We start from the raw sequence: 57,671 nt of genomic DNA on the forward strand, positions 1-57,671 counted from the left end.
TCTCGGAAGCCTTCCGCTCTGCTTTTCCCGGACCGAAATTCGGTATCAGCGGCTTGCGCGAGCAGCTCGGCGTGCATGATCGCCCTCTGCTCATGAGCATTTTCAAATCTGTGATTGGCCTCAATTTGGACGAACTTCGTGAACAGTTTACCCGGCAGGCTCTCGGCGGTGTCGATCTGATCAAGGATGACGAGATCTTGTTTGAAAATGCGCTGACACCAATTGAGAAACGAGTCGAAGCCTGCATCAAAGCTGCCGAAGCGGCTGAGCGCGAAACCGGTAAAAAGCTGCTGTATGCGGCTAATTTAACGGGGCCGACCTCGCAGCTTAAGACGCAAGCTCTCAAGGCCATCGACGCGGGTGCCAACGCGTTACTGTTTAACGTGTTGGCCTACGGTTACGATGTGCTGCATGAACTTAGCAGCGATCCCGCCGTCTCGGTGCCAATTGCTGCTCATCCTTCGTTGGCGGGAGCTGCTTATCCGTCGCCACATTATGGTATATCGGCGTCCGTTCTACTTGGTCAGCTTATGCGGCTGGCTGGCGCTGACCTCGTCCTCTTCCCTTCTCCCTACGGCTCAGTGACGATGCCGCGTGAGGAAAACATGGCGATCCGCGATGAACTGATCACCCCTGATCTACCGCTGAAGGCCAGCATGCCTGTCCCTTCCGCAGGGATTCACCCGGGCCTCGTGCCGTTAATTGTACGTGACTTTGGTACTGACGTTGTTGTCAACGCCGGGGGTGGGATTCACGGCCATCCGCTAGGTACAGAAGCCGGTGGGCGCGCCTTTGTGCAGGCGATTGAAGCCGTACAGCAGAATGTCCCGCTGGCAGAATACGCCCGTACTCACCCCGAGCTGCAATCTGCGCTTGACATATGGGGAGGTGAACGATGAGCACAGCAAAGAAGCCCGTCATTTTTTGCGATTTTGACGGGACAATTACGAACAGCGATAATATTGTCGCCATTATGAAGCATTTTCAGCCTGCAGGCTGTGAGCCCATCATGCATCAGATCGTAAATGGGCATACATCCATTCGTGAAGGCGTAGGTGCGATGTTCGCCTTGATGCCTTCGGAGCAAAAGGGCGAAATTATCTCATATGTACTTGGACAAGCTGGTATACGCGAGGGCTTTGCACGCTTTTTGGACTATGTACGGGAGCAGCAGATTGAATTTTTCGTTACCAGCGGCGGCATTGATTTTTTTATTGATCCATTGCTAAAACCATTCGATATTCCACACGACCACGTCTATTGCAACAAAGCAGATTTTTCCGAGGAGCGCATCCAGATTACGTGGCCGCATCCATGTGAGGAGCCGTGTACAAATGACTGCGGCATGTGTAAAACGACTGTGATTCGTCAATACTCTTCCGAACAATATGAACGGATTTTGATCGGCGACAGTCTGACCGATTTTGAAGGAGCTAAAATTGCCGATCTTGTGTACTCCCGTTCGCATCTGACTTTAAAGTGTCAAGAACTTGGCGTACCACATGTACCCTTTGAAACATTTGATGACATTATCGAGGATTTAAAGCAAAAACAGGAGCAAGGGGTGCTGTAAATGAGTTTTAACTTGGCAGACATTTCATTGGAAGAAAAACGCCGCGCACTGGAAGAGCTCGCTGATGTCAAAGAACTATTCGCATCTCGCAACTGGTTCCCAGGCACAAGCGGTAATCTGTCGATCCGAATCGGTGACTTTCACCCCGAACAATTTTATTTTGCAGTTACCGCCAGCGGCAAGGATAAGACCAAACGCACTCCTGAGGATTTTCTGTTCGTAGACCAATACGGAAAAGCAGCAGAAGCCACAAACCTCAAGCCAAGTGCAGAGACGCTCATCCATTGCGAAATTTACCGCCTGACAGGCTGTGGAGCAGTTTTTCATGTGCATACCGTGTTTAACAATCTGATTTCCGAATATTATGGTGAGCAAAGCGCTGTACCTATCCAAGGTATTGAGCTGATCAAGGCTTTTAACATTTGGGAAGAAAATGCTGCGATTGATATTCCTGTGCTGCCTAATTACGCGGATATTGCCTCGATTGCCAGGCTGGTGTCTGGTGTACTGAATGATCAGGTGCCTGGAATTTTATTGCGTAACCACGGCATTTATGCGTGGGGCCGCGATGTATTTGAGGCTAAAAAGCATTTGGAGGCGTTTGAATTTTTGTTTGAAACGACGTATCGCTCCCTGCTGCTGAAAACTTTGAAGTAAATAAACTCATAAGTCTCAAAGATGTGTATCATTATTAGTAAAAGCGGTTATTGAATATCGAGAACGGGGCCTGAGCGAAAAGCACGGTACGTTCTCTTTTTTATTAAAAAAGTTTCCTATCCTAGTGGTGACATAAAATCTTAGTTGAGGTGATAAGGTGAGTAAAGAATTACATGAGATTATATTGAATTTAGAAAAGCAGTTAATGCATTATCGAAAAGAAGATTTTGAAAAGCTATTAGCTAATGATTATATTGAATATGGTTCTTCGGGTAAAAAATACGACAAATCATTGCAATTAATTTTTTTAAATGATAGAGCTCCTTTGAACTACATACCATTTATAATTACCAACTTTAAAATAAAGTTGTTGTCGTCAGATTTTGTACATTCAACATACTGTACTAAATCGATTGACGATGGAAATAGGTCATTAAGAAGTTCCATTTGGAAACTAAACGATGGTCAATGGCAAATGTTTTTTCATCAGGGAACTCCAACAAAATAGGGACTCATTTTAAACAGTTGGCTCTCGAAACACCACAATAATATCAACATTCAGATTAAACATAGCCTTCATAAAGGAAATGTGATGAATAAGAATCCTTCCAATGTAATTTTAGGCATGCTGTAAAAAAAGCGCCCCCTATTGGGGACGCTCCAGCGTGAATTGCTCTCCTAGCTTCGCATAATTATTCCCAGCCAACCGACTTACTGGACGCAACTCCTTAGCAATCACATACGTATTTTGGTACGCTTCCTCGGATAAATGATACTGCACTACGCGTCCGATTAGTAGATCACAAGCAGGTGTGTCCTCTTTGCCTCCTAGCGGTATCACCTGTTCCAGAATACATTCCATGCGTATTTTCGCTTCTGTCACACCGGGAACTGCGATTTTTGTACTTTTTATCGGGGTAAGGCCTGCCAGTGTAACCTCACTCTCCTGCGGCGACAAACGGGAAGCCGTCACATTCACCGCTCCCACATTGTCCTCGTCTGTGATATGTACGACAAAAGCTTTATGCTCCATCGCATTACGTGCTGTATCTTTGGATACTCCATCGACACGTTGTACGGATACAGACAGCAGTGGCGGCTCGGAGGCAACGATGGAAAAATAACTGAACGGCGCACCATTCAGCACCCCTTCGCTGCTCAAAGTCGTTACAAAGGCTACCGGCCTTGGGATAATACTTCCGGTCAACAGCTTATAATTTTCACGCCCTGTAAGCGTATCAGGATTCAACGAAATCATTTTGCTTCCTCATTTCCGATCACAATCGCTATTCGACTGCACACCATCAAGTTTCGCCTGATAAGCAAATGCACCATTAGTTAGCGACATGGATGACATCTCAGGCTTCCTTTTCAAGTATCGCGTGAATGATACAAAATGTAAAGTTGGAGCCGGAAAATCTCCCTATTTTTCAATTATATTTCCTCGGCTATCGCGCACAGTAACCGTAATTCCCTCAGGTACAGCAATCGTAACATCAAGCTGCTGTTGAGTCTGCATAAACCGTGTCGGAATTTGACCCAGTAATACATACAAGGTATCGCCGATTTGCTTGGTCTGATATAAATCTTGACCCTTTATTTCGTCCTCTTTGCCTGTGTATACATAACTTCCGAACACATGCACTTCCGGTGAGCTGGTTGCGTCAATTTTGACCGCATAAGGATCTTCTCCCTGTACAATCACTTTGTTCACTTCGGCAGGCAGTTTTTCATGCCAGTCTGGGAGAACCCTTGTTTCCTGAACCGAACTCATTATTTCTCTGACTTGCGGAGTGATCCCCAATGAACTGACCAAGGCAAATCCGATACAGCAAAAAACCAATACCGCCGTAATAAACATACTGAATACATCATAACGAATACGCTCACGCGTCCCCTTCCAAGCAGTATACATTAAAATTTCCAAACCTAGCAAAACAAAAACGACAGGCCACCAGGTCAAAGCCTGGTCCAGTATGCCCGCTCCCCAAAACTTGGAGGCAAACGTTATGCTCCCCAGCAGGACGAGGAAAAGTCCCATGGACAGCCTTCCGACTTTCCACACCCCTGCCGGAGCGTTTGACGCTTTAGAGGAATTATTTTTGTTAGATGATGTACCCAATATACCTGTGGAGCCTCCTCCATCGCTCTGAGGATGATGGGCTCCCTTAAAGGGAGCCTCACTCTTTGAAAATTCAGTATCCATTCTATTGCTTCTCCTTTACTCGTTTAGATTTGGAATTCCCGATCATCATCCAAATACCACCGCCGATCAACAATAAGGATACGATAATCGTTCGTAGATACATGTCAACCAAATTATAAATCTCTCCATTCGGAAACAGACGTTCCAAAGTAGGAACTAATACGTTGATTAAGATGTAATAGGCTCCTAGCAATAGTAACCCCAAGCCTACCCAGCGGTGATATTGTGCAAACATACCGATCACAGGCTTGTCGATCAGCGGCTCCCGTCCATAACGGCTTACTTGCTGCAACGCATCAAAAAAGCTATAAAACCAGACCACCGGAATCAGGAACAAAAAAAGTGAAAGATGCAGCACGTCCAGTACATAGATGCCTCCTAAAAACAGAAGCATGAGCTGGAGTCCACGCTTTTGCATACCGATATACATATGTCCAGCACCGGGAAATACCGATAAAATGGTAGCCAGCATTTTACTCCGCCGTCCCTCGACTCTTCCATATTCCAGTTCCTCAAACAAAGTACGGTCCTGAAGCATTTCTCCCGCTTGTTTGCGATGTACATGCTGCACCGCATCAAACATGCAATACAGCCAAATGATCGGTAACACGCCCGCAAACGCCAAAAATCCGGATTCGTTTGTAATGCTGGTAATAAAAACGAGGATCGCTCCAAAGCCAAAGAAAGATAGCAGAAAAGACAAACCACGCTGCATCAGCCCCAAATGAAGGTGTCCCAATCCAGGAATGAACGACAGCAAAATCGTAAAAAAGCGTTCATTGTCCGATCCCTTTTGAAAAGCTGGTGATCCTGCCATACCATGGTGTCCTTGTTGATAATAGTTATAGCCCGGACCATATCCCATTCCTGCTCCCGGCGCATCCGTATCTGAGTGTGTTGCCTCCTCCGGTACCTCTCCTGTTAAACCAGCCTGTCCATAACGTCCGCTTTGCGAGTAAAAACCATATGGGTTGGGTCCTGCATGAGGAGGATATGGAACAGCAACTGCACGAGGATCATAACGCAACAAGCTAATGATGATATGCAGCATACTCAGCCCCCATAAAAAGGCAGCAATAAACAAACTCACCACAAAAGGCGCTCCGTCACTTGCTATCACTGAAAAAAATATTCCTCCTGCCAGACATCCGAAAAACAAAATGGTGTATACAAACGCGTTGGCTTTTCTGGTCCAGTAATAGTGTCCCACACCGGGAATGATGTTCAATAGAAATGCCAAGAGCTTGCTTCGTTCCGTATAAGGCATCGCTACACTTCCTTTCTATTTGTGGAATTTTAATGAAGTCCCCATCTGAAGGTTGTTGTTTTTGAGTTTTTCGTCTCACCCTTTATCCGAAGATTTAGGGCTTTAATTTATCGAGCCAGGTCGTGGTAGCTCGCATGACCTCTTCACTGTAAGAGACGCGCTCTTTTGGAGGAATCGGCTTTCCGTCTGTTTGCGGCATCATTTTGTCAAAGGCTCCACTGGACAACAAGATCAACGTTAGGCTTGCGGCGACAACATAGTGAAACACAGGTTTTTCAAACCAGCGGCGTTTTTTAAACATAACTTGACTCGGTTCAGCTTCTAGCTCGGGAAGAACGGCCATTACCTGATCTGTGAAGCGCTCCGTATCCATCCAGGCAGAATAATCTTTCATAGTTGACTCCAGTTGCTCCAGTGCAACAAGATATAACATCAGCGCCTGTTCGTCTTCCAACAGGAGCCTTTCCAGCCGGGCAGATTCCTCTATCGTGCAAGTTCCTGCAATGTAAGCATGCCAGTCATTCGATTTCCCTTCAATCCACGGTTTATCCTGTTGGTCAGTCATTGCCATTCCTCCTCCTTCCAGTGGTTTCGAATCCATAGTCGCGCCCGGTAGAGTCTCGACTCTACCGTTTTTAAAGCTACCTGCGTCTCTTCTGCAATTTGGTCGTAGGTTTTGCCCTGCATATAGTAGGCTTGAATAATATCCCGATGTTGCTGGGGCAACTGAGCGATTTTTTGTGATAGTTCTTTAATTTGCTCCTCGCGGATGAGACGAGCCAGCACATCCTCATCCCGGGAAGGGAGCTGTACAAGGGATTGTGCGACGTCTATTAGCTCTGCGGGGCGTCTGTCCTGTTTGCGCTTAATATCCAGCGCTTTGTGGAGCGCAATTCGGCTCAGCCACGTTTTAAAACCTTCGTTCCGGTACTGGGGGAGAGACTTGTACACCTGAACGAATGCCTCCTGCGCGGCATCTTCTGCTTCCTTGCTGTCATGCAGCACCGAATAGGCGATATGAAATACATGCTTGCTGTACAGCTCTACGATCTCACGGAACGCCTGCCGGTCACCAGACCGTATTCGTTCAATGATTCTCTCTATATCAATGACGCTCTCCCCCTTCCCAATACTATAGACGCCAGGAAATTTCCTTCCCCTGCATATTTCGAAAAAATAATTTAAAAAGGACACACCCTCCTGACGGAATGGTGTGTCCTCTATCATTAAAGCCTATTTACTCGTCTTCATTTCGGCTTAGCTCACGCGCACAGGCGATATTCCATGTTGTCCTCATTGCACAATAGCCAATCTGCAGTAACAGCCTTCATATATAAGTCTACTACCTAAAAGACTTAGACCGATACATTAATTGCGTCCGCCACCACGGAATCGCTGGGCGTATTCTTTGGCATCCTGTGCATTACGGACACGGTTTCGGCTCCACTCCAGCAAAATACGGTCTATATACCGGAAATGTACTTTCCCTGCAAATACCGCTTCCTTCAAAGCCAGCAAAATCAGCTCCTCGGGATACCGATCCTGATCCACCCAGCTGGTGATCGTCTCGTATTCCATCGGTGACAATGGGCGCCCGAATTCTTTCTCAAAAATCGTGAACAAATTCCGTTCTTCTGTAAGCGAGGATTCTGATATTCCATTCAGTAAATCCGGCTTTCCGGCAAACAAAATGTCATCTTCATCATGCTGCTCATTACGCTCAGCGATCATACATTCTGCCAACTTACGGTACAGCCCCGTCAAATTGTAACGTTCGAATTGTACGGATGAGCTGCGGTCTTCTACGGAATCGATTCTCAAAAATCCTTCTTTCATGAGCTTACTGAAATAGAGTGCGATTTCGTTCGCAGTGCATCCGATACGTGACTGCAATTGTTCCCATGTTGGAAATTCATTACGTTCTGCTTGTTTAAAGGCAAGCAACTGCATCAGTAGCAGCATTTCACCATCCGTCAGCCGAAGTGTCCGATAATGCTTGAGCAGGGCGTAGGGAATCTGGACCATTCCGGCTTCCATAGCAAAGGCTACTCCCTCCGCCCATTCTGCCGCTGACGTCTTGTCGAATGATCCGGTCATCGGTTACGGATACAAACGATACAGCATACGTGGGAACGGAATCGTTTCACGTACATGATCGAGTCCACAAATCCATGCTACTGTACGCTCCAGGCCCAGTCCAAAGCCGGAATGCGGAACGGTACCATAGGTGCGTAAATCCATATACCATTGGTAGGCTTCACGAGCCAAGTTATGCTCGTTAAAACGTTCTTCCATCAATGCTGGATCATCAATCCGTTGGGAACCCCCGATAATTTCGCCGTAGCCTTCAGGAGCGATCATATCGGCACACAAAACAACCTCTGGACGGGTCGGGTCTGGTTTCATATAGAATGCCTTAATGTGAGTCGGCCAATGTGTAATGAACACAGGCTTGTTATATCTTTCAGCAATCGCCGTTTCATGAGGAGCACCAAAGTCTTCTCCCCATGGAATATCGAAACCTTCACCTTGAAGGAAGGCAATCGCCTCATCATACGTAATACGTGGGAATTCGCCTTGAATTTGCTCCAGCTTCGAAACATCGCGTCCGATTGTTTCAAGCTCCTTCGCACAGTTTTTGAGAACAGACTGCACGATATGACTTACAAACTGCTCCTGAACGCGCAAGGATTCTTCATGATCCACAAAAGCCATCTCAGGCTCGATCATCCAGAACTCAATCAGGTGACGACGTGTTTTAGACTTTTCCGCACGGAAAGTTGGACCAAAGGAATATACTTTGCCCAGCGCCATTGCCGCGGCTTCCATATACAACTGTCCGCTTTGTGTCAAATACGCATCTTCATCAAAATATTTAATGTGGAACAATTCTGTTGTGCCTTCTGCAGAGGAAGGAGTCAAAATGGGTGGGTCCACCTTCGTAAAGCCGTTGCCGTTAAAGAATTCCTGTACAGCACGGATAATTTCCGCCCGTACGATCAGAACAGCACGTTGCTTGGCGGAACGCAGCCATAAGTGACGATGATCCATCAGGAAATCTACACCATGCTCTTTGGGTGTAATCGGGTAGTTTTCGGTCAAATGAATTATTTCAATGCCTGTAACCGTTAATTCAAAGCCCGATTGGCTACGCGGTTCTTCACGCACCACTCCTGTAACGTAAAGGGAGCTCTCTTGAGTCAAGGATTTGGCGTCATTCCAAATATCCTCGGACACTTCGCTTTTCACGATAACCCCTTGAATATACCCGCTACCATCGCGCAGTTGCAGGAACTGAATTTTACCACTAGATCGTTTATTGTTTACCCAAGCACCGATTGTAACCGTTTCCCCTACATGGCGGCCCACTTGGGCAATCGTACTTTTATTCGTCATGACCGTCTCTCTCCTCTTAACCGAAAATCAAACAGCCCTTCCCCCTGGGTCAGGCTGTTTGCTCTCGCTGTTTGGTGCATGCGGAACTCAAACAATAGTCCACATGCATAAAGTTTACACTTTCGAACCGAACTACTGAACCAGACGGAACGTGTCGCGGGCAATAACCAGTTCTTCGTTCGTTGGAATGATCAGTACTTCTACCTTTGAATTTGCAGTTGTAATCCGGCGAGGCTCGCCAGAACGAATAGCATTCAACGATTCATCCAGCTCGACACCGAGGAATGTCAATTGCTCCAACACTCTCTTACGCAGAACGATGGAGTTCTCGCCTACACCTGCTGTAAATGCAATTACGTCTACCCCGTTCATTGCGGCAGCATACGATCCAATGTATTTGCGCAGACGGTATTCATACATTTCAAATGCCAATGTAGAATTAGCTTCGCCTTTTTCCATACCTTCTGTGATTTCACGCATGTCACTGCTGATACCGGAGATAGCTAAAAGTCCACTATGCTTGTTCAGCATGGAATTGACTTCATTGACAGTCAATTCTTCTTTGTTCATGACATAAGGTACGATTGCTGGGTCCAAATCACCACTACGAGTACCCATCATAAGGCCTTCCAGTGGAGTCATCCCCATGGAAGTATCAACAGACAAACCGCCTTGAACTGCTGTTATACTACCACCATTACCGATATGACAAGTGATAATCTTCAGGTCTTCCAAAGGACGACCAAGGAATTTGGCTGCTTCCTTACTCACAAAGTCATGGGAAGTACCGTGGGCACCGTAACGACGAACCTTGTACTTATTGTACAACACTCTTGGAATGGCGTACATATAAGCTTTTTCAGGCATGGTTTGATGGAACGAGGTATCGAATACTACAACCTGCGGTACATCTGGCATATTCAATTCAGCCGCTTTAATCCCCATCATGGAAGCAGGGTTATGCAGTGGCGCCAGGTCAAACAAGCGGCGGATTTCACTCTTCGCTTCAGGCGTTACAACTGCTGACTGTTTAAAGATTTCGCCTCCATGAACCACACGGTGGCCCACAGCCTGAATTTCGCTAGTACTGGAGATTACACCATGTTCAGCATCTGTGAGTGCGTTTAGCACTTTACGGATGGCTGTAGTATGTTCCAAAATTTCGCTAACTTCGGTGTATTCTTCTTTATTGGTTGGCTTATGCGTCAGAATGGAGGAATCCATACCGATACGCTCTACCAGTCCCTTTGCCAAAACGGACTCGTCCGTCATATCATACAATTGGTATTTCAGAGAAGAACTCCCTGCATTGATTACGAGAATTTTCATATCCGGTCACCATCCTTGTCGTACTTAAAGAAGCCTTCGCCCGATTTCACGCCCAGATTACCTGCACGCACCATTTTCTTCAGTACGATGGACGGACGATATTTCAATTCACCAAATTCACGGAACATACGCTCCAGAGCAGCCAAAACGGAATCCAGACCAAAGCGGTCAGCCATTTCCAAAGGGCCGTTTTGGAAGTTATAGCCGATTCGCATAGCGTCATCGATATCATCAGCGGAAGCCACGCCTTCTTGAAGTACATGGGCCGCTTCGTTAATCAGCAGACAGATAATCCGGCTTGTTACGAATCCAGGAGATTCATAAATCATGACTCCTTTTTTCTCCACTATTTCTTCCACGAACATCTTAGTGTTTTCAAAGGTATCATCCGAAGTTTTTAAACCACGAATAATTTCTACGAGATCAATACGGGATACTGGATAAATAAAGTGCATACCAATAACACGCTCTGGATACTTGGTCGAGCTGGCAAGCTCGGTCAGGCTCAGCGTGGATGTATTACTTGCAAGAATAATATTGTTTGGACACACATGGTCCAGCTCTTGGAACACTGCTTTCTTCTCGTCCAGATTCTCTGTAATAGTCTCAATGACCATATCACAGCTGCCGAGCTCCGCTAAATGGGATACTTTCTGAATGCGGGATAAGATCAATTTTTTCTCAGCTTGAGTAATTGCCCATTTTTCCAGTTGTTTGTCCAGACTCGTTTCAATCATATTGTAGGCGTAGTCTAGTTTCTCTGGTGTCTGCTCTACCAGCAGCACATCGATTCCTTTGGACGCGAGCATTTCAGAAATTCCCTGTCCCATGGTGCCGCCGCCGATGACGCCGATTTTTTTAAATTGCATGATTCTTAACTCCACCCTTTCCTGGTCACTCTCATATATTGTATCCTTCTTTGTCGAAAAATACATGTTTATGTCCCAATAGATAATAATATCTTAGCACGGACTAAAAGTAAAAAAAAATAACCAGCATAAAAAATTATGCTGGTAATAAAGCATTTTCACTAAATTGACATCTAAATTGGTCTCCAGACAAAGTTTCCTCCTTCATTAGGATGTCAAGTGAGTTGTCGAACACAGGACGATGCTTTTCCAGCAGTTCCAAAGTTCGGGTATGCAGGTCAGCCATAATCTCGCCATTTTCCCGCATGAGTTCTTCTTTCGTTACCATTTCCATGTTAATAATGCCAAGTGAAGTCAAACCGGAAGTCATCATCGTATGGACGATGTTCAGCGCCTGCTCAAAATCATTACTAGAGCCGGTACTTCGACCGCCATAGTACATTTCTTCTGCCGTAGCCCCTGCGAGCGAGATCATAATCTGCTCCTCCAGATACTGCTTGGTGTATAAATAATGCTCTTGCTGTGGATTGTGGCGCACATACCCAAGCGCTTTCCCACGTGGGCTAAGTGCAACCTGGCTTACGCTACCAGGACGAACAATTTCGGCCATAATAGCATGTCCCAGTTCATGGATCGCTACACGTTTTTTCTCTTCCAAGGTCGATTCTCGATCTGTCTTTTCACCCATCATCACTTTGTCAATTGCCATCGACAGATGTTTCTGTGCAATCATTTTCTGATCCTGTCTCATCGCATAGATTGCCGCTTCATTCATTACGCTCTCCAGCTGTGCGCCAGAAAACCCGTAAGATTCCTCAGCAATTTTATCCAGATTCGCATCTTCCTGAATCGGTTTGTTTTTGGCATGAATTTTAAGAATATGAAGACGGCCCTTCTTATCAGGCAAATCCACTTGAATATGACGGTCAAAACGCCCTGGGCGCGTTAAGGCGCTGTCCAGCATTTCTTTACGGTTTGTTGCCGCAATGATCAAAATCCGCGGTGTATCTACCGAGTAAATACCATCCATTTCTGTCAGCAACTGATTCAAAGTCTGATCATATTCTCGTTGCTGTCCACCCTCACGTTTACCACCAATTACGTCGATTTCGTCAATAAAAATAATTGCATTTTCCTTCTTTTCCTTGGCTGCACGAGTACGTGCCTCCCGGAACAACTCACGCACACGACCTGCTCCAACACCAACGTACATTTCAACAAATTCACTACCTGAGGCTGCAACAAAAACAGAATTAGTATAGTGTGCCGCTGCCTTAGCCATCAGTGTTTTTCCTGTTCCCGGAGGACCTGTGAGCAAAACGCCTTTTAATGGACGGATACCAAACTTGGAGATTTCATCATGTCGATTCAAAAAATCCAAGGCCTCACGCAGCTCCTGCTTAGCGCTTTCTTGCCCACCGATTTCCTCAAAAGTCAGCTTGTCCGGGCCATTTTTTTTACGTTTACGTTCTTGCCCAGCACCTACGGCCAAGCCTCCACGAGCATGCATGAGCATTAACAAGCCGCTGAACATCACACCAGCAACTAGAAGAGGGATAATATTTACCCCAATAAAAACGAGAAATATAATGGTTACCGGCACAATGCCGATTAATATTTCCTTGATCCATCTAGGCATTAGGCCATACCCCCATCTGCTGAGATTGACGTGGCAAAACGATAAACTTGGTCGCTTTCCCTTCGCTGAGTCGGATATAGACATTGTTCGAATCCATGTCGGTATCAGCTTTGATACCCGTCTTTTTCTTTTTCATATGCTCAACTGTAGATGAAATTTGAGTATACTTTCTATTTTCCATCGCTTCGGCTACAGGAAACATAGCCTCAGACCACCATTGATTCAGTGCTGAATTGGAACGGTCTGCAATATCGAGCTTAATGGTGCGGCTGCCAATGATGGATTGTCCTTTTTGCTTAACTACATCGACCAATCCGGCCACATCCGCCTGCGGTTTGAGATCTAGTTTCAATACAACCTGATCCTGTTTAATATCTATTTGAGCGCTTGTCACGCCTGGATATTGAGAAACCAGTTTTTCCAGAGGACTTTGCATTGTAACCTGACGGTAAATGAACCATCCCCCAAATAGCAGCAAAGCTGCCAAAACTGCCGCCACAACGATAGGAACTGCACGCAATTTCAAACAACATCCTCCTCTCAAAATGTAATACTCAGAAGAAACGGGACGAATGTCAACAAACAACCAAATTGCATGATCTTACAGTGATCAGCAATTCTTTTTTCTATCATTTTTGTCTATCACTTATAAAATATAGTATATCATAACGTATATCTAAAATCGAAGGCAATGTGTGGAGGAGTTGTGATGAGGCAAAATCTTTGGTTATGGTGGAGGTGGGACGCTGCGTGTAGGATTTGATCTTACGATCGCTGTTGCCCGCCATAAAGATGAATTTGCCTTAGGAGAGAAGTTGGGTAGGTAAAGATGCTTCGCTGGCATTCAGCTCATCTTTACGGCATAGCAAGACTAAAAGACGTAAACACGAATTTCATCGCATTTACGTCTTTTTCTTGAGCTTTTAATCATTTACTAGTCATTCATTCCACATCTGCTGATCCTCAACCAGCTCAGTTATTGGGCAAAGTATACTTTACCCCCGTCGCTCCCCCATCTGAAAAACGGTAAAAGGCATAGTAATGATGGCTTCCATCATCGTAAAACAGCTGCCACACATATTCGCCATTGAACACACTCGGCAGGAGGCTTACAATTTTCACACCTGGAAGCTGCTGCTGAATTAGCGCCGTCATTTTTTGCTCGTCGACTCCGTTCTTCAGCAGCTCGGTATGAACACCGCTATTATCTGCGGCAGGTACGTTAGGTTGTCCCTCCACTTTTTGAAAAGGAACCCATACCATTATATTTTCATTCTGTGCATTTTTCCCTTGAACCACCCAATAAACCTGATCCCATACAGACTTCCATGTTTGAGTCGTGCTAACCAGGCCACCTGATTGCTTGGCCTTAATGATAGCGGCATTTTTCTCAGCCACCTGGTCTTGAGTAACATAGGAATAATACCAGAAAATGCTGACCAGGATCAGTATCACGGCCAAAATGGCGACCGCTATCCATTTTTTCTTATTTTTCAAACCCGTGCTTCCTCTCTAAGGGGATGTGACACCTGAATTAGCGCGACAGCAGCCCTTCAAAGGCGGCTTGTGCCTCATGTTTGATACGTTCCTCGTCCATAGTCAGGCATTCGCCGTTTTTCACAACCTGACGACCGTCTACCCACACATGAGCCACGTCCTTGGCGCTTGCAGAGTATACCGCATGGGAAATAAGATCTGTACGCGGCAAGAAATGTGCCTGATTCAGATCCAACGCGATAAAGTCAGCCTTGTTGCCTGCTGCCAACGCTCCTACTTCTTTTAAACCAATCGACTTTGCACCGTATTCTGTTGCCAGACGCAGCGCTTCACTTGCAGGAACTGCCGTAGGGTCACCGGATACACCCTTGTGAATAAGTGCTGCCAGACGCATTTCCTCGAACATATCCAGGTTATTATTGCTGGCAGGACCATCCGTTCCGAGAGAAACCGTAACCCCTGCACGCAGCAATTCAGGCACTCTTGCCACACCACTTGCCAGCTTCAAGTTGCTGCCAGGATTGTGGGAAACCGCTACACCACGTTCTGCCAGTAAAGCTATTTCTTCGTCGTTCAAATGAACGCCATGGGCAACAAGCGAAGGACGGGAGAAAAAGCCAAGCTTATCCAAGTGTGCAACCGGACGCAAACCGTAGTCGCGTACGTTTTGCTCTACTTCGGCGATCGTCTCAGACATGTGCGTATGCAGTGGCAAGTCCAGATCATGCGCAGCTTGTACGAATTTTTCAATAAACGCAGGTGGACATGTATATGGCGCGTGCGGAGACATCATCGTAGTAATACGCCCGTCTGCTTTACCGTGCCAGTTACGTGCAAAAGTCACGGCCTCTGCCAGCTTGATTCGCTGTTCTTCCTCCGAACATAGTCCAATTGCTCCACGCATCAGACTTGCACGAATACCTGACTCTTCAGCCACACGAGCCACTTCATCCATATGATCGTACATATCGAGGAAGGTTGTTGTTCCACCTTTCAGCATTTCCAGCACAGACAAGGACGTACCCCAGTACACGTCTGTAGAAGTAAACTTGGCTTCCATAGGCCACATTTTTTCTTGAAGCCATACTTGAAGTGCCAAATCATCTCCATGCCCACGCAGTAGAGACATCGCCGCATGACCATGAGTATTGATCAGACCAGGTAAAAACAATAGCCCTTTACCATCGATCGCTTCCGTCTCTTCCTCACCCGCAGGCAAGGTTTCGCCAATATAAGTAATACGACTATCCTCCACAATCATAAAACCATGGACTACCCCTGCTTCTGGTCCATTTATGGCAAAAGATCCGTTTTTAATCATCCATTTATTCACTGTCATATTGGGTTTCTTCCTTTCCGTCCTCCAAATAATAAGCGAGGCTAAGCAAATCAGTTGTAAAGTCTGTGGCATGAATCCGAATGTTGGCTGGTGCCTTGAGAGTAGTCGGTGCAAAGTTCAGGATCGCTCCAATTCCGCTCTCAATAAGCCTGTCAGCCACGTGCTGTGCTTCAAAATCAGGTACGGTAATAATCCCGATTCGAATGTGTTTTTCTTTCACAGTCGCTTCCAGTTCATCCATCGGTTGCACGACCAATGTATTGATCTTGGTTCCTACCTTATCCGGAAACGCATCAAATACCGCTACAATCTTCATATTGTCTTTTAAATAAGCGTTATAATTCGAAAGGGCTTGCCCCAGATTACCCGCTCCGACCAATACTACATTAATTTGTTGGTCGATTTTCAGGATATGGCGTATTTTCTCAATGAGATAAGAAACATCATAACCAATACCCTTCCGACCAAAATCTCCAAAATAAGCAAGATCTTTACGGATTTGGGCCGGGTTCAAATCTAGCCTCTGTCCCAACTCTTGAGAAGAGACCGTAGCCACCTCCCGTTTGTGCAGTGCATTCAGATAACGTAAATATACGGGTAACCTCCGTACGACAGCCTCTGAAATTTTATCTGATTTCATACTTGCTCCCCCTAATTGTAACGAACATACTTATGTCCGTCCGTTATGCCTCTGTCTCCGGGGCGGATTGGAGCCATTCGGCGATGCGGGGCACCATTTGCTCCGATGGCATATGCTCCATTTTTGGTCCCGGTAACGAGTACAAAAAGTGCTTTCCGTAATAGGATTCAATCACACGCGTATCATAAACGATAACGACCCCGTGGTCGTTCGCTGTACGTACCAACCGACCAAATCCCTGTTTGAAGCGAATGACCGCTTGCGGTACAGACAGCTTCATAAATGGATTCTTCTTCTGCTGCTGGAGCAGTTCGCTTTTTGCCTCCAGCAGCGGGTGATTCGGCGGTTGAAACGGCAAGCGAACAATGGCTAGACAAGTCAGAGCCTTCCCCGGAATATCGACGCCTTCCCAGAAACTGCTGGTCCCCAGCAATACAGAAGCTTTCGCTTCCTGAAACCGGCGGGTTAGCTTGCTGCGACTTCCACTGTCCACACCTTGTCCCAGCACAGTAATTTCGCTGGATGCTAAGGCCTCTTTGAGCGGCTCATACACTTGCCGGAGCATCCGATAGGACGTAAACAGAACGAGCATTCTCCCACGTGTCGCCTGAGCAGTCGCTCCTAGAGAGCTAACGAGCATATCTACAAAATGCGCATCTCCTACACTGCCCTTCACACTTGGGAAATCCCGTGGAATAACCAGCAACACCTGATCCCTGTAATTAAAGGGTGACGGGAGCTGCGAAGTCATCAGCCGCTCTTGATCTGCGGCCTCCTGTAAGCCGAGCTGATCGATCATGTACTGAAACGACTTATCTACCGACAAGGTAGCAGAAGTCAGAATAATGCTTCTTTTTTTGTCAAAAAACATTTCTTTCAACTGGCGGCTCACATCGACGGGTACCGCATAAAATTGCAATGATTTACTACGGAATTGCCCGCTCGCCTCGAGCCAGTATACGGTTGTTTCATCATCGAGTCGGATAAAAAAGCGCAAATTTTCTCGAATCCCCGCCAAATCCTTGAGCAGACCCGTGATATCTGTAATAAGGCTATCCGCCGCATAATCGTCATGTTCTTCCTTGACGTCCAGCATCAGCTTGTCGCCCTTGCGCAAAATTTCGCTCATTGTTACATATAGCTGATTTTCCAAAGCTCCCGCCTGATCCCACTTTGCAGGCTTGGCCGAAGGTTTGAGACGGGAAGAAAACTGTCCTGTTTCACCCGGTGTCGCATCACTTCGCTCCGGCAACATGCCAAACAGTTTGTCGCTTAGCAGGTCCCAAGTTTCCTTCACCTCTAACACGAGCGGATACAGCTGATCAATGGTTGAGGCCCAATCTGCCGACTTCTCGTGTCCCGATTTCGCCAACTGTTGACGAAGTGAAGGCAGTTGTCCATTCTTGCTGTCTTTGAACAGTCGCGTCAGTGTATGCACGAGTGTGAAATATTTCATATGCATACCTAGGTGTTTACCAGCTACTTCCTCCAGGTGATGGGCTTCATCTATCACCAGATGTTCATAGCTCGGCAATAACTGATGACTGGCTTTGACGTCTGTGAACAACTTAGAATGATTCGTAATAACAACATCCGCTATTCCTGCTTCATGGCGTGCACGATGATAATAACATTTGCGGAACCATGGGCAAGAACGACCAAGACAGGACTCTGAATCACTCGCCACCGTTTCCCAGAAATCCCCTCCACGGTTGCTCAGATTCAGTTCTTCATCATCACCGGTTTCTGTTAGCGTCAACCAGACGATCATCTGAGCCGCTGTAATTAAATCTTCCTTCGGTGTCGCGAAGTCTCTTCTATTTATTTTATGTTCAAACTTACGCAGACACAAATAATGTCCCCGACCCTTGAAAATAGCAGCCCGGAACGGAAACGGAATCACCTTGGTCAGCATCGGAATGTCGCGCTCGCGTAATTGCTCCTGCAGGTTGATCGTATGTGTACTCACCATAACGCGCTGTCCCTTTTTCACACTGTGATACAGCGATGGGAGCAAATAACCCAGGGACTTCCCTGTTCCTGTACCTGCTTCAATCAGCAGATGCTTGTCTTCACTCAGTGCCTGATTCACACCCTCAATCATCTGTATCTGCGCCTCGCGCTCCTCATATTGGCTCAAGGATGAACGCAAATTGTCCCGCACATCATCCATGTACTCCTCAAAGGAAACACCTGACAGTGGATTCGGGTCATCTTCTCTACGCGGAGCAGCTAGCTCCGTCCAATCTTCCACTTTTAGCGCAAGCTGACGAAAAAACTGATATCCCTCCAAATCCTGAATAGGATCAAGCTCTTTCTCTTCACGCACCCCATCAAGAAACCATCCAAGGTCACTGTCTTCCTCTGCAAACAAATCACTAAGCCGCTGTATCGTTATCAGAGGTAATGCTTGAAGCTCACCCAGACACTTTAAAAACACCTCAGCCGTAGCCAATGCGTCGCTGTCTGCTTGGTGAGGGCGATCATGTGCCAGCCCGAACTCAGAAGACACAAAACCCAACTGATACGAAGATAGTGATGGAAACATAATTTTCAGAAAATCCATTGTATCCAAGATTCTTCCGCTAAATGGCAAGTATCCGCACCGATCCAGAGCGTTTTGCAAAAAATTAAAATCAAACGCCACATTATGACCGACCAGTACAACATCGTCCAGCATAGGCACAAGCTCCATCATCATTTCTTCAAGTGCAGGTGCATCCTTCACGTCATCGTCTGTAATTCCGGTCAATCCAGTGATAAAAGGTGGAATAGATCTGCCAGGGTTCACATAAGAGCCGTAAACACGGGAAATGCTGTTATCATGATCTATAATTGCAAGTCCGACTTGAATGATGTCATCCGCGGACTGGGTGCCTGTCGTTTCAAAATCCAATACCGCAAATTTCATTCGGGCTTAATCCTTTCTTATGACACTTACAAAAATAATAACTCCGTATATTAGCATAGCAGAAGATCGCGTGTTTGGAAATTAAGACAGCCAAAAAAGACGATGCATACGCCGCCTCAGGAGGTGGGCATGCATCGTCTTACTCGGTGTCTGACAACTACATCCAGGTCATTATGGAGCTGTCGTATCGAAGCTTTTCGGTACCGGACAAACAGGCTTCCATATTGTGCAGCGGCTCGGGTAACGCAGGATCGAACTGATGTGCGAGAGCAAAACATTTTTGCGCCTCCTCTACGTCAGCCTGCTTTGCCAACAGACAGCCTAGCGCATTATAGATGACCGCTTTTAGTCCTGCCTGCTCAGTCAGGTCCAGCACCTTCTGAAAATGGTATACAGCTTCTGCTGGATCATCTAGTTGAAAATAGGCCATTCCCATATACATGCGACTCTGCCAACTGTTCGGAAAATGCTGTAGTACCTGCTCAAATTGTTGGATCGCCTCAGGGTACATAAGTAATCGATAATACCCTTGCCCCCGACTAAAAGCCGGCAGCTCTTTTTCAGGCAGCTCCGTGTCAGACATATCGGTCTCCGCGGAAAAGCCGGCCGCACGCAGGCACACCATTTTTTCCTCAAAGGCCAGCCACTCATCCATAATTCCGTCACTCATTCTCCGCAGCAGACTCCAGTGCTGTAGCAGCTCCTGCCTGCGGGAGCCCTGGGCTGATGGGTAATGCTTCACGATATCATCTAACATGCTGTTCATTTCTGCGAATACATGCTGGAACATGTGCATCCCGCCCTTATGAAAGATGGATTAATACACTCACATTTTTCGCTTAAAAGACGGGTTTCATCCGCACTCCCATTCATTACATGATCGTCGCATGTACTTCTTTGTTCATCGTTTGGGCTGGTTTATTATGTTCATCAACAAATACCACTGTTGGTTTGTATGTTTTGGCCTCTTCATTTGACATGGAAGCATAGGAAATAATAATGACTGTATCACCAGGCTGCACCAAACGAGCTGCCGCACCGTTGAGACAGATCACACCGCTCCCACGCGGTCCGGGGATAACATAGGTTTCCAGTCGAGCTCCATTGTTATTGTTTACAATTTGAACCTTTTCATTCTCCAACAGATCCGATGTCTCCATGAGATCTTCATCTATAGTGATACTCCCCACATAGTTCAGGTTAGCTTCCGTAACCGTAGCGCGGTGAATTTTGGATTTCATCATAGTTCTAAACATGGGAAAGCACCTCCGCCTTCTGTATTCTTATATTGTCAATCAGTCGGGTACTGCCAAATTTTACAGCTAGCGCTACGATGATGTCTTCCTGAACATCACATAGCCGCTGCTCGGGAAGAAGGGGCTCCAGACCGGGAAAAGTTAAAATTTCAATGTAATCAATGTCTGCTAAAGGAGAGGAAGTAATGGTGGACTCCACCATTTGATGTAACTGACGAATCGTAATTGTGTTTGTTACAATATCTTCGCTCACTTCTTGCACCTTACGCAGTGACTGGGACAGCACCAATGCCTGCTCGCGCTGTTCTGCACTTAAATACACGTTACGGGAGCTGAGGGCCAAACCATCCGCCTCTCTGACGATGGGACAAGGTACGATAGTCACGTTCATATTGAGATCAGTCACCATCTGCTGGAGCACAGCAACCTGCTGTGCGTCCTTCATCCCAAAAAAGGCCAAATCAGGACCTATCATGTTAAAAAGCTTGGCTACCACCGTAGTCACACCATCAAAATGGCCGGGACGGGAAGCACCGCACAAGCGATCTGTCAAAGCGGATACACGAATTTTGGTTTGGGTTGGTTGTGGATACATTTCTGCTACAGTTGGCAAAAATACAATATCCACGCCCTCACGCCGTGCTACCTCCAAATCACGAGCTTCATCGCGGGGATAGCTTTCCAGATCTTCATTCGGTCCAAATTGGATCGGATTTACGAAAATGCTAAGCACCACCGTATCTGCCATTTCACGCGCCTTGTGCATCAAGCTCGCATGTCCTTCATGCAGGTATCCCATCGTTGGTACAAAGCCGACTTTATGTTGCAGTAAAGAGGCAGAATCGTGTACCGTTTTTGCTCCATTGGCTCCAAGTTGCCGACGTTCGGCAATAACCTTGCGTAGTTGAGCCACTTCTCTTACGATGATCATGACTGAGATTCCACCTTTTCCTTAGCTTGTTTCTGCGCTTGTCCTTTTGCCTGTCCGTACAAGGACTCCAGGGACTCCACAACACGGTCATCCGCGCTGAATACATGCTCTGCGGCCGGGAATGCCCGCCCTTTCACATCACTCACATACTGCTCAATGCTGCTACGGATCAAGCCGCCTACATCGGCATAGGTTTTAACAAAGCGTTTGCTGAAATAAGGAGATGCGTACTGAATCAGATCGTGATAAACAAGTACTTGACCGTCACATCCACGTCCTGCACCGATTCCAATGGTTGGAATGGAAAGTTCTTTAGAAATCGCCGTTGCCACTTCCTCAGTCACCAATTCCAAGACAATACCAAAGGCACCCGCCTGCTCTAATGCCTTGGCATCTGCCATCAACCGGCGTGCGTCTGCTTCGTCCTTACCTTGAATGCGATAGCCACCAATTTGATTAACTGATTGCGGAGTAAGCCCGATATGTCCCAGCACAGGTACACCTGCCTGAACAGTCGCTTTTACGACATCGGTAATTTCAGCTCCGCCCTCCAATTTAACAGCATGCGCATGTCCTTCTTGCATCAGACGGCGGATGCCTTGAAGACTTTCGGATATGCTGCCGTGATATGTCATAAAAGGCATGTCCGCTACGATAAATGTATTCTCAGCGCCTCTTGCAACTGTCCGGGAATGGTACACCATATCATCCAAGGTCACAGGGATGGTCGAATCGTAACCAAGAACTACGTTACCCAGCGAGTCCCCCACGAGAATGATGTCAATTCCCGCCTCCTCGGCTATCTTAGCCGATGGATAATCATAGGCGGTCAGCATACTGAGCGGAATGCCCTCCTGCTTCATTTTTTTCATTTTTACAATATTCAGCGCTTGTTTTCCTGCCATCGCGAATGGCTCCCTTCCATCTTTTTTTGGCACAAAAAATAACCTTTTATGAACGCCTGTACATCTGCGTCATCAAAAGGTCCGAACAGCCAAAAAAGACACTCATTTTGAGATCGTCCCTTCTGTCTCGGTCCTGTTCGGCTCAGAGCAGAATCCAACGTAACCTTCAAATGAAGTTATGATGGTCTTACAAACTTGCTAAAGTAGAGCAATGTGCCCTTGGAGTGCAGCTCGGACCGTCCGATGCCGCCTCCTGCACAGTATAACAAAAAACATCAGCTTTTTCACGTGAAGTTTCACACAGGAAACAGAAAGATTGTGGTCGTATACTCAGCTAGGGTCGCTTCTACAATTGTATATCCCCTGAAATAACCTGAATCCGCTCACCCTGGTTCGTTTCTATCACTAGTGCCCCTGAAGGGTCCAAGCCCACCGCTGTACCTTCTACCGCTATCCCTTGTCCCGTATGTGCCCGAACGCTGCGGTTCATCGTCACGGATAACGCCTCCCACAGCATGGCTATGGGCTGGAACCCCTGCTCGGCATACAACTTACTTAGCAGCTCCATTTCTTCCAGAACTGCAGCAATCAGTGCAGTACGGTCAATTTCAAGCCCTGCTTCTATTTTCAAGGATGTCCCTACATGGGATAGCTCTTCCGGGTAATCTTCTTTATTTAAATTTACGTCAATGCCGACCCCTGCAATACAGTAGCGGACCCGTTGATCCTCTGTTGCAGATTCCAACAGAATACCGGATACTTTGCGACCATGAATCAACAGATCGTTTGGCCATTTGATTCCTGCCTCCACACCCGTCAGCCGACGAATGGCTCTACACACTGCTACACCTGTAAGTAGCGTTAGCTGGGGGGTAAAAGCTAAGGGCTGGGTGGGGCGCAATACAATGCTCATCCATATCCCTTTGCCGCGAGGGGAATACCATTTACGTCCCTGACGTCCCCGACCCGCCGTCTGTTCTTCTGCCAGCACTACCGTTCCCTCCGGCGCATCCTCTTCTGCTAAACGCATAGCATCCTGCTGAGTGGATACCGTCGAATCCAGCACTATGATACGCTGGCCAAACGATTGTGTAGTTAATAGATCTGCCAATTTGGATACTTCCAATCGGTCAGGCCGAGATATCAACCGATAGCCCCGGCGCGAAGAGGCATCGATATTATAACCCAGCTCACGCAGTTTGTTGATTTGCTTCCATATTGCTGTGCGACTAACGGAGAGGCGTCGGCTAATCTCCTCACCAGATACGTAATCGGATGAACCTTCCTCCAGTATGCCTAACAGTCTATCATGATTATTCACTACTCATCACCCGTTTCACTTCCTGAAGCAATGTTTCTGTTTCATTCGGGATATCTCCGCAAGCGACCGCTTGTAAAAGCCTTTCCATCATCTGCCCCAGCCAAGGTCCACCTGGTCGATTCATTGCCTGAACCAGTTCATTTCCAGTAATATTTAAATCTTTGATACGAACGACGACAGCCTGCTGTGTCCACGAGTTTGCCAGTTCGGCAATCTTCTTCACATGCTTTTCTACCCACGGTGGTAATCCACGGAACGAAGAAGGCAGTGTCTTGTGAAGCTCCAGCCAGTCTGAAGCTGTATCCTTTCCCAGCTTAATTAACAATCGAATCCAGTTACGACGCAGTACCTCGTCGTTGATAGGGTCAGAATCTCTCGAAACAGAGTTGTCAGCTATGGCAACAGCATGGCTGATGAGCTCGGTCTCCCATTCCAATAAATGAACCAAACGCAAACGTACGGCGTTGGAAAAGGTCCAAGCTCTTAATAGCTCGTCCGCTGCCTCGGAGCTAAGTCTACAAGACATAAGGAGCAGACCCCACCGTAGCTCTGCTGGCAGCTGCACGATCTCCTTGAGCGCCTGTGCGTCACATTGTTCCCAGGGAACCGGAACCTTCGTACAGCCAAGCAATCCGCTACGTCCCAGCATCTCCAATCCACGTAATGGGTCAGGCCCCGCTAGCATCTTTTCTAACTCGACTCGTACCCGTTCCATGGCTATATATCGAAGTCCCTCTCTGCGACGGATCATACCTTTCCAGGTATTGTAGGCCACCCGGAACCGAAATACAGAGGCAAAACGGATGCAACGCAGCATTCGCAGCCCGTCCTCCTCAAAGCGTTCCTCAGCTCGTCCCACACAACGAACGAGAGCAGCTCGCAAATCGGCTCCTCCCCCAAACGGGTCCACCCGCTCTCCGTGTTCTGCCATCGCAATCGCATTCATAGTAAAATCCCGTCGCATCAGATCCTCACGGATATCCTTCACGAAGGCAACTTCCGTTGGACGGCGGTGATCGGCATAACCGCTTTCTGTACGAAAAGTGGTCACCTCGAACGCATGGCCACCCTGCATAACCGTTACCGTCCCATGCTGGATTCCTGTCGGAATAACATGAGGGAATAGCGCTAAGACCTGTTCAGGCTCAGCCGAAGTGGTCAGATCCATATCATGAATAGCTCGTCCTAATATCTCATCCCGCACACAGCCGCCAACCCAGTAAGCTTCGTGGCCTGCTGCTGTTAGTGTATGTATGACCTCTCTGCCATGAAGTGCCATCTCTTGGTCAGCGCATTGCCAAGTATTTGTATTCATAGGGTTTCCCCCTTTGCAAGTATTCAATATAAAAAACGGACGCGAGTCCGCCCCCTTAAACGCTGATCGGTTTAAGATCCGGCACCTCGCGTCCCAACACACGGTAATAGATTTCTTCATATTGACGGGTAATCAGCTCATCACAAAAAACGGTACGGGCGCGGGTCAGACACGCTTCACGGAAACGTTCCGCCATCGCTTCATCGGACAACAGCTCAACTGCATAATCAGCCATCGCCTCAGTATTACCAATTTCAGCAAGATACCCCGTACTTCCATGCACAACGAGTTCAGGAACTCCTCCGGCCTGAGAACCGATTGTCGGCACTCCACAGGCCATTGCTTCCAGCGCAACCAAACCAAAACTTTCTTTTTCCGAGGGAAGCAGCAGCACATCCGCCATAGAAATCACTTCTGCGATCTGATCCTGCTTACCTAAAAAGAAGACCTTGTCTTGAAGTCCTAAATCCTCAATTTTGCAACGGATTTTTGGTAGATCCGGTCCTTCCCCCACCAGCAGCAGCTTCGCAGGCACTTTTCGTTGCACTCTTTCAAATATATCCAACACATCGCCCACCCTTTTGACAGGACGGAAATTGGAAATATGCATCATTATTTTTTCATGCGGTTGGGCAAAGTCTCTTCTAAGCGCAGCGGCATCTCGTGGATAATACACCCGTTTATCTACAAAATTATAGGTTAAATCAATAGGCCGTGTAATTTCCAGCGCATCTATCGTCTCCCGAATCAAATCTTTGGAAACCGCCGTCACAGCGTCACTTTTGTTAATAGCCAGCCGAATCAGGTCCTTCAACGACTCATCCTGTGCCAAGACTGTAATGTCCGTACCGTGTAGGGTGGTTACCACCTTCAGATGATCACCCACCATTTCCTTCGCCAAGTAAGCGCATACTGCATGTGGTACCGCATAATGAACATGGAGTACATCCAAATTCTTCATTTGTGCGACTTGGGCCATTTTGGTCGCCAGTGACAAATCATAGGGCGGATATCTAAACACGTAATAATCGTTAATTTCAACCTCATGATAAAAAATATTTTTCTGAAACGTCCCGCCTAATCTGAACGGAATGCTATTGGCAATAAAATGAACCTCGTGCCCTTTTTCTGCCAGCAACTTGCCCAGCTCAGTAGCCACTACGCCGGAACCACCCAGCGACGGATAACAGGTAATCCCAATTTTCAGTTTGTCATTCAAGCTAGCTGCCTCCTTCCGCTCACCAGTGATAACTTTTCTGCCGATTTATTTTAACACTCTGCAAAATGCTCAAGTATAGAATTCTTATGTGAATAGCTTAACCAGATATGGCGTTTTGGACGCAAAGCCTTCCGCATACGAAATCAATTTGCGCTGACCCAACAACGAGTCGCGAGCTTTTACGCGTTCCACATATCCCTGATTTAATGGAGTGGATACTGTATCCTTTCCAGGCGCTGCCTGAAATTGCGAAGCATAACTCAATAATGACTGTTCCTTGACTTCATAATGCTCGGTGATATCCACAATCAAATCCGTTCTGCCAATATCATTGATAAAATAAAAATATAATTGCTCTACCTGTACCGCAGGATTTTCTGGCATAAAACGTCGCAACTTCGCGTTAAATACCGCTTCCTCCACCAACTTGCTACACATGACATGGTCTGGATGCCGATCCTCCCAATAAGGAGCGAATACGACTTTCGGTGCATGGCGCCTGATTTCTGCTGTAACTGCAGCTACATGTTCAGGAGTTACATATAATCCACGATCAGGCAGACCCAAATTCGTCCGCACAGCAAGCCCGAGCACTTTCGAAGCATGTTCAGCTTCTGACATACGAGTATCCACATCACCATTGGATGACATTTCAGCCCGCGTCAAATCGCACACGCCCACCTTTAAACCAGCGGCTGTATGCTTGGCAATCGTGCCTCCCATTCCTATTTCTGCATCGTCAGCATGAGCTCCGAAAATCAGGATGTCCAGCGTCATTATATATCACCCTGCTGGTCAATGCCCGGTTTATATTTATGTACCAGCTCACGCCAAGCAAAATCGCCTCGGTCCAGCGCTTTCACCAGTATTTCAGCAGTTGCAACGTTTGTTGCCAAAGGAATCCCCTGCACGTCACACAAACGTAACAAGGCACTAATGTCCGGCTCATGCGGTTGTGCCATGAGCGGATCACGCAAGAATATAATCAAGTCCATGTCATTTTGCGCAACCATAGCCCCGATTTGCTGATCTCCTCCAAGCGGCCCGGACATGAAACGGTGAATTTCAAGCTTGGTTTGCTCCATAATGCGCAGACCTGTTGTACCTGTTGAAAATAACTTGTGATCTGTAAAAACATGCTCATAGGCCGTTATGAAATTTACCATTTCATCCTTTTTTCGGTCATGCGCTATAAATGCAATCTTTAACATTCGAAGTTCCTCCTGCCTCATTCTATAATTTCATTCGTCCAATCATTCGCGTATTCTTAATCGATGTAATGCTCAAATCCATATACAAGCCCTGGCTGCTCCATGACCTTCTGAATACCGATTTTAACACCCGGCATATAGCCCGCCCGTTCATAAGAATCCTGACGAATCTTCAGAGATTGTCCAAACCCTCCGAATATCACTTCTTGCTGTGCGAACACACCGGGAAGACGGACACTGTGGACACGAAACCCTTGATAGTAACCTCCCCGTGATCCTTCTAACGTTTCTTCCTCTTCCGGGTTACCCTGTCGCAGCTCTTCACGCTGTTCGGCGATCAGCTCTGCGGTCTTAATGGCTGTGCCCGATGGCGCGTCCAATTTTTGGTCACCATGATATTCGATAATTTCCAGATGTGGGAAGTATTTCGCTGCCTGAGCCGCAAACCGCATCATCAAAATGACGCCAATTGAAAAGTTTGGCGCGATCAGACCACCAATTTGCTGCTCACGACACTGCTTGTCCAGTTCATCAATCTGTTCGGGAGTAAACCCTGTTGTTCCGATAACCGGACGAACTCCATGCTTGATAGCAAGCTCTGTATGTGCATATGCAAAACGCGGCCCCGTAAAATCGACCATGACATCCGCTCGGCTATCCAGTAATGCCTGCTCCACATCCTCCACAATAGCGATACCCGCTTCCGGTAGTCCGACGAGAAGGCCGGCATCACTGCCGGCATGTGTTCTGTTCACTGCGGCCACAAGCTGTAGTTCCTCATCTTGAAGAACCAATTTGACAACTTCACGGCCCATACGCCCTGCTGCTCCTACAACAGCCACTTTTATTGGTTCTGACATATCCCTACAACTCCTTATGCATCCATTTGTGCTAGATCTGTTCATTCATCTGCTGGCATAACTTCTTCATGAGGTTGGCAAGCTGCACATTGTGAGGAAACAGTGCAGCCGCCTCACGAGCAGCCTGCACAGCCAGCTTATACTCATTCATTTCGTCATAAATCAATGCGAGCAGCAAAAAAGCATCCCCACATAACGGATCGAGGGCTATTGCTCGTTCCAGTAACAAGATCGCATCCTGACGCACCTGCGGCGTAGCTCTGTCGACATCCAGCATTTTTCTGGCCTTCTCCGTATGCTGCCTGGCTTCCTGCGCATGTAGATGGAGAACATATTCATCCTGCTGTGGAGCGAGACGAACCGCATGCTCTGCATATGCGAGAGCCTGCTCCAAACGACCACTACGAGCATAGGTAACCGAGCACCGGAAATAATGCTCCGCATGATCAGGCTGAGCTGAAATTGCTTTTTCAAACCATTCCACGGCCTGCTCAAAATCGTTCTGCAAAATGCACTGATAAGCTTTCTGAACGTATTCCTCCGCCTTCATGACACTGCACCTCCGGGTAACCGGTTTGGTACAGCATATGTACAAAGCGCCTAATCGGTGTCCTTTTTGGTCCAACGATTCGCATCACGCGTGTTAAATTTATGCATAACCTTATCATGTGCCTCGGTCAAATTTATACCTAGCGAGTTCGCAAAGCAGATGGTGATGAACAAAATGTCCCCCAGCTCCAGCTCAATGGAATTGTCCGCCTCATCCGTTTTTTTCGGTTTCTCGCCAAAGGAGTGATTGACTTCCCTCGCCAGTTCCCCGACTTCCTCAGACATCCGGGCCAACATCGCTAAAGGGCTAAAATACCCTTCCTTAAATTGAGATATATACTGGTCTACCTCACGTTGAATTTCATCTAATGATTTTTCCATGAAACACGCAATCCCCCCATGTGCAGGTTTATTCATATGTTATCGTAAAGCACATTTTAAAACAAATTTTTTTTAATTGTGAACTTACGACCCCAACTTACTGTCATCAGTCTTTTAAAGCTACCGTAAAAAGGTATACTACATATAAGGAGCTGCGATTAGCAAAATCAGTATGAAGTCGTTCTTCCTTAAACTGCTACTGCGAGGGATTATATGAAGATATCCAAGTCCATGGAACAGCTTAAAATGATTTTACCCATTGTGCTCGGGACCGCCATCTATGCATTCGGTCTGCTTTATTTTATTATACCCAGTAAACTGATGGAAGGTGGTATTACTGGGATCACCCTGCTGCTCAATTATGCTTTTTCGATTTCACCCTCTCTCTCCACATTGCTTCTGAACATTCCTTTATTTTTAATTGGATGGAAAATGCTTGGGGGCAAGCAAATTCTATATACAGGGGTAGGTATTGGGTCGCTCACTTTTTTTCTGTGGTTGTATGAAAAAATGATTCATCTCGGATGGATGGGAACATTTCAAACTGAACACGATTTTATACTTTCTTCATTATATGCGGGGGTTACGCTTGGGGCCGGATTAGGTATTGTGTTCCGCTTTGGCGGCACCACGGGCGGCTCGGATATAATCGCTCGTATTCTAAACCGGAAGTTTGGCTGGAGTATGGGAAGGATTATGCTGGTCATTGATATCGTCATTATCGGTGCTTCACTACTTTACATACCAAAAGAAAAAATTCTATATACATTAGTCGCCGTGTTCATCGCGTCCAAGATTATTGATTTTATACAAGAAGGCGCCTATTCCGCCAGAGCCTTTATGATTATCAGCGACCACACGATGGACATTGCGGATATTATTATTAGAGACATGGATCGCGGAGTTACTATTATTCCGGCTGTAGGTGCATTTTCCAAGCAGGCCAAGCATGTTGCCTATTGTGTCGTGCCTCGTCAGGAAATACGACGTTTGCACCAAATTGTTAAATCGGTTGATCCACGGGCGTTTATTATCATACAGGATGTGCATGATGTACATGGAGAGGGGTTCAAAGAGGAATAGCCCGGAAATCCGGGCGATGGGCTAACATATATGGATGGCTCAGCAGCCAACGACGCGAATGTTCGAATTTGCATCGTTATCCAGAGAAACCAGCTCGATATTTACGATAACCTGCATAGACCAGCGCCAGCAGAACAATCATGCCGATTGCCAATTCTGCCCGGCGCTCACTTTCACGCGGGATAAATGGCGCCAGTGCAGTGGCGTCTTTTTCACGTCCAAACAAGGCATTAAACGTCGGATTTCCCTGATCCAACGCCCCTCTAATGGCTAAGGCATCTGCGTATTGCTGATCACCCAATCCTTTGACGTAGGAAATCCATGAATCAGCCCGGACAACCTCACTTGTTCTGCCATGTATCAATGCTGCTGTACGAATCGTCTCATAATGGTCCTCCAGCACTGCGGCTCCAGCTTTGAAACCCTTCATGTTACCTTTAGCAAACTGGCTGTTCAAACCGCTAACATCTTCTTTTAAAATCTTATAATACTGCTGCCATAAGGGCTGACGCGGATGTGCAAGCGCATCTGTCGCAAGTCGTAAAGTGGCCGCAGCCTTCACCCACTCATCTGGTGATACTTGGACGGACTGTGTAGCTTGCTGCACCTCAAGGATGCTGCCGGACAAAGCATGAATGGCCTCTACAGATAACGCTGCCTGCACCTGTCCGGTGCCAAACCATCGACTCACCTCGGCTACATCCGCGCGCGCTTTTTCAATGTTCCCGTCCATCACATCCCGGTACAGTATCGCAGCTGCATGATCCAGTTCCTCAATTTCTTTTGTATTTCCTATGGGTTTTGATTGATCACGCGCTTCTGCCACACCTGGAGGGACGCAGACGGACAGCATCAGGACCATAGATAATACAACACTCGAAACAATACGTATCGTAATTTGAAACGTCTGACCCCTAATCATGGGACATCCCTCCTCACCTTACTGTATGGCAAGGTTACCGGGACTAGAACTTTCTTCAAAATCAAAACCAAAACTTTGTGTAGCTAAATGATTAAAGCTCTTTCTTATTTTATGATCATCACGGATTCCTTTCTATTTCTTCACTTCTACTCTCATTCGATTGCGCGCAAACATGGCAAGCCATGCTGCTACGATACTGACAAGGGTTAGCATATAGGTAAACGCACGCACTTGCGGTACATTATCCATTAGCGTCTTTGGAAGATACGGATATATACCAAATGTATAATCCATCGTATCATTTAACAATGTCCAGAGTGCGGCTAGGCATAAAGCAGTCCATTTGCAGGTGAAAAAACGCACGAACAGTAACGCTTCGACCGCCATTGCCGTGTGAGATGCCACCAGCATCCAATCCTGCCATATCATATGTCCCCCCTGCGCAACTCCCCAAAAAATAATAGCTGAAGCCCATATGCCATATTTTACACTCGTGACAACAGCCAACGCCTCCATGATCTGTCGAATGACCTTCAAGCTCTTGAGACGCGGAGAATAGAGCAAAAATGCTATAGAGATCGTAAAAAACAGACTCGCCGTCGGACTATCAGGCACAAATACAATCTGCCACATCGGATGATAATTTAGAGTATATTCCAACTGCCCCCCATACCATATGTACCCATACACTGTTCCTACCAGATTACACCAGAACAGCAGCCACAAAAAAGGCCGGCTCGTCAAGAACGACCGGCTCCACAAATAAGATAACGACACGCCCTTCATCCTCCGTTCATACGACGGTTGCCTTGTACAGGCCCATCCTACAAAAACTATATCATATCCAAGCGTACCAAAAAAACCTGACCGCCGCTACAGTCAGGTTTGATGATTATAATCTCGAACTAACAATTGGTCTGAAATCCAACTTAGGGTTCCTAAGATTATTCTAACTCATTGCTTTCAGCTCATCCGTAAGATGACGAAAAGCTACTTCATCTCCGGAGGCTAGCGCCTCATCAATATCCTTGTAGAGTTTTTCACTCCGGTGTTTACGTAATGCCTCGTCCAAAACCATTTCAGCAGACAGGCCCAACATTACTTCATAAGTAACCTTCATTTTATCCATAGGATGCACCTCCAACATGAGTTTAAGAGATCCTATATTCTTTTCCTTTCGCCACATAGCTGAGTGCCGTTCGTGACATCCGCTGCAAATCTGCATCTGTCAATTCGCGCACCACTTTGGCAGGTGTACCGAGAGAAAGAGTATAGGGTGGTATTTTGGTATTTTCCGTAACGACCGACCCTGCTCCTATTAAAGCATATTCACCAAGCTCCGCTCCGTTGAGTACAATGGCCCCCATACCGATTAAAGTGCCTTTGCCTACCGTACAACCGTGGATTATTGCAGCATGACCTATCGAAATGTCATCCGCCAGCAACAGGGGCTGATCCGTGTTCACATGTCCCACGACACCGTCCTGAATATTGCAGCGTTCACCGATGATGATAGGCGCCATATCTCCGCGCAGTACGGCATTAAACCATACAGAGGAATCTTGGCCGATCGTTACTTTTCCGACAATTTTTGCTCCTTCTGCCACATAGACAGATGAATGGAGCTGTGGCATGTTTCCGGTATAGTGAATCAGCATCAACTTCACCCTCTCTTTTTGGGTGAAATTCTATCAACATGTGTGTTGCTTGTCAATGGAGCCGTATACCCGAGTCCTTCCGCCCAATGCGGCACTCTCCCGCCAACTTCAGCCCCCAGGCCGTCATCTGTACAGAGGATCCCGTCGGATGTTCACCCTGACGAAGCATACCCAAGTGAAGCATCATTCGTATAATTCTCTGATCAAAGACCGAACGGGGCGTATCATAGTAAAACGGTCGAATCAGTGGGCCGATATGTACAAAAAGCGACTCTGAGGACGTCCACGGCCTGGCACATTCTCCAATCCAGTAGACTAGAGAAAGCAAATTAGGAACGGCTCCTTTATACAGTCTTAACCAAAACCTGAATAGCTGTATCATTTCTTCCTCAATTGTATGCTCCTGATGCGCTTCTCCCTTTGCTGTCAGCACAACCTGGTCCCCTTTCTCCTCGATGTACTTGGAGTGACGGGCATAATCATACAGTAGGGCCATTCGGTCTGGATAAAACTTAAAAGAGGAACCATACCCGAAACGCCATCCTCCCTTACCCAAAAGCGGCTCCGCAATGTGCAAATGCTCCATCAGCTGCTGCTGATTGCGACGATACCAAGCCCCCTCGGGATTTAGCGGGACCTCATGCTGCCCCATGTATTGAAGGAAAAGCCGTAAATCCTCTGCCAGTAGATGCCCTTCATCCCGGTACGATGACGGTTCGCTTACCCGTGTCATTCCGCTTTGGAAGTCATGTACCATAACACGTCGAAAGCGCTCCTTCATATCCAACGGAATTTGGAACAAATACCTCGTGTTGTGCGTCGAACCGTTGAACAACCAGCCACTAGAACGCAGACGGGTCACAATATCTCTTGGCCGCTCACCAGGATTTTCGTCCTCCTCAACAGACTGTTTGGCTATTGCAATCAATTCCTCCATGCTGAAATACGGTCGGTCATCGAACAGCAGTGCGTTCAAAAACCTTACCTCTGACAACCTCAGCTCCTTGACCTGCGCCTCAAAAAAACTACTGCTGCCGAGCTTCGTCAAAATCCCCTGGATCAACTCATGCTTGGAATTAGGTTTACAGTCACAATCGTAATACACCGCGATTCTGTTCAAATGCACAATATCCGCAAATGTCAGCATATCCGCCAGATTCATTGTTCCATCGCCTCGTCACTGGACTGTCATCCGGAATTGATTCTTACCTGTTGTACCCACAGCTTTGACGGATTGTTCAAACTCTAAACCTCTTTTTTTGCAAAGGTATAATTAAAAAACAAAAAAGACCACGACTTCTACGATGAGTAGAAGCCGTGGTCTTTTACTAACTTTTTGAGTTACAGTCACTTTTCTCTTGCAAATGCTTCGTGCAATTATACAAAAGTGGTGCCCAATCCATATCCTCACGCTGAAGTATACTAAGTGACAAATTGCCGATTCGTTCCGTGAATTTTTCCTGATACAGAGCCTTATACAAATTAGCCAAAAAACCGCCGTGGGAAACGACCAGCAGATTCTTGTCCCGATTTTCCGTCCAAATGGCCTCCATAAAACCTAGCCCGCGAAGCTGAAGATCCGCATCGCTTTCCTGCCCTAGATCCAGCAGATGCCAGTCGACTCCCCACTTCTCTTCACGCTCGGCCTGTGTCATGCCCTCGACCTGACCATAAGCACGTTCTCTTAGTCGATCATCAGATTCTAGCAACGGAAGATGCAGAGCAGAAGCAATAATCTCCCCGGTCTCTTTCGCTCTGGAGAGACTACTTGTAATAAGCCCGTCCCAATGATAAGACTCTCTCTTTAATCGTTCTGCAAGCAAGCGTGCCTGCTGGCGTCCTTCCTCATTTAACGGAATATCACTGTGGCCCTGGATTTTCCCTACCGCATTCCAATCCGTCAATCCATGTCTGATCAAGCCAATAAGCATCGTGTCTTTTCCTCCGCTGTTTTGTTATTCAGGCATTGTTATGAATTCATATTGGAGTCCAGCTGTCCTGCTAACTTCTGACCCTTCTCGTCCGATGGATCCAGCCCAGAGAAAATAAAGCAAGCGCAAGTGCCAATACAGACAACAGCATCCAGTATTGCGGATAAGTAGGAACAATGCTAGCAACCAGCGGGTCCATAATGCCACTATTCACATCTTTAATGTGGTATTGATATTGTGGAGATGTACTTGTAGTTTCCAACAGGCCTGTCGGTAAAATACCCGTATCCATGACAGGAGCTGCTTGAGGGGGATTTTCCTTAGAGGAGCTTCCATTCCAGTTCAAAAACAAAAAGCTGCATAAAAATACGGCCAAGAAGCCAGCGATCCATACAGACATATACTTACGGGCTGCTGGGTTCACACGCGCACGTCGATGCTCACCCGGAACAAGCCACGGTGATTCTTCATAAATTCGATCCATGACTCTGCGATTCATGGCCTCTAGCTTATCATCTGTTATTTCAAAGGAAATATCACGAATAGCGGATCGATTTTCTTTTGACAAATCCCACTCTTTTTCTTCCGAACCATGTTCCCACCCAGCAGACGAGCTTTTGGCCCGTCTGCGCTCCGAGTCTTGTTTCGATACATTTTTGCCTGTAGCGAACAAATCCTCAGTGTCCCTGGATTTCATTGGCTGCTCATCCCTTCGTTTTCCTCATAGAGAGGCTCAAAAAAATAAGGCTCCAACTGCGTCTTCACACTGGTTCTTGCCCGGAAAAGCAACGACTTCACCGCACTGACGGTCTGTCCTAAAATAGTCGCAATCTCCTGATAATCTAATTGCTCATATTCACGCAAAATCAGCGCAGATCGCTGCTTCTCAGGCAATCTATTGATCGCTTCACGAACCATCTCTACCTTCTCACCGCGAAGGACAGCCTGCTCCGGAATTACATCCGATGGAGCTACCGGTACATAACCGCTCTCCTCCAATGGAACCTGACCGCTACGGTGCTTGCGAAGCTCACTTAGCACCGTATTGCGTGCAATTGTATATAACCAAGTGGAGAACGATGCGTCTACCTCGCGAAAAGAGTGCAGGCTCCGATACGCTTTGTAAAACGTCTCCGAGCATAAGTCCTCAGCAATCATTTCCAGGTTCGAACTTTTCAGCATATGATAAACAAAAGCTAAAATTTTACGTTGGTGACGCCTCATTAATTCTGAATAAACCTCAACATTACCTTGTTTGATTTCCTGAATCATCTGGGAATCTGTCATCATCCGAGTGAGACCCTCCTCGCCCATACATGTGCTGTTTTCCCGTTCGATTCTGTCTATATATACCGAACAGGTCAAAAAAAGTTGCGCCCTCTGCGCAAATGGATGAAACAGCATCATGGGAACATTTGTTATTTTCTTACCCTATGTAGTGCCAACATTAACGGTGCTATCCCCAACAATATTCAACGTCCAAAATGGACTTACCCATTGTACCACAAAATGGACTTACCCATTGTACCACAAAATGACCGCCAGTAAAAAAGTCCAAAATCCCCACGATTTCCATCAATGCCTCCCTAACGCTGGCAACTAATTCATTTATACAGCTTTTCAATGGATTTTAAATTTTTTCAAGATTAAATGACAAACCTACTGAAAGCGTGCCATCAAATAAACCAATAAGGATAATTACACAAAAAAAGAAAACGCTTTAAAAAAATATTGACAAAATGAAAACGTATACATATAATAAAAGTACAGTATGGTTTCTCTCCACTCCTATCCTACTCAGCTACTTCACTAAAAGTAGCTACCACCCGGGGCTTTACCCGGGTGGTCTTTTTTTTGTTTTCCAATACTCCTCTTTACCTTACTCACCTACCCCATATGTGGGTTGATAAAATACATCAATATTTCACCAATTATTTGGTTGTCCTATTAAAACACATTATTATATAATTAATTTTTTCAATAGATAGGGGGCAGGAAATGAATAATAAGTGGAACAAGGCTGTATATAAGATTTGGTCTCCAATTTATGATAACTTTTTCAATTCAGGTAGCTTCCTCAATTCTAGAAAGATCATATTTCAAGAAAAGTCATTTAATAGCGAGCAAAAAATACTTTTTGTAGGTGTAGGAACTGGAGCAGATTTAGAATTAATAAATCACTACGGGCTGGATATTACTGCCATAGATTATTCACCTGAAATGCTTAACAAAGCAAAAGATAAATTTGCCAAAACATCCATAAAATTCTTGGAAATGGATGCTCAACAAATGAATTTTATGGATGAGCAATTTGATATAGTAGTAGGAAGTTTAATTCTCTCAGTAGTACCTAACGCAAATAAATGCTTCGATGAGATGGTGCGGGTTTTGAAAAAAGACGGGGAAATTATTATTTTCGATAAGTTTTCTCCTAAAGGAAAAAAGCCCTCATTATTCAAAAAAACGATAAGGCCCGTTATTAAGGTGTTAGGAACCGATATAGGGTTGAATTTTGAAGAACTGTTTGAAACCCAAAAAACAAAACTGCGGATCAAAGAGGATGCACCTATAATGTTCAACGGTATGTATAGAAAGATAGTAATTACAAAATAACGCGTAGCTCCACTACCTCTTCAAGTAACAAAAAAGCGAGCGAAGAGAACCTTCACCCGCTTTAGATCTTTTCTTACTACTTCACTCCCAGAAAGTGTGGTGCTTTTAAGGCGGTCCATAGCGTAGAGGTTCATTTGAATCTGGAGAAGCGGAGCACTCGCCTTTGCCTGCGGGATTTTCCCCTTTGTACATATATTCAGAAAATCCGCAGACAACAGCGATCGTAAGATCAAATGAATCGCGGAGCGCAGTCCCTCCTTTAACGAACACTCATACTTTCTTCACCCTTTATACCACCACTTTATAGCCCATCGAATCCAGCAGTGTCTTGGCACGCTCCCAATCCTGCTCTTGACGGAAGGAAAGCCGCATGATGCCTGGGACATCCTCCCGGCTTTCGATGATTTGCATATTGCTCAGATTAATGCTGTGATTCCCCAGTTCCATAGCAATTCGCCCGATAATCCCTGGGGTATCCGGTACATCAATATACAGATCAAACGTAGAGACGATGACTCCTTTACGACGCTCTGGCAGTTCACTGCGGAAGTGCCCAGCTGTTAAAAACTCGTCAGCGATTCCCTCACCGTCTTGTATTCTCAGTAAATGGGTAAAACGCTCAATCTGTCCGTTCCATTCTTCCAACAGACCTAGTAAAACTTCACGATTGCTCAGTAAGATGTCCCGCCACACAACCGGATCACTAGAGGCTATCCGTGTAATATCACGGAACCCACCGGCAGCCAATGTACGGTACAACGGATTTTCATCATTGTGCTTTCGCACCTGATTCACCAGCGCTGCTGCAATAATGTGCGGAAGATGGCTAATCGCACCGACAATGTCATCGTGCATAGCTGGTTCGACACGCACAACATGAGCATTAGTATATTTTAATAAACGTTCCAGCGAGCAGTATGCTTCCTCAGGCACACCCTCTGCCGGGGAAAGCACATAATATGCATTTTCAAACAGCAACGCGGAAGCAGCCTTTACACCGGAACGCTCCGAACCAGCCATCGGATGACCACCGATAAAGTAAGCATTGCGCAAAGAAATTTCTGATGCTTTTTTGGCAATTGCCGATTTCGTGCTGCCTACATCGGTGATAATACAACCCGCTTTAAGCGGTAGCCTGCTTAACAGTTCGAGATAATACTCCAATAAGCCCACAGGTACGCATAAAAAAATAAAATCGGCATCCTCTGCCGCTTCTTCAACCGAAAGAGTCGCGGTGTCCACGACACCACGGCTTAACATCGGTTCCATCAGTTCAGGGAGATGGGCATGGCCGACAACCGAAATATCCGGCTTCCCTTTAAAACAAAGTGCGAGGGACCCACCTATCAGTCCCACGCCGAAAATGGCAATCTTCATCAATTATCAAATCCCATCTGCGGAAATTATAGGCGTACTTTCGCCGCTTCCGCCCCCAGGACCTGTTCCAGCGCACGAATAAACAACTCATTTTGCGGTTGTGATCCAACGGACACTCTAATATATGTCGGATATTTGTGATGACCTGCGCGAATAATCACACCTTTACGAAGCAACTCCTGGAATACCTCACCGGATGGACGACGTACGTCCAGCATAATAAAATTACCATGTGCTGGGAAAGACTCCAATCCCAGACGCTTCAGCTCATTTTGCAAATAAGCTCTGCCCTCTGCATTACGATCCCGGCATTCTTGAACAAATTCCTGATCTTCCAAAGCAGCAATGGCCGCAGCCTGTGCTACCCGTGAAGTATTAAACGGTTCACGAACCTGATTTATCAAGCGAATAATTGACTCAGCTCCCATACCATAACCAATGCGTAGCGAAGCAAGGCCATAGATTTTGGAGAAGGTGCGAAGTACAACCAGATTTTCATACACTGGCAACAAACGAATGCCGTCGGGATAAGAACGATCCGTCACAAACTCGGCGTAAGCTTCATCCAGCACAACCATGATATGCTTTGGTACTTGGTTCAAAAACGAAATCAGCTCCGCTTCGGGTACAATCGTGCCCGTCGGATTATTTGGATTACAGATCCAAATAATTTTTGTACGGTCATTGATGTGGGACAGCATAGCATCCAAATCATGTACACCGTCACGCAAAGGCACCTCAACTGCAACCGCTCCCTCAATTTCCACGTTACTTTTATACACGGAAAATGTCTGATCGGCCATAATGCTTTCTTCCCCAGGAAGGAGGAAAGCACGCGTAATCAACGCAATAATTTCGTCAGATCCGCAGCCATAGATAAACTGATCCTCTTTTAAACCCGTCCGTTTAGCTAATGCCTGTGTCAAAGCTACCGCACTTCCGTCAGGATATACACTAATGTTAGCAAACTCCTGTTGAATGGCCTGCAATACTTTAGGAGAGCTACCATACGGATTCTCATTCGAGGCGAGCTTGATGACTTCATCGAGTCCCAGCTCACGTTTTACGTCTTCAATCGGTTTACCGGGCTGATATACTGGCAAATGTACAATATGCGGTTTAGGTTGCATGCCCCTACCTCCTCTATCCAATCAGAACTATATTTACTACTTTATATTTTGACACCCATTATTGCTTTAATTGTGCCACAAAATTATGAATTTGCAAAAGACCTTCTTGCCTGCGTGCAGAATCATTCAGTAGTGGAATGGCCTCCTCTACCTGACGTACAATAGCACTACCAACTACAACACCATCGCAAATATTTGAGAAACGGGTTACCTGCACCTGAGTAGAGATCCCGAAGCCCACCGCTACCGGAATATCCGTATGCCGTTTGACCTGCGCGATAAAGCCCTCTATACCTTCAAAAAAGGAAGCTCTTTCCCCAGTTACACCCAGCGAGGATACACAGTATACAAATCCACGTGCCTGACGGACAATTCGCTCGATCCGCTGTTCAGACGTTGGAGCCACCAGAGGAATCAGATGCACACCCACCTCAGCTGCCCGTCCTCCCAGCTCCTCCGCTTCCTCAAGCGGAAGGTCCGGAATAATAAGACCGCTGATACCGTGCTCCTGCAAGCCTGCAAAGAAAGCATCCATCCCCATCTGTAATACAGGGTTATAATACGTGAACAGAATAAAAGGCAGGCTTGAACCTGCCGCCCTAGCCAGAGAAGCTGTCTCCATGCACGTGCGGATGGAAATTTGCCGTTTCAGTGCACGCTCAGACGCGCGCTGAATTACAGGTCCATCAGCCAGCGGGTCGGAATAGGGTACACCCAGTTCCAATATGTCAGCTCCGGCCGACTCTAACTGCCGAATGATCTCTATCGTCGTATCCACATCCGGGTCGCCTACCGTCAGAAAAGGAATTAATGCCGTTTTGCCTTCATTTTTAAGGCGATCAAACGCCTGATCAATTAAATTCATGACGGATTTCCTCCCAAATACTTGATAATGGAGTCCACATCTTTATCCCCGCGTCCAGACAAACAAATAACGATAATATCATCTGCCGTCAACGTGGGTGCCAGCTTGACAACCTGCGCAACTGCATGTGCCGACTCTAATGCAGGAAGTATTCCTTCGGTACGGCAGAGGAGCTGAAGCGCATCCAGCGCTTCCTGATCCGTGATCGGAACATATTTGGCCCGCTCAATATCTTTCAGGTATGAATGCTCCGGTCCAACACCTGGATAATCCAGTCCAGCCGAGATGGAATGCGCAGGTTGCACTTGTCCGTACTCATCCTGAAGCAGATAACTCATAGAGCCTTGGAAGACCCCTTGTGTTCCCTTGGTCATCGTAGCTGCATGGAATTCTGTTTCGACACCTTTTCCAGCGGCCTCCACGCCAATCAAAGCGACACCCTGATCCTCAATAAAAGGATAAAACATGCCGATGGCATTGCTTCCGCCACCGATCGCTGCCACGATGACATCCGGCAATCTGCCTTCCTTCTCTAGGATCTGGCGACGCGTTTCATCACCAATCACACGTTGGAAGTCCCGCACCATCATTGGATATGGATGCGGGCCGACAGCTGAACCCAAAATATAAAACGTATCATGGACATGGCTGACCCAGTAACGCAAGGCTTCATTACCAGCATCCTTAAGTGTACGTGTACCCGATGTCACTGGAATGACCTCTGCACCCAAAAGCTGCATCCGAAAAACGTTCAACTGCTGGCGCACAGTATCCTCTTCGCCCATAAACACCTTGCATTCCAATCCGAGCAACGCAGCCACAGTTGCTGTCGCGACACCATGTTGTCCTGCGCCTGTTTCAGCAATAACCTTCTGTTTACCCATACGCTTCGCCAGCAATCCCTGAGCTAATGCATTATTGATTTTGTGGGCGCCAGTATGGTTTAAATCTTCGCGCTTCAAGTAAATTTTAGCCCCGCCCAAATGCTGGCTCAGACGTTCCGCATGATAAAGCGGGGTTTCCCGACCAGAATAGTCTTTCAGGAGCCCGTTCAACTCTGCTTTAAACTCGGGATCATCCGCGTACTTACGGTAGGATTCCTCCAATTCAATCAGTGCGTTCATCAACGTTTCCGGTACAAAACGTCCTCCAAATGTTCCAAAACGTCCGTTGTTATCAGGTAATTGTGTCATGCCTGCTTCACCCTTTCTACGAATGCTGTGATTTTTGCAATGTCCTTGACTCCGTTCGTCTCTACACCGCTGGATACATCCAGCCCTTCGGGATGATACTCATGAACCAGCTTTTCCGCATTATCAGCAGTCAGCCCGCCGGCTACAAACAAAGGAATTCCATGTTGATGGGTCCAAGCCTGATAGGCAGGAATTCGATCCCACGCAAACGTTTTTCCAGAACCGCCACCATACAGGGGATCGTATGTATCGAGCAGTAAAGCATCAATTGTTCCGACATAGGCATCCAATTCGTCCGCCGAGCGTTCTCTCTGTCCTTGACTGTCCACAGACCATGCCTTGAATACCTGTATACCAAAATACTCCCTGATTTCCCGACAGCGCTCTGGACTCTCCTGTCCATGCAGCTGTATGACATCCAAGGGTGCTTTCTCCATCACATCATTTAACAGTGCATCACCAGGGTTCACAAATACGCCCACGCTGCGCGGTCTGCTGCCTGAGGTCCATTCATCCAATACGCGAAGCAGCTCTCCAGCCTGTACGCCGTCAATCCGGCGCTTGCTGTCGGCAAACACAAAACCTATATAATCGACCGGTAAGTTTACCATAGATTTTAGCACTTCAACGCTTTGAAGTCCACAAATTTTTACGCCCGTTTTGTTCATACTTTAATCCCGTCCATCAATTCGGTTACAGCCTGTCCCACATCTTCCTTGCGCATCAGATGCTCCCCTACCAGGATGCCGTGTGCACCCACCGAATGCAGATACTTTACATCTTCCGGTCCAGCAATTCCGCTCTCACTGATGAACGTAATCCCTTTAGGAATTAGTGAGATCAGCTCCTCCGTCGTCTGGAGACGAGTCTCGAATGTTCGCAGATTTCGGTTATTTACGCCAATCAAGGTTGCTGTCCCCAGCTCCAGCACCGCTTTAAGCTCCTCACTGTCATGCACCTCTACCAATGCGTCCAGCCCAAGGTTCTTGGCGATTTGTAAAAAGGACCCTAATACACGCCGTTCCAGTATAGCGGCAATCAACAGCACCGCATCCGCTCCCAGCAAACGAGCTTCATATATTTGCCGTTCATCAATGATAAAATCCTTTCGCAACAGCGGAATCTTCACCTGATCGCGAATCTGCTGTAAATATTCAGGACTTCCCTGAAAATACGTCACATCTGTCAGTACAGAAATGCAATCCGCTCCTGCTCCCTCATATGCACGTGCAATGTCCACCGGATGGAAATCCGGTCGAATCAGCCCTTTGGATGGGGAAGCCTTCTTCACCTCAGCAATCAGTCCGAGCGGACGGTTGCGTCCGCTCGCGATCGCATTTTCGAATCCTCTCGTCGCAGGTAAATCAGCAATTAATCGTTCAGCTTTACTTATTTGAAAATGCTCCTTAAGCTGCTCCACTTCTTGTCGCTTCGTCACCACAATTTTATCAAGATACATATTGATATTCCCCCGTTGCCTGTATTAATTGGTCCAGCTTGGAAAGTGCCCGTCCAGAGTCAATGGCTTCGGCCGCTCGTGCTACTCCGTCCGTCAAGGTAGCTGCTGTGCCTGATACATAAATGCACGCTCCTGCATTCGCTAACACAACATCCCGATAAGCTCCATGCTCTCCGTTTAAAATTCGTCGTATGATATCTGCGTTAACCTGTGCGTCACCGCCCAGCACCTGATCAAGAGAATGCGTCTGCAAGCCCAAATCCGACGGATGAAGCTCGAACGTGTGAACCTTGCCGTCCCTTAGCTCGGATACTCGTGTCGCAGCTGAAATGCTAATTTCATCTAGTCCATCCAGACTACTGACAACCATGGCCCGTTTGGAGCCTAGCCGGTTCAATACCTCGGCAATGACTTCCGTTTTGCTGGCGTCATAAATGCCCAACAACTGCCGATCCGCACCAGCCGGATTCGTCAATGGACCCAGCATATTGAATACCGTCCGCACACCCAGCTCGCGGCGCGGCGCGGCGGCATGCTTCATAGACGGATGATACAGCTGTGCGAATAAAAAGCAGATGCCGATTCGGTCCAGACATGACCTAGCCTGATCACTCGTCAAATGAATGTTGACTCCCAATGCCTCCAGGACATCAGCGCTCCCGGCACGGCCACTTGCAGAACGGTTGCCATGCTTTGCTACCCGTACAGACACCGAAGCTGCGATGATTGCGGATATCGTGGAAATATTAAACTTGTGAATCCCCGAACCTCCAGTACCACATGTGTCCAGCAGACGACCGTTGCCTTCTTCAGCTTGCACTGGACTAGCGTAGCTACGCATAGCCTCGGCAAAACCAGTGATTTCATCTACCGTTTCCCCTTTGAGGCGAAGAGCCGTCAGCAGCCCGCCAATTTGCGCCTGTGTAGCACTTCCACTCATAATCTGTTCCATTACGCTACGGGCCTCCGTACGCGAAAGATGCTGTCCCTCCATGATCCGGCTTAACCCCACTTGCATCATGTCATGTCGTTCCATTGTCGTCTCCTCCTCAAAATCAGATTTTTGCGTGTTACGGAGTGTACAAATAATCCTGGTTGATGACGCTGTTATAGGGCTGTGTCGTTGCCGGGAACATCACTTCTGCCGTGCGGATTGCCTTCAGCAATGCCTTTGCTTTGTTCACCGTCTCCTGATACTCGCTTTCCGGAACTGAGTCCCACACAATTCCAGCGCCTGCCTGGACATAAGCCCGGTTCTTTTTAAACACAATTGTGCGAATCGTAATGCAAGCGTCCATATTGCCCGAGAAGCCCAAATATCCAATCGCCCCTGCATAGGGTCCACGTGCTTCCCGCTCCAACTCAGCAATAATCTCCATGGCCCGCAGCTTTGGTGCCCCTGATACGGTACCGGCTGGCAGACAAGACAGGAAAGCATCGAAGAAATCTTTGTCCTCACGTAGCTCACCTGACACATTGGATACAATGTGCATGACATGGGAATAGCGTTCAATCTCCATAAACGTATCGCATTTGACTGTGCCAAACTGTGATACACGGCCCAAATCATTTCTTCCCAAATCGACCAGCATCAGATGTTCTGCACGCTCTTTTTCGTCGTTTAACAGTTCTTCAGCAAGTGCCGCATCTTCTGTCTCCGTTACCCCACGCGGTCTCGTTCCTGCAATAGGACGGGTTTCTACCCGGCCGTTTTCCACCTTGACGAGTGCCTCAGGCGAAGTGCCTACGATGATCTCGTCATCCATTTTCAAATAATACATATATGGCGACGGGTTCATCGTGCGCAGCACGCGGTATACCTGTAAAGGAGAGGCCTCTGTATCAATGTGAAAACGCTGGGATAGTACAACCTGAAAAATATCACCGGAGCGGATATACTCCTTCGCCTGCTCTACGTTTGATATAAACTGTTCCTTCGTCACATTGGATTGAATCTCACCCAGTTCCACATCATCTGGAATGGAGGCCGATCCTAATCGCTCAGGCTGAGGCTGCTTGCGCAGATACTGTGCCGTTTCCTCCAACTTGCGTTCCACATCAGCATAAGCAGCTCGAATGTCCTCATCGCGGAACCCTTCGCCTACATGAACATTGCCAACCAGCAAAATTTGCTGTTTCACATGATCAAAGACAATGACTTGATCGCAGAACATAAAACGAATATCATCCATATTCAAATCATCTACCGAGTGCTCTGGCAGCTTTTCATAGTATTGAAGCAGGTCATATCCAAAAAATCCGATAGCCCCGCCTGTAAATGGAGGCATTTCTTTCAGTTTCGGACTGCGGTATTTACGTAGCAATGCTTTGAGCGCTTCAATCGGCTTGTCGTTTAATATTTGCCGTTTACCGTGTTGTTCCAATATCAAACGTCCTTTTTTACCCGAGACCATTAGAAACGGGTCTGTACCGATGAACGAATGTCGCGCCCACTGCTCGCCTCCCTCTACACTCTCTAGCAGAAAGGCATGGTCCCGCTCGGCATACCGACGGAAAATCCGAATCGGCGTCTCCATATCAGCCAGCACTTTTTTGTACACAGGAATCAGGTTAAATTCACTCGCCATCGTTATCACTTGCTCCACATGCGGCGTTAACATGAGATCACTTCCTTTCCAAATTGGCGCAGAACCAAAGGAGAGAATATAAAAAAGCCTCTACCGGTAAGGTAGAGGCTGTCAGTTATTGAAATTATAAGAATGCTCCATATGTAAAATGACTACAGCAAATAGATAAGTATACACTCATCCCTTTGGTATAACCGCGCAGGTTGCCTCAAATAAGCTTCTCTGTAGAAGATTATCTCTTCATAGACAAAAGCTCACCCGCTACTGCCGATCTCTGTAATCTCATATGGAATTGGCTAAGGCTGCACTCTTCTCATCTCAACTCTGTCTCTGGCTAACTCTACTCTACTTAACTCTGCTACACACACTATATCTCATGGGATGTTACTTTGGCAACCACCAACTTTAAAACCGGGCGCTTATTTCCCTTGGGAAGCCAGATCCGGTCTTAACGCCTGCGCTCCGTTCAAATATACATGTTTAATTTCACGCTGGGATTTATCAGTGTTCACCTGTACCATCAAACGGATGCACTTGGGTAAACTGCCTGCCACAGGAATTTCTAATGAACACATGAGCGGAACCATATCCCAGCCATCAAGCTGACGAATGGCCTTGGCTGGAAAGGCAGTATCCAGGTCATGGGTCACCGTAACCCATACGTTACTAATATCCTCTGGCTGAATTTCATTGTAGGATACAATTTCCTCCAGTAGTTGGCTTGTTGCTTCCAAAATTTCATTTTCTTCATTATTCGCTACGGTCGTCGCGCCACGAATTCCACGATTGTACATCGTTACACCCCCTCTTTTAACTGTTCAATAACTCTTCGGATGTAAGAGACGGAAATATCCTTCACAACCTCCACGTGCCCGATGCTACGTGGGACGACAAAAGTAATGCTGCCTTCTTTGAACTTTTTGTCATGCATCATCGCGTCCAGTAGCCGATCTGTATCGAGATGTGACGGAAGGGAGGTCGGTAGCCGTAGTGAAGACAACATATCCTTCGTTGCATCTACCAAAGAAGGATCTGCCCCCAGCTTCACGCCCAAAAGTGCGGAGCCGACCATTCCAATCGAAATGGCTTCCCCGTGTAAAAACTCACCATATCCCGCAATAGCTTCAATCGCATGACCAATCGTATGACCTAGGTTTAAAATAGCGCGCAAATCATGTTCTCGTTCATCGCGTGACACCACTTCGGCTTTAATGGAACATCCCTTTTCCAGACCGTACTCCAGAGCTGTCGCATCCAGTGCAAGCAAATCAGTCGCATGGTCACGGCACCACTGGGCGAAATTAGCATCCCAGATCAAGCCGTGCTTGATCATTTCAGCAAGCCCCGCAGATACCTCACGAGGAGGCAGTGTAGACAACGTATCTACGTCATACAATACAAGTTCCGGTTGATGGAAAGCTCCTATCATATTCTTCGCCAAAAGATGGTTGATGCCGACCTTACCGCCCACGCTACTGTCATGGGCCAGAATCGTAGTGGGGATCTGTACAAACTTGACACCTCTCATATAAGAAGCTGCCACAAATCCAGCCAAATCACCCACGACACCACCCCCAAGTGCAATAACGGCTGAATTGCGATCCAAGCCGCCCTCAATGGCTGCTGTTATGACCTGCTCAAATACAGCAAGCGACTTGGAGGTTTCACCTGGCTTAACGACAAAGGACACTGTCTTGTAGCCAGATGCCTGAAGATTGCTCTCCAATGTTGCCAAGTAGAATCCCGCTACATTTTCGTCAGAAACAATCAACAACGGGCTTTTTTGCGCAATTCCTCGTTCCTTCAACAACTCTCCCGCTCGATATAGCAGTCCTCGTCCAATATGAATAGGATAAGAACGTTCGCCAAGCTGTACCGTCAGCGTACTCATTTTAGTACCGCCCCAATTGTTCTTCGTAGGATGCAATATTCGCACGAATCTCTTCAATCGAATCCCCGCCGAATTTTTCTAGCAAAGCTTTTGCAATCTCCCAAGCTACCACATGCTCCATAACTACGCTAGCCGCAGGTACTGCACATGCATCCGAACGCTCAACCTGTGCAGTGAACGCCTCCTTCGTATCAATGTCGACACTTTGCAGAGGCTTGTAGAGTGTGGGGATCGGCTTCATTACGCCACGAACCACAACTGGCATTCCATTCGTCATGCCCCCCTCAAAACCACCCAAACGATTGGTACGACGGTGATATCCACGTTCCTCATCATATAGAATCTCGTCATGCACCTGTGAACCGCGCAACTCTCCTGCTTCAAAACCGATGCCGATTTCCACGCCTTTAAATGCATTAATCGACATGACGCCTTGTGCGATACGTGCATCCAGCTTCCGATCATACTGTACATGACTGCCCAGACCAATCGGAACACCTTCTACAATACATTCCACTACCCCACCGACTGAATCACCTTCTTGCTTGATCAAATCAATATATGCTTCCATTTTCTTTTCGGTTTCTGGATCGGTTACTCTCACCGAGGAAGCTTCTGTCACCGCAATCAGCTCATCAATCGGCAAATCGCGGTAAGGAGCTTCGATTTCCCCAATACGGATGACCTGACCTGCCACCTTGATTCCGAACTCAGCCAGCAATTGACGAGCCAAACCGCCGCATGCCACACGAATTGCTGTTTCACGTGCGCTGGAGCGCTCCAGCACGTTACGAAGATCCTTCAGGTTGTATTTCATTCCGCCATTCAAATCCGCATGACCCGGACGTGGCCGGTGAACCCGACGCTTTTCTTCATCACTGCCTTCAATAGGCTCAATATTCATAATGTTCTGCCAGTGCTTCCAATCGTTATTTTCCACAACCAGCGCAATCGGTGCACCCGTGGTGTATCCGTGACGTACGCCTCCAGCAATCTTCGCCGTATCTTTTTCAATCTGCATACGCCGACCCCGTCCATATCCTTTCTGACGACGGTGCAGCTGAAAATTCAATTCCTCAAAATCCAATTTTAAATTGCTCGGCATACCCTCTACAATGGCAGTTAGCTGGGGACCATGCGTTTCCCCCGCGGTTAAATAACGTAAACTCATGACGCGTTCCCCCTTTAAACTGTTAAACTGTGCATCGCTAAAATCTTTAACTGTGCTTCATTATAGTATACGCACCTTTCTTTGACAAGAAAAGCCACGTGTATGCAGATAAACAAAAACACGCCTCTTAGCCAAAGGGGCTAAAGGACGTGCTTTGCTAATAAGCCAACCATCAATTACTCAAAGATATAAATAAGTCCCTATAAAACTTTGGATGATGTATGCAGGCTTATGCTTTTTTGCGATAAAAAAAGGTTTCCGTCGATTCCAGACCATATTGGTTAGGAGAAAAGATTTGCTCTGTGCTACCGACAAACAATACTCCGCCGGGACGAAGACTGGCTGCAAACTTTTGATACAACGTATGTTTGGCCTCTTCTGTAAAATAAATCATTACATTTCGACAGATAATGAGATCATAGCCATCCTCAAACCGATCCAGCAGCAAGTTTTGCTTTTGAAATTTCACGGCTTGTTTCAAACGGTTATCAATTCGATACATCGCACCATCCGGCTTAAAATATTTGCTAGCTACCTGCTCAGGCACATCCTTGAGCGAACGCTCCAAATATTTGCCTTCCTTGGCTTTTGCCAATGCACCATCATCAATGTCGGAAGCCGTAATGGAGCAATTCCCCAAAATCCCTTTACCGTCGAGAACCATAGCCAAGCTATAAGGCTCTTCACCAGTCGAGCAGGCCGCACTCCACAGCTTAAGCTTCTGCTTCCCCACAAGCAGTTGTGGCAAGATTGTATCTCGCAGCACTTCCCACCGATTGGGATTACGCCAAAATTCCGAAACATTGATCGTCATCCGATCCAGAAATTCATAGAATAGAGGTTTTTCCTTCATCATGGCATCATAAAAAGAAACAAAACTGGGAAACCCGTTTTTGTTGCGAAGCGTAGTTAACCGCCTTTTCATCTGTGCTTCTTTGTATTGTGCAAGATCAATACCTGTGCTGTCCTTGATTTTGCGGATAAACGCTGTGTAATCGGGGTCCGTCTGACCCAGTTCCATATCCGTCATGCTACCATCCTTCTTCATACGTAATTAAACTTACATCCAGGTCGCCACACTTTTTTCATACCGAACGGATTCTTCCGGCATGAAAAAATTTGCAATCTCGCGCTCTGCGCTCTCCGGTGAATCTGAACCATGAATGAGGTTAAACGGTGTATGTGCTGCAAAGTCTCCACGAATTGTGCCCGGAAGAGCTTCGGTTACTTGTGTTTTACCAATCAACAAGCGGGAAAGCGTAACGATGTTATCCCCTTCCCATACCATAGCAAACACAGGGCCTGATGTGATAAAACCTACAAGCTCTTCAAAAAAAGGCTTGCCCACATGCTCCGCATAATGCCGTTCTGCTTGTTCTCTTGATACTTGTACAAGCTTGCCAGCCGCCATTTTAAAGCCTTTGTCTTCCAGACGACTAATGATACGTCCAATCAATCCACGTTGTACACCATCCGGTTTAACCATCAAAAAAGTACGATCCATCGGCTCACTCCCAATCCAATCTAATGTATTTATACAGTACTAAACTGTATTGTAACAGAAAGCTTGGAAACGGTTAAAGTATTTTGTCACAGCAAACCCAAAACACAACTTTAGTAGGAGCGGCGTGTTACAAAATGAGCGATATCGCGTAGCGTCTTTTTTGTTTTGACATCTGGTAGTAAGTCCAGCGCGTTTAGCGCTTTATTAATATATCGGTCGGCGAGAATTTCAGCTTTAGCGATTCCTTCACTTTTTTTGATTATATCCACCGCTTTGCGTGCGTCTCCTTGCCCATCCCCATCCTGAATGCGGCGAATTTCAGCCAGTAGATCTGCACGCAACTCAGGCTGTTCGAGCGCATAAATCACCGGAAGCGTAATATTACCCTGTCTCATATCGCTGCCCGGGGGCTTGCCGATCTTTTTTTCTGTTCCGCACAGATCGAGCAGATCATCCTGAATTTGAAAAGCCATACCTACGTTATAGCCGTAGCTGTACAGCAGGGAATTGACACTTTCCCGTGCCCCTGCAGCCATAGCTCCCAGCTGGCAACTAACCGCAATTAATAAAGCCGTTTTGCGCCGTATGCGAAGCAAATAATTACGCACACTCTGATCCACATTAAAAAAATCACGAATTTGTTCCATTTCACCAATGGACATCTGCACCAGCGCTTTAGACAGTACCCGGTGAATGTCGGGATTCGGCAATCCAGCAGCAATAGACAGCGCACGTGCATATATGTAGTCTCCGGTGTACATAGCCACCCGATTGTCCCATTTGGACTTCACGGTGGGTTGACCGCGTCTCATTTCCGCATCGTCAATCACATCGTCGTGAACGAGAGAGGCAGAATGAATCAGTTCCAGAGGTACCGCTATACGCTTGAGCTTGTCCAGATCATATTCTCCAAACTTGCCTCCCAGCAATACAAATACGGGACGCAAACGCTTGCCCCCTGCTTTAAGCAGATGAAGCGACGTATCATTAATCAACGGCTCCGTACTATCGATACTGCGGTACAACTCTTCTTCTATAAAGTTCATATCCTTCTTTAATAAACCGAACAAATCCAATCGTTTCATTCTTTCACCCGTGTCAGCGTATTGTCACTCCAGAGAAGCGGCTTCACTCGTCGGTCAAGCAGCCCCAGTTCATGCGCATACTGTAAATAAAGCTCTAAACCTTGTTGTTGCTTCTCTCCAAAATCATAACACAGATTAGTAAAGTAGCGCTCCCAATAATCTCGCAGACCTCCAATTTCCTCGCATGCTTCAGAAATAACAGACGTCAAGTCCGACAGACTACGCTGCTTGCTTGCGCGGAACGCACTCGCAGTTTCAGCCACCGCTGCGGGATTTTGAGCAGCAACAGTACGTCGTACTGCCCATACAGCAAAAGTCATACTGTAGCCCGTCCAGCGCTTCCACTCTTCTCCGAGGTCCGTAACATACAGACCTTCGCTTCGCCATGATGCCTTAATCGCGTGATCTCCAATCAGTAGCCCTGCATCTGCCTGTTCCAGCATCAAGTCAAGATCCGGTTCACAGTCAAAATAGGAAGGCTGACCTTCCCATGCCTTTTGCATCAAAATTTTCAACAAATTCACGGATGTAGCAGACGTATTCGTTAGTGCAATGGTTCCGTTTTTGATTTCGTCCAGCGGCTTGCGTGAAAATAGTAAAATGGATTGCACAGGACCATCTGCACTGACGGATAAATCCGGCAACAGTAGCATTTCCTCAGCACCGGATGCATACGCAAAGGAGGACATCGCACTGATATCCAAACTCCCATTCAACATACCTTGATTCAATTCAGCCGGAACTTTAGAAACCATCTCCGCCGAATGGAGAAGCTCAGAAGGATTAAAATAATGAAAAATAGGCCAAGCGTTTGTATATTTAATTTTTCCGATTGTGATTGTCTTGGTGTCCGGTGTCGGCATCGGAATCCCCCCATCTCGTAAACAGTTGATGTTCTATACGCAAGCTGTCCAATACTTTGCCTACGAGGAACAGCACAATATCATCCAGCGTCTTCGGATGAAAGTAAAAAGCCGGCATAGCCGGAATCATTTTGACGCCAAGTCTCGCAAGCTTAAGCATGTTTTCCAAATGAATGGCATGTAGAGGTGTCTCACGAGGCACAAGGATCAGCGGACGACCTTCCTTTATCATCACGTCCGCTGCCCTCGCCATGAGATTATCGGACGAACCGTGTGCTACTGCTGACAACGTCCCCATCGAGCATGGCATGATAATCATCGCATCCACCAAATAAGAGCCGCTCGCAATCGAAGCTCCAATATCTGTGAACGGATGGTATACAAGAGAACCGGGACGGCCTCCGAATTGTTCATTCAAAGCCCCTTCCCGGTCAGTCACATTCCAGCCCAACTCCTCTTTCAACACCCGCCAGCCAGCATTAGACACGATCAGGTGAACTGTGTATTGCAAGTCCAGCAGAGTCTCTACCAGTCGCACACCATAAATGCTTCCGCTCGCGCCTGTAATGCCAATAACGATTCGTTTGCCTTGATGTTCGCTCACCTGATTATTCATTAGTATTAACGCACCACCAAATCAATCAGTGTAAAGGCAAATACGACAGTGCTAAGTACACCGTTCATAGTAAAGAATGCCGTCTGCAAACGACTCAAATCTTTTGGAGATACGATATAGTGCTCATAAAATAAAATGATGTACGAAATAATCATGCCCGCCAGATACCACCAGCTTAAATCTGCAATAAAGAACAGTACAATAAATCCGATCGCCGTAATGACGTGGAATGCCCGAGCGATGTTCAATGCACCTGCTACACCAAAACGGGCAGGAATAGAATAAACTCCTTCGTTTTGGTCAAAATCTATATCCTGACAAGCATAAATAACATCAAATCCAGCCGTCCAAAATGCGATCGTGAGATACAGAACGATAGCGGTCAAATCTATTTGTCCCGTTACCGCAACCCACGCGCCTAGTGGCGCCAAACCAATGGTCAGACCAAGTACAATATGGCAAAGCCAAGTGAAACGCTTGGTGTAAGAGTAAAAAACGAGCATAAAAAAGGCCAGCGGGAACAGCTTGAACGCCAGCGGACTTAACTTGAATGATGCCCAGAATAACAACACCAGACTGACGATAATGAAAATTACCACTTCGCTTGATTTGAGCAACCCTGCCGGGATAGCGCGTCCTGCTGTGCGCGGATTTTTCCCGTCAATCACCCGGTCGATCATACGATTGAAGCCAAAAGCAGCACTGCGTGCGCCAACCATAGCTAGCAGAATCCAGCCGATCTGCGGCCACGAGGGAAGGTTGCCTGTCACGACAACTGACCCCAATACAGCCCCCATGAATGCAAATGGGAGCGCAAATAACGTATGTTCAATTTTAATCATTTCCAAAAAAATAGCAATTTTCTTAAACATGCTGACTCTCCTTGATTCCAATGTGCAATGCCGCAATGCCTCCGGTGAGAGAATGAGCCTGAACATCCTTCAATCCGACTTCACGGAAGATGCCAGCCAACTCATCCCTTCCTGGAAAAAGCGCCAACGAATCAGGGAGCCATTTATACTGCTCATAACGTTTGGCGAACAATTTGCCGAGCATGGGCAAGATGTGTTGAAAATATGTGTAGTAAATTCCCTTGAACGGCTGCCAAGTAGGTTTGGACAATTCTAGACATACGACCTGCCCGCCAGGTTTGACGACTCGTTGCATCTCCTGTAACACGTGGCGCAGATCAGGTACGTTGCGCAGACCGAAACCAATCGTTGCATAATCAAATGAATTATCTTCAAAAGGCAGTTCCATCGCGTTGCCCTGAACAAGCTTAATTTGCTTTTCACGGGATTCTGATATAATTTTACGCTCGCCAACATTGAGCATGTTCTGACTAAAATCGAGTCCTACGATGTGACCACTTTCACTTGCTCGCGCCATCGCAAGCGTCCAGTCACATGTACCACAGCAAAGATCAATTGCCGTATCGCCGCGACGCATGTTCATTTTTTTCATCGTAAATTTCCGCCAAGCCTTATGTCTGCGAAAGCTCAGTATATCGTTCATCAAATCGTATTTACCTGCTATGCTTTCAAACACGCCATGAACGAATTGCTCTTTCGGCTTGGTGTCGCTTGATCCCATCACGTTCACCTAACCTTCCCTCACAAATGGGTGCGGACTATTTAGCAGCTTTAGGAAAGGCTCAAGCATGCGTTCAAATTCCTCGATCCCTGTATTTTGATCATCTGACAGGATCTGCCGGATGTGTGTAACTGCCGTGCGAAGCTTGTCCAGTATCGCATCCTCGGCTTTGTATTTCAGAACAAGCTTACGCCATGCTTCAGTGTCAGTACCACTCTCTGAAAGCAACGCTTGCTCGTTCCGGTCCCCGTTACCATAAATATGCCAGAACATATATCCGAAACGGGACTTGTCCGGTTCTGTCCGCTTACCCCATTCCTCCACCAAGGTATCACAGAGGGCAAATTTGTTGAGAAGCTGCTTCCAAATTTCCTGATCCTGTTCTGCTACAAGTGAAGTGAATGATAAAAAAAGCTCCTTTTTGAAACGAACCATCTGAGTTAAATACTGAGTTGCATCCAGGCGGAATTGCTTCATTCCCCAGTACAGACTCATTTTCCCTGCGTTCACTTCACATACAGCATCACTCAGCTTCGAAATGGCCGTAATGCGGCCTGCCAGTGCAAGCAGCTGATAAAAACGACTGCTAAAATAGTCCCCAGCTAACACTTTCAGCTGTCTGGAACGCATCTCCTCCGGGCTCCGTATACCGGATAAAGTATCAATCATATCATGCGTATCCAGCCCCATCTGCACAAGTGAGGTTACCAATGCGTACAGTTCGTCCTCACTGGCATGCAGCTCCTGCGCATTCCGGTTCAAAAACACAAACATCAAACGGGTACGGCTGTCAGGAAAAGCCGGCATTTCCGTATGTTGTTGAATCATGTCGTATTCCACATATTTCCTTGCTAATTGGGGTACGCGATACGGTTTCATCCTAAGCCTCCGAGACATGACTTTCTGCTATACTCAAATAATTGCAATGCCTTATATTATATCACAATTTAAAATGATTCGCGACTAAAGTACTGTAGGTCCACCGGCAGAAACATCTAATCTGTATATACACCGTTAAACCTGTTTTGCCACATGGGCGTTACTGTAATGCGGAAACGGGATTTCAAATCCTCTGGCAATTCTGCGCCTTCCCGGCTTCTCAGCTGTTCCAATGCCTCGTTCGTCCACTCGTTCCGGCGTATATCGGATGCAAGCAGCAAATGACGTTCTCCTGACCATTCGTCCTGCGTCACCACCCGAAGCAGCAATTGCCGCACATTCGTCGTTCCGTAAAAGCTAAAAGCGGCAATCTCCGCCATGTTTTGATAAATCTCTAGTGGGGCAGTTTCTTCCTTGGACAGTTTGACATCCAGGGTCAGGACTGAATGTTCCCAGCTTGCACTTGCAATCGGTGTAGTCAACGGTAGCTCGTTCAGCGTATCCACCAGATTGTCATCTGACAGCAGCACCCGTTGCTGAGGCGAAATTGTCGCCTGTGTCTCACGAACTGCTGCGGTTCCTGAGTCCAGCGCCTGTAAAGACGGCAGCAGCACAGCTGCTGCGATGGTTATGAGAATGGAGCCACCGAATACAATCCAAGGTTTCATCAGAGCCTCCCCTGACCTCTACCTCATAATGTGGGTTTGCTACGGTAAAGGTCCTCACTCTCATTCTACAACAAAAAAAAGCAGGCTATGCCTGCATTTTAATCCTCCGTATCTACTACCCCGTGCTTGGTCATCACAACGGCTTTGCCGCGAATTTTAATAGCAGAAGTATGATCCGTAAATTGAACAATCAGTACCTCGCCCTTGTCCAATTTTTCTGAATGATGCAAGCGTGTATCCTGACCTCTGGTCAAACCAAAAACCTGACATCCGTTGCTTTTCGCTTTAATTACGACGTACTCACTGCTACCCGTCACGTTATCTTCCATGTCCTTTTCCTCCCTGAGAGCCAAAGCTATACTTTTTATGATGGAGATTCAAGCTTGTTTTGTCAACTACATGCTTCCCACGCTACCTGCAACAATTAGCATGTCCCGAGCCATACTATTCGTGCAGTCCCATCCATTAAAGAAAGGAACGGATCTGATGAAAAACTACCTTCCCGCCAATCTCAGTCCTGCCCAAATCGAACGGCTTCAACAGCTAGAGCATGAATTTGCCGAGCTAACAGGTGAACCTCTAGTGCTGATCGCTTATGCCTCGCGAAACGGCAGGACAGCTTCCTCTTCTCCAGTCCATAGCACCCCTACCACGAAGTAAACAGGACAAAAAGAAAAGGCCGTGAATCAAATTCACGGTCTTTTCAGCGCATTGGGAATATGTAAGAAATCTTATTTAATTCCGTCTTTAAGCGCTTTACCCGGTTTAAATGCCGGAATTTTGCTCGCAGGGATTTCGATTTCTTCTCCTGTTTGCGGGTTACGTCCTTTACGTGCGGAACGTTCACGAACCTCAAAGTTCCCGAAACCTACCAGTTGCACTTTATCTCCGCTTTGCAGCGCTCCAGAGATCGCCTCAAATACTGCATCGATTGCTTTGGTTACGTCCTTCTTGGACAATTCAGTGCTTTCAGAAACCTGATTGATCAAATCCGTTTTATTCAACATATTCACCTCCCAATTCAAGTGTAGTCCAGCATTTAGGTTATCGGTGTTAATGACCGATATGAGGTCGCCTGTATAAAATAACCCGGGCGGCGTACTGCCTTCCATAATGTTATCATCTGTTTCCGTTTCGTCGTTAAATATACATAGAATATACCTAACCTCCGCAATATAGGCCGAAACTGGCGTTTTATGGCACCCTGCTTGCGTGGAACAAGGTTTATAGTAATACAGTCCACAGACAATTTCAAGTACGACGACGGTTTAACACATAAAAAGTAACGGCCAGCGCAAGTACCAGCACTAC

65 protein-coding genes (2 of these 65 only partly in view) are annotated in these 57,671 nt (G+C 46.8%); 7 read left to right on the top strand and 58 right to left on the bottom strand.

The window, feature by feature from the left end; all coding sequences use genetic code 11:
• The 4 genes from MHH57_RS14255 to MHH57_RS14270 form a co-directional block, all read left to right on the top strand.
• On the top strand, positions 1–899 hold the 3' portion of the coding sequence (locus MHH57_RS14255) for a 2,3-diketo-5-methylthiopentyl-1-phosphate enolase (protein WP_165146885.1). The gene continues 313 nt to the left of window position 1, outside the view; 899 of the gene's 1,212 nt are visible here — the last part of the coding sequence; the start codon falls outside the window, past its left edge; its stop codon occupies positions 897–899.
• The gene (locus MHH57_RS14260) at positions 896–1,573 is read left to right on the top strand and encodes a 2-hydroxy-3-keto-5-methylthiopentenyl-1-phosphate phosphatase (protein WP_342434245.1); all 678 of its coding nucleotides are present in this window, start codon (positions 896–898) and stop codon (positions 1,571–1,573) included. The genes MHH57_RS14255 and MHH57_RS14260 overlap by 4 nt, the downstream gene beginning before the upstream one ends.
• The gene (locus tag MHH57_RS14265) at positions 1,574–2,230 is read left to right on the top strand and encodes a methylthioribulose 1-phosphate dehydratase (protein WP_029517383.1); all 657 of its coding nucleotides are present in this window, start codon (positions 1,574–1,576) and stop codon (positions 2,228–2,230) included.
• Positions 2,231–2,387: 157 nt separating this feature from the next.
• Positions 2,388–2,738 (top strand): DUF4440 domain-containing protein, encoded by a 351-nt coding sequence (locus MHH57_RS14270; RefSeq protein ID WP_318627176.1) that lies wholly within the window; start codon positions 2,388–2,390, stop codon positions 2,736–2,738.
• Between the two features lie 138 nt (positions 2,739–2,876).
• On the opposite strand, the gene MHH57_RS14275 is transcribed toward MHH57_RS14270, so the two are convergent.
• The 27 genes from MHH57_RS14275 to MHH57_RS14405 all read right to left on the bottom strand — a co-directional run bounded on the left by MHH57_RS14275 (position 2,877) and on the right by MHH57_RS14405 (position 29,271).
• On the bottom strand, positions 2,877–3,488 hold the full coding sequence (locus tag MHH57_RS14275; protein ID WP_029517382.1) for a flavin reductase family protein: 612 nt from the start codon (positions 3,486–3,488) through the stop codon (positions 2,877–2,879).
• 165 nt (positions 3,489–3,653) lie between these two features.
• A complete protein-coding gene (locus tag MHH57_RS14280) occupies positions 3,654–4,436 on the bottom strand; it encodes a hypothetical protein (RefSeq protein ID WP_069011514.1) in 783 nt (260 codons plus the stop codon).
• A 1-nt stretch (position 4,437) separates the two neighbouring features.
• Positions 4,438–5,703, bottom strand: coding sequence for a multi-tm2 domain protein (locus MHH57_RS14285; protein ID WP_209947390.1), 1,266 nt, complete (start codon positions 5,701–5,703; stop codon positions 4,438–4,440).
• A 94-nt stretch (positions 5,704–5,797) separates the two neighbouring features.
• Positions 5,798–6,268, bottom strand: coding sequence for a hypothetical protein (locus tag MHH57_RS14290; protein WP_029517379.1), 471 nt, complete (start codon positions 6,266–6,268; stop codon positions 5,798–5,800).
• Positions 6,265–6,930 (bottom strand): RNA polymerase sigma factor, encoded by a 666-nt coding sequence (locus MHH57_RS14295; protein ID WP_029517378.1) that lies wholly within the window; start codon positions 6,928–6,930, stop codon positions 6,265–6,267. Before MHH57_RS14295 ends, MHH57_RS14290 begins: the two co-directional genes overlap by 4 nt.
• Positions 6,931–7,071: 141 nt before the next feature.
• Positions 7,072–7,800: a DnaD domain-containing protein gene (locus MHH57_RS14300; RefSeq protein ID WP_312887656.1), complete on the bottom strand. Its 729-nt coding sequence runs from the start codon at positions 7,798–7,800 to the stop codon at positions 7,072–7,074.
• Positions 7,801–7,803: 3 nt separating this feature from the next.
• Positions 7,804–9,099: an asparagine--tRNA ligase gene (gene asnS / locus MHH57_RS14305; RefSeq protein WP_013310674.1), complete on the bottom strand. Its 1,296-nt coding sequence runs from the start codon at positions 9,097–9,099 to the stop codon at positions 7,804–7,806.
• Positions 9,100–9,231: 132 nt separating this feature from the next.
• A complete protein-coding gene (locus MHH57_RS14310; protein WP_029517375.1) occupies positions 9,232–10,428 on the bottom strand; it encodes an acetate kinase in 1,197 nt (398 codons plus the stop codon).
• Positions 10,425–11,297, bottom strand: a complete 873-nt coding sequence (locus MHH57_RS14315; protein ID WP_029517374.1) for a 3-hydroxyacyl-CoA dehydrogenase NAD-binding domain-containing protein — start codon at positions 11,295–11,297, stop codon at positions 10,425–10,427. The genes MHH57_RS14310 and MHH57_RS14315 overlap by 4 nt, the downstream gene beginning before the upstream one ends.
• A 136-nt stretch (positions 11,298–11,433) precedes the next feature.
• Positions 11,434–12,936, bottom strand: a complete 1,503-nt coding sequence (locus MHH57_RS14320; RefSeq protein ID WP_029517373.1) for an AAA family ATPase — start codon at positions 12,934–12,936, stop codon at positions 11,434–11,436.
• Positions 12,929–13,462, bottom strand: a complete 534-nt coding sequence (locus MHH57_RS14325; RefSeq protein WP_029517372.1) for a hypothetical protein — start codon at positions 13,460–13,462, stop codon at positions 12,929–12,931. The genes MHH57_RS14320 and MHH57_RS14325 overlap by 8 nt, the downstream gene beginning before the upstream one ends.
• Positions 13,463–13,908: 446 nt before the next feature.
• Positions 13,909–14,433, bottom strand: coding sequence for a DUF5590 domain-containing protein (locus tag MHH57_RS14330; RefSeq protein WP_342434246.1), 525 nt, complete (start codon positions 14,431–14,433; stop codon positions 13,909–13,911).
• Positions 14,434–14,470: 37 nt separating this feature from the next.
• Positions 14,471–15,772, bottom strand: coding sequence for an amidohydrolase (locus MHH57_RS14335; RefSeq protein ID WP_209947382.1), 1,302 nt, complete (start codon positions 15,770–15,772; stop codon positions 14,471–14,473).
• The gene (locus tag MHH57_RS14340) at positions 15,759–16,412 is read right to left on the bottom strand and encodes a redox-sensing transcriptional repressor Rex (RefSeq protein ID WP_209947380.1); all 654 of its coding nucleotides are present in this window, start codon (positions 16,410–16,412) and stop codon (positions 15,759–15,761) included. Before MHH57_RS14340 ends, MHH57_RS14335 begins: the two co-directional genes overlap by 14 nt.
• Before the next feature lie 43 nt (positions 16,413–16,455).
• Positions 16,456–19,323, bottom strand: a complete 2,868-nt coding sequence (gene dinG / locus MHH57_RS14345) for an ATP-dependent DNA helicase DinG (RefSeq protein WP_209947378.1) — start codon at positions 19,321–19,323, stop codon at positions 16,456–16,458.
• Positions 19,324–19,480: 157 nt separating this feature from the next.
• Positions 19,481–20,113 (bottom strand): tetratricopeptide repeat protein, encoded by a 633-nt coding sequence (locus MHH57_RS14350; protein WP_209947376.1) that lies wholly within the window; start codon positions 20,111–20,113, stop codon positions 19,481–19,483.
• Between the two features lie 82 nt (positions 20,114–20,195).
• Positions 20,196–20,579, bottom strand: a complete 384-nt coding sequence (panD, locus tag MHH57_RS14355; protein ID WP_013371641.1) for an aspartate 1-decarboxylase — start codon at positions 20,577–20,579, stop codon at positions 20,196–20,198.
• Entirely contained in the window at positions 20,572–21,510 is a 939-nt protein-coding gene (gene panC / locus MHH57_RS14360; RefSeq protein ID WP_069011505.1) for a pantoate--beta-alanine ligase, read from the bottom strand. The genes panD and panC overlap by 8 nt, the downstream gene beginning before the upstream one ends.
• Positions 21,507–22,415, bottom strand: coding sequence for a 3-methyl-2-oxobutanoate hydroxymethyltransferase (gene panB / locus MHH57_RS14365; RefSeq protein WP_039271112.1), 909 nt, complete (start codon positions 22,413–22,415; stop codon positions 21,507–21,509). Before panB ends, panC begins: the two co-directional genes overlap by 4 nt.
• 346 nt (positions 22,416–22,761) lie before the next feature.
• A complete protein-coding gene (locus MHH57_RS14370) occupies positions 22,762–23,736 on the bottom strand; it encodes a biotin--[acetyl-CoA-carboxylase] ligase (protein ID WP_029517364.1) in 975 nt (324 codons plus the stop codon).
• A complete protein-coding gene (locus MHH57_RS14375) occupies positions 23,729–25,051 on the bottom strand; it encodes a CCA tRNA nucleotidyltransferase (RefSeq protein WP_029517363.1) in 1,323 nt (440 codons plus the stop codon). Before MHH57_RS14375 ends, MHH57_RS14370 begins: the two co-directional genes overlap by 8 nt.
• A 55-nt stretch (positions 25,052–25,106) precedes the next feature.
• Positions 25,107–26,270, bottom strand: a complete 1,164-nt coding sequence (gene bshA, locus MHH57_RS14380; protein ID WP_029517362.1) for an N-acetyl-alpha-D-glucosaminyl L-malate synthase BshA — start codon at positions 26,268–26,270, stop codon at positions 25,107–25,109.
• Positions 26,271–26,354: 84 nt separating this feature from the next.
• Positions 26,355–27,047, bottom strand: coding sequence for a bacillithiol biosynthesis deacetylase BshB1 (gene bshB1 / locus MHH57_RS14385; protein WP_029517361.1), 693 nt, complete (start codon positions 27,045–27,047; stop codon positions 26,355–26,357).
• Positions 27,047–27,481: a methylglyoxal synthase gene (gene mgsA / locus MHH57_RS14390; RefSeq protein WP_029517360.1), complete on the bottom strand. Its 435-nt coding sequence runs from the start codon at positions 27,479–27,481 to the stop codon at positions 27,047–27,049. The genes bshB1 and mgsA overlap by 1 nt, the downstream gene beginning before the upstream one ends.
• 56 nt (positions 27,482–27,537) lie before the next feature.
• Entirely contained in the window at positions 27,538–28,341 is an 804-nt protein-coding gene (gene dapB / locus MHH57_RS14395) for a 4-hydroxy-tetrahydrodipicolinate reductase (RefSeq protein ID WP_029517359.1), read from the bottom strand.
• Between the two features lie 31 nt (positions 28,342–28,372).
• Entirely contained in the window at positions 28,373–28,891 is a 519-nt protein-coding gene (locus MHH57_RS14400; protein ID WP_029517358.1) for a tetratricopeptide repeat protein, read from the bottom strand.
• Positions 28,892–28,941: 50 nt separating this feature from the next.
• Complete coding sequence (locus MHH57_RS14405; RefSeq protein ID WP_029517357.1) at positions 28,942–29,271, bottom strand: nucleotide pyrophosphohydrolase; 330 nt, start codon at positions 29,269–29,271, stop codon at positions 28,942–28,944.
• A gap of 213 nt (positions 29,272–29,484) precedes the next feature.
• Here MHH57_RS14405 and MHH57_RS14410 point away from each other — a divergent pair, with 213 nt between their 5' ends.
• Positions 29,485–30,354: a YitT family protein gene (locus tag MHH57_RS14410; RefSeq protein WP_029517356.1), complete on the top strand. Its 870-nt coding sequence runs from the start codon at positions 29,485–29,487 to the stop codon at positions 30,352–30,354.
• Between the two features lie 76 nt (positions 30,355–30,430).
• Here the strand turns inward: MHH57_RS14410 and MHH57_RS14415 are convergent, their stop codons facing one another.
• The 8 genes from MHH57_RS14415 to MHH57_RS14450 all read right to left on the bottom strand — a co-directional run bounded on the left by MHH57_RS14415 (position 30,431) and on the right by MHH57_RS14450 (position 36,155).
• Positions 30,431–31,276: a sporulation protein YpjB gene (locus MHH57_RS14415; protein WP_318627165.1), complete on the bottom strand. Its 846-nt coding sequence runs from the start codon at positions 31,274–31,276 to the stop codon at positions 30,431–30,433.
• Between the two features lie 132 nt (positions 31,277–31,408).
• Complete coding sequence (locus tag MHH57_RS14420; RefSeq protein ID WP_342434247.1) at positions 31,409–32,053, bottom strand: DUF1405 domain-containing protein; 645 nt, start codon at positions 32,051–32,053, stop codon at positions 31,409–31,411.
• Positions 32,054–32,225: 172 nt separating this feature from the next.
• The gene (locus MHH57_RS14425) at positions 32,226–32,405 is read right to left on the bottom strand and encodes an IDEAL domain-containing protein (protein WP_013371655.1); all 180 of its coding nucleotides are present in this window, start codon (positions 32,403–32,405) and stop codon (positions 32,226–32,228) included.
• Between the two features lie 22 nt (positions 32,406–32,427).
• The gene (locus MHH57_RS14430; protein WP_039271101.1) at positions 32,428–32,934 is read right to left on the bottom strand and encodes a gamma carbonic anhydrase family protein; all 507 of its coding nucleotides are present in this window, start codon (positions 32,932–32,934) and stop codon (positions 32,428–32,430) included.
• A 52-nt stretch (positions 32,935–32,986) separates the two neighbouring features.
• Positions 32,987–34,096: a hypothetical protein gene (locus MHH57_RS14435; RefSeq protein ID WP_342434248.1), complete on the bottom strand. Its 1,110-nt coding sequence runs from the start codon at positions 34,094–34,096 to the stop codon at positions 32,987–32,989.
• Between the two features lie 166 nt (positions 34,097–34,262).
• A complete protein-coding gene (locus tag MHH57_RS14440; protein ID WP_029517351.1) occupies positions 34,263–34,865 on the bottom strand; it encodes a histidine phosphatase family protein in 603 nt (200 codons plus the stop codon).
• Between the two features lie 70 nt (positions 34,866–34,935).
• The gene (locus MHH57_RS14445; RefSeq protein WP_029517350.1) at positions 34,936–35,562 is read right to left on the bottom strand and encodes a hypothetical protein; all 627 of its coding nucleotides are present in this window, start codon (positions 35,560–35,562) and stop codon (positions 34,936–34,938) included.
• On the bottom strand, positions 35,559–36,155 hold the full coding sequence (locus MHH57_RS14450) for an RNA polymerase sigma factor (protein ID WP_013310707.1): 597 nt from the start codon (positions 36,153–36,155) through the stop codon (positions 35,559–35,561). Before MHH57_RS14450 ends, MHH57_RS14445 begins: the two co-directional genes overlap by 4 nt.
• 708 nt (positions 36,156–36,863) lie before the next feature.
• Here MHH57_RS14450 and MHH57_RS14455 point away from each other — a divergent pair.
• On the top strand, positions 36,864–37,478 hold the full coding sequence (locus MHH57_RS14455) for a class I SAM-dependent methyltransferase (protein ID WP_029517349.1): 615 nt from the start codon (positions 36,864–36,866) through the stop codon (positions 37,476–37,478).
• Between the two features lie 288 nt (positions 37,479–37,766).
• On the opposite strand, the gene MHH57_RS14460 is transcribed toward MHH57_RS14455, so the two are convergent.
• The 21 genes from MHH57_RS14460 to mtrB form a co-directional block, all read right to left on the bottom strand.
• Positions 37,767–38,855 carry a prephenate dehydrogenase gene (locus MHH57_RS14460; RefSeq protein ID WP_069012433.1) on the bottom strand — a complete coding sequence of 363 codons (1,089 nt, stop codon included), beginning with the start codon at positions 38,853–38,855 and terminating at the stop codon, positions 37,767–37,769.
• A 26-nt stretch (positions 38,856–38,881) separates the two neighbouring features.
• Entirely contained in the window at positions 38,882–39,985 is a 1,104-nt protein-coding gene (hisC, locus tag MHH57_RS14465; RefSeq protein WP_342434249.1) for a histidinol-phosphate transaminase, read from the bottom strand.
• Between the two features lie 58 nt (positions 39,986–40,043).
• Positions 40,044–40,850 (bottom strand): tryptophan synthase subunit alpha, encoded by an 807-nt coding sequence (gene trpA, locus MHH57_RS14470; protein WP_165146973.1) that lies wholly within the window; start codon positions 40,848–40,850, stop codon positions 40,044–40,046.
• Positions 40,847–42,043 carry a tryptophan synthase subunit beta gene (trpB, locus tag MHH57_RS14475; protein ID WP_013310713.1) on the bottom strand — a complete coding sequence of 399 codons (1,197 nt, stop codon included), beginning with the start codon at positions 42,041–42,043 and terminating at the stop codon, positions 40,847–40,849. Before trpB ends, trpA begins: the two co-directional genes overlap by 4 nt.
• Positions 42,040–42,711 carry a phosphoribosylanthranilate isomerase gene (locus MHH57_RS14480; protein WP_165146976.1) on the bottom strand — a complete coding sequence of 224 codons (672 nt, stop codon included), beginning with the start codon at positions 42,709–42,711 and terminating at the stop codon, positions 42,040–42,042. Before MHH57_RS14480 ends, trpB begins: the two co-directional genes overlap by 4 nt.
• Positions 42,708–43,502 carry an indole-3-glycerol phosphate synthase TrpC gene (gene trpC / locus MHH57_RS14485; RefSeq protein WP_165146979.1) on the bottom strand — a complete coding sequence of 265 codons (795 nt, stop codon included), beginning with the start codon at positions 43,500–43,502 and terminating at the stop codon, positions 42,708–42,710. Before trpC ends, MHH57_RS14480 begins: the two co-directional genes overlap by 4 nt.
• Entirely contained in the window at positions 43,492–44,538 is a 1,047-nt protein-coding gene (gene trpD, locus MHH57_RS14490) for an anthranilate phosphoribosyltransferase (RefSeq protein WP_165146982.1), read from the bottom strand. Before trpD ends, trpC begins: the two co-directional genes overlap by 11 nt.
• A 34-nt stretch (positions 44,539–44,572) precedes the next feature.
• The gene (gene trpE, locus MHH57_RS14495; RefSeq protein WP_342434250.1) at positions 44,573–46,123 is read right to left on the bottom strand and encodes an anthranilate synthase component I; all 1,551 of its coding nucleotides are present in this window, start codon (positions 46,121–46,123) and stop codon (positions 44,573–44,575) included.
• 386 nt (positions 46,124–46,509) lie between these two features.
• On the bottom strand, positions 46,510–46,884 hold the full coding sequence (gene aroH, locus MHH57_RS14500) for a chorismate mutase (RefSeq protein WP_342434251.1): 375 nt from the start codon (positions 46,882–46,884) through the stop codon (positions 46,510–46,512).
• 2 nt (positions 46,885–46,886) lie between these two features.
• Positions 46,887–47,981 carry a 3-dehydroquinate synthase gene (gene aroB, locus MHH57_RS14505; protein ID WP_318627154.1) on the bottom strand — a complete coding sequence of 365 codons (1,095 nt, stop codon included), beginning with the start codon at positions 47,979–47,981 and terminating at the stop codon, positions 46,887–46,889.
• Between the two features lies 1 nt (position 47,982).
• Positions 47,983–49,152 (bottom strand): chorismate synthase, encoded by a 1,170-nt coding sequence (aroC, locus tag MHH57_RS14510; RefSeq protein ID WP_013310720.1) that lies wholly within the window; start codon positions 49,150–49,152, stop codon positions 47,983–47,985.
• Positions 49,153–49,381: 229 nt separating this feature from the next.
• Positions 49,382–50,182, bottom strand: a complete 801-nt coding sequence (locus MHH57_RS14515; protein WP_342435178.1) for a protein-glutamate O-methyltransferase CheR — start codon at positions 50,180–50,182, stop codon at positions 49,382–49,384.
• 30 nt (positions 50,183–50,212) lie between these two features.
• Positions 50,213–50,656, bottom strand: a complete 444-nt coding sequence (gene ndk / locus MHH57_RS14520; RefSeq protein WP_039271067.1) for a nucleoside-diphosphate kinase — start codon at positions 50,654–50,656, stop codon at positions 50,213–50,215.
• Positions 50,657–50,766: 110 nt separating this feature from the next.
• Positions 50,767–51,741 carry a polyprenyl synthetase family protein gene (locus MHH57_RS14525; protein WP_307346146.1) on the bottom strand — a complete coding sequence of 325 codons (975 nt, stop codon included), beginning with the start codon at positions 51,739–51,741 and terminating at the stop codon, positions 50,767–50,769.
• Complete coding sequence (locus MHH57_RS14530) at positions 51,738–52,604, bottom strand: menaquinone biosynthesis protein (RefSeq protein WP_342434252.1); 867 nt, start codon at positions 52,602–52,604, stop codon at positions 51,738–51,740. The genes MHH57_RS14525 and MHH57_RS14530 overlap by 4 nt, the downstream gene beginning before the upstream one ends.
• Positions 52,561–53,220 carry a flavin prenyltransferase UbiX gene (locus MHH57_RS14535; protein WP_340955770.1) on the bottom strand — a complete coding sequence of 220 codons (660 nt, stop codon included), beginning with the start codon at positions 53,218–53,220 and terminating at the stop codon, positions 52,561–52,563. The genes MHH57_RS14530 and MHH57_RS14535 overlap by 44 nt, the downstream gene beginning before the upstream one ends.
• Before the next feature lie 5 nt (positions 53,221–53,225).
• Positions 53,226–54,092 (bottom strand): UbiA-like polyprenyltransferase, encoded by an 867-nt coding sequence (locus tag MHH57_RS14540; RefSeq protein ID WP_029517333.1) that lies wholly within the window; start codon positions 54,090–54,092, stop codon positions 53,226–53,228.
• Positions 54,085–54,813, bottom strand: coding sequence for a demethylmenaquinone methyltransferase (locus tag MHH57_RS14545; RefSeq protein WP_039271329.1), 729 nt, complete (start codon positions 54,811–54,813; stop codon positions 54,085–54,087). Before MHH57_RS14545 ends, MHH57_RS14540 begins: the two co-directional genes overlap by 8 nt.
• Positions 54,814–54,822: 9 nt before the next feature.
• A complete protein-coding gene (locus tag MHH57_RS14550; protein ID WP_340932492.1) occupies positions 54,823–55,692 on the bottom strand; it encodes a heptaprenyl diphosphate synthase component 1 in 870 nt (289 codons plus the stop codon).
• A gap of 116 nt (positions 55,693–55,808) precedes the next feature.
• Positions 55,809–56,360 carry a hypothetical protein gene (locus tag MHH57_RS14555; RefSeq protein ID WP_342434253.1) on the bottom strand — a complete coding sequence of 184 codons (552 nt, stop codon included), beginning with the start codon at positions 56,358–56,360 and terminating at the stop codon, positions 55,809–55,811.
• Positions 56,361–56,458: 98 nt separating this feature from the next.
• A complete protein-coding gene (mtrB, locus tag MHH57_RS14560) occupies positions 56,459–56,689 on the bottom strand; it encodes a trp RNA-binding attenuation protein MtrB (RefSeq protein WP_013310730.1) in 231 nt (76 codons plus the stop codon).
• Between the two features lie 37 nt (positions 56,690–56,726).
• On the opposite strand from mtrB, the gene MHH57_RS14565 reads away from it, so the two are divergent.
• A complete protein-coding gene (locus tag MHH57_RS14565) occupies positions 56,727–57,020 on the top strand; it encodes a hypothetical protein (protein ID WP_342434254.1) in 294 nt (97 codons plus the stop codon).
• A gap of 71 nt (positions 57,021–57,091) precedes the next feature.
• On the opposite strand, the gene MHH57_RS14570 is transcribed toward MHH57_RS14565, so the two are convergent.
• The gene (locus MHH57_RS14570) at positions 57,092–57,364 is read right to left on the bottom strand and encodes an HU family DNA-binding protein (RefSeq protein ID WP_013310732.1); all 273 of its coding nucleotides are present in this window, start codon (positions 57,362–57,364) and stop codon (positions 57,092–57,094) included.
• Positions 57,365–57,611: 247 nt separating this feature from the next.
• Positions 57,612–57,671 carry the 3' end of an ABC transporter permease gene (locus MHH57_RS14575; RefSeq protein ID WP_342434255.1) on the bottom strand. The gene runs 927 nt beyond the window's last position, so 60 of the gene's 987 nt are visible here — the last part of the coding sequence; its start codon lies beyond the right edge, outside the window; its stop codon occupies positions 57,612–57,614.

It is taken from the genome of Paenibacillus sp. FSL H7-0442 (assembly GCF_038593105.1).
GTDB lineage: Bacteria > Bacillota > Bacilli > Paenibacillales > Paenibacillaceae > Paenibacillus > Paenibacillus polymyxa_D.

Coding starts and splice junctions, on each gene's coding strand:
- MHH57_RS14555 (WP_342434253.1), bottom strand. CDS start 56,360: ATGAAACCTTGGATTGTATTCGGTGGCTCCATTCTCATAACCATCGCA.
- MHH57_RS14320 (WP_029517373.1), bottom strand. CDS start 12,936: ATGCCTAGATGGATCAAGGAAATATTAATCGGCATTGTGCCGGTAACC.
- MHH57_RS14415 (WP_318627165.1), bottom strand. CDS start 31,276: ATGATTAGGGGTCAGACGTTTCAAATTACGATACGTATTGTTTCGAGT.
- MHH57_RS14350 (WP_209947376.1), bottom strand. CDS start 20,113: ATGTTCCAGCATGTATTCGCAGAAATGAACAGCATGTTAGATGATATC.
- MHH57_RS14265 (WP_029517383.1), top strand. CDS start 1,574: ATGAGTTTTAACTTGGCAGACATTTCATTGGAAGAAAAACGCCGCGCA.
- MHH57_RS14525 (WP_307346146.1), bottom strand. CDS start 51,741: ATGAAACGATTGGATTTGTTCGGTTTATTAAAGAAGGATATGAACTTT.
- MHH57_RS14405 (WP_029517357.1), bottom strand. CDS start 29,271: ATGGAAAAATCATTAGATGAAATTCAACGTGAGGTAGACCAGTATATA.
- mtrB (WP_013310730.1), bottom strand. CDS start 56,689: ATGGAAGATAACGTGACGGGTAGCAGTGAGTACGTCGTAATTAAAGCG.
- MHH57_RS14480 (WP_165146976.1), bottom strand. CDS start 42,711: ATGAACAAAACGGGCGTAAAAATTTGTGGACTTCAAAGCGTTGAAGTG.
- MHH57_RS14440 (WP_029517351.1), bottom strand. CDS start 34,865: ATGCTTATTGGCTTGATCAGACATGGATTGACGGATTGGAATGCGGTA.
- aroB (WP_318627154.1), bottom strand. CDS start 47,981: ATGAGTACGCTGACGGTACAGCTTGGCGAACGTTCTTATCCTATTCAT.
- MHH57_RS14335 (WP_209947382.1), bottom strand. CDS start 15,772: ATGACAGTGAATAAATGGATGATTAAAAACGGATCTTTTGCCATAAAT.
- MHH57_RS14545 (WP_039271329.1), bottom strand. CDS start 54,813: ATGGGATCAAGCGACACCAAGCCGAAAGAGCAATTCGTTCATGGCGTG.
- hisC (WP_342434249.1), bottom strand. CDS start 39,985: ATGCAACCTAAACCGCATATTGTACATTTGCCAGTATATCAGCCCGGT.
- bshB1 (WP_029517361.1), bottom strand. CDS start 27,047: ATGACGCTGGACATCCTGATTTTCGGAGCTCATGCTGACGATGCAGAA.
- MHH57_RS14375 (WP_029517363.1), bottom strand. CDS start 25,051: ATGAATACAAATACTTGGCAATGCGCTGACCAAGAGATGGCACTTCAT.
- MHH57_RS14400 (WP_029517358.1), bottom strand. CDS start 28,891: ATGAAGGCGGAGGAATACGTTCAGAAAGCTTATCAGTGCATTTTGCAG.
- aroC (WP_013310720.1), bottom strand. CDS start 49,152: ATGAGTTTACGTTATTTAACCGCGGGGGAAACGCATGGTCCCCAGCTA.
- MHH57_RS14550 (WP_340932492.1), bottom strand. CDS start 55,692: ATGAAACCGTATCGCGTACCCCAATTAGCAAGGAAATATGTGGAATAC.
- MHH57_RS14290 (WP_029517379.1), bottom strand. CDS start 6,268: ATGACTGACCAACAGGATAAACCGTGGATTGAAGGGAAATCGAATGAC.
- trpA (WP_165146973.1), bottom strand. CDS start 40,850: ATGAATTTAATTGATCAGGCGTTTGATCGCCTTAAAAATGAAGGCAAA.
- MHH57_RS14295 (WP_029517378.1), bottom strand. CDS start 6,930: ATGATAGAGGACACACCATTCCGTCAGGAGGGTGTGTCCTTTTTAAAT.
- dapB (WP_029517359.1), bottom strand. CDS start 28,341: ATGTCAGAACCAATAAAAGTGGCTGTTGTAGGAGCAGCAGGGCGTATG.
- MHH57_RS14315 (WP_029517374.1), bottom strand. CDS start 11,297: ATGCAATTTAAAAAAATCGGCGTCATCGGCGGCGGCACCATGGGACAG.
- MHH57_RS14540 (WP_029517333.1), bottom strand. CDS start 54,092: ATGTTTAAGAAAATTGCTATTTTTTTGGAAATGATTAAAATTGAACAT.
- MHH57_RS14435 (WP_342434248.1), bottom strand. CDS start 34,096: ATGAATCTGGCGGATATGCTGACATTTGCGGATATTGTGCATTTGAAC.
- MHH57_RS14530 (WP_342434252.1), bottom strand. CDS start 52,604: ATGCCGACACCGGACACCAAGACAATCACAATCGGAAAAATTAAATAT.
- MHH57_RS14460 (WP_069012433.1), bottom strand. CDS start 38,855: ATGAAGATTGCCATTTTCGGCGTGGGACTGATAGGTGGGTCCCTCGCA.
- asnS (WP_013310674.1), bottom strand. CDS start 9,099: ATGACGAATAAAAGTACGATTGCCCAAGTGGGCCGCCATGTAGGGGAA.
- MHH57_RS14565 (WP_342434254.1), top strand. CDS start 56,727: ATGATGGAGATTCAAGCTTGTTTTGTCAACTACATGCTTCCCACGCTA.
- MHH57_RS14260 (WP_342434245.1), top strand. CDS start 896: ATGAGCACAGCAAAGAAGCCCGTCATTTTTTGCGATTTTGACGGGACA.
- panC (WP_069011505.1), bottom strand. CDS start 21,510: ATGATCATCGTAAGAGAAGTGGCTCAACTACGCAAGGTTATTGCCGAA.
- MHH57_RS14300 (WP_312887656.1), bottom strand. CDS start 7,800: ATGACCGGATCATTCGACAAGACGTCAGCGGCAGAATGGGCGGAGGGA.
- MHH57_RS14455 (WP_029517349.1), top strand. CDS start 36,864: ATGAATAATAAGTGGAACAAGGCTGTATATAAGATTTGGTCTCCAATT.
- trpC (WP_165146979.1), bottom strand. CDS start 43,502: ATGTATCTTGATAAAATTGTGGTGACGAAGCGACAAGAAGTGGAGCAG.
- MHH57_RS14275 (WP_029517382.1), bottom strand. CDS start 3,488: ATGATTTCGTTGAATCCTGATACGCTTACAGGGCGTGAAAATTATAAG.
- MHH57_RS14285 (WP_209947390.1), bottom strand. CDS start 5,703: ATGCCTTATACGGAACGAAGCAAGCTCTTGGCATTTCTATTGAACATC.
- dinG (WP_209947378.1), bottom strand. CDS start 19,323: ATGAAATTTGCGGTATTGGATTTTGAAACGACAGGCACCCAGTCCGCG.
- MHH57_RS14450 (WP_013310707.1), bottom strand. CDS start 36,155: ATGATGACAGATTCCCAGATGATTCAGGAAATCAAACAAGGTAATGTT.
- panD (WP_013371641.1), bottom strand. CDS start 20,579: ATGTTTAGAACTATGATGAAATCCAAAATTCACCGCGCTACGGTTACG.
- MHH57_RS14515 (WP_342435178.1), bottom strand. CDS start 50,182: ATGACGGATATGGAACTGGGTCAGACGGACCCCGATTACACAGCGTTT.
- aroH (WP_342434251.1), bottom strand. CDS start 46,884: ATGTACAATCGTGGAATTCGTGGCGCGACGACCGTAGCGAATAATGAA.
- MHH57_RS14280 (WP_069011514.1), bottom strand. CDS start 4,436: ATGGATACTGAATTTTCAAAGAGTGAGGCTCCCTTTAAGGGAGCCCAT.
- MHH57_RS14425 (WP_013371655.1), bottom strand. CDS start 32,405: ATGGATAAAATGAAGGTTACTTATGAAGTAATGTTGGGCCTGTCTGCT.
- trpE (WP_342434250.1), bottom strand. CDS start 46,123: ATGTTAACGCCGCATGTGGAGCAAGTGATAACGATGGCGAGTGAATTT.
- trpD (WP_165146982.1), bottom strand. CDS start 44,538: ATGGAACGACATGACATGATGCAAGTGGGGTTAAGCCGGATCATGGAG.
- MHH57_RS14445 (WP_029517350.1), bottom strand. CDS start 35,562: ATGAAATCCAGGGACACTGAGGATTTGTTCGCTACAGGCAAAAATGTA.
- panB (WP_039271112.1), bottom strand. CDS start 22,415: ATGGCAGGAAAACAAGCGCTGAATATTGTAAAAATGAAAAAAATGAAG.
- MHH57_RS14535 (WP_340955770.1), bottom strand. CDS start 53,220: ATGAATAATCAGGTGAGCGAACATCAAGGCAAACGAATCGTTATTGGC.
- MHH57_RS14310 (WP_029517375.1), bottom strand. CDS start 10,428: ATGAAAATTCTCGTAATCAATGCAGGGAGTTCTTCTCTGAAATACCAA.
- MHH57_RS14410 (WP_029517356.1), top strand. CDS start 29,485: ATGAAGATATCCAAGTCCATGGAACAGCTTAAAATGATTTTACCCATT.
- ndk (WP_039271067.1), bottom strand. CDS start 50,656: ATGGATCGTACTTTTTTGATGGTTAAACCGGATGGTGTACAACGTGGA.
- mgsA (WP_029517360.1), bottom strand. CDS start 27,481: ATGTTAAAGATTGCATTTATAGCGCATGACCGAAAAAAGGATGAAATG.
- MHH57_RS14340 (WP_209947380.1), bottom strand. CDS start 16,412: ATGAAATCAGATAAAATTTCAGAGGCTGTCGTACGGAGGTTACCCGTA.
- trpB (WP_013310713.1), bottom strand. CDS start 42,043: ATGACACAATTACCTGATAACAACGGACGTTTTGGAACATTTGGAGGA.
- MHH57_RS14430 (WP_039271101.1), bottom strand. CDS start 32,934: ATGCTGATTCACTATACCGGAAACATGCCACAGCTCCATTCATCTGTC.